Annotated in this window: 38 protein-coding genes and 5 pseudogenes (2 of these 43 only partly in view); 7 read left to right on the top strand and 36 right to left on the bottom strand. The window is 52.6% G+C overall.

The window, feature by feature from the left end; all coding sequences use genetic code 11:
* Positions 1–951: the 3' portion of a sensor domain-containing diguanylate cyclase gene (locus KB892_RS07585; protein WP_002911798.1), read on the top strand. It extends 21 nt beyond the left edge of the window; only the last 951 of its 972 coding nucleotides appear in the window; its start codon lies off the left edge, out of view; the stop codon is at positions 949–951.
* On the opposite strand, the gene KB892_RS07590 is transcribed toward KB892_RS07585, so the two are convergent.
* The 3 genes from KB892_RS07590 to KB892_RS07605 all read right to left on the bottom strand — a co-directional run bounded on the left by KB892_RS07590 (position 948) and on the right by KB892_RS07605 (position 6,071).
* Positions 948–2,051, bottom strand: coding sequence for an AarF/UbiB family protein (locus KB892_RS07590; RefSeq protein ID WP_009484398.1), 1,104 nt, complete (start codon positions 2,049–2,051; stop codon positions 948–950). The genes KB892_RS07585 and KB892_RS07590 overlap by 4 nt on opposite strands.
* Positions 2,052–2,609: 558 nt before the next feature.
* A complete protein-coding gene (locus KB892_RS07600) occupies positions 2,610–3,710 on the bottom strand; it encodes a reverse transcriptase domain-containing protein (protein ID WP_000659976.1) in 1,101 nt (366 codons plus the stop codon).
* 114 nt (positions 3,711–3,824) lie between these two features.
* Positions 3,825–6,071: a retron Eco8 family effector endonuclease gene (locus tag KB892_RS07605; RefSeq protein ID WP_000511710.1), complete on the bottom strand. Its 2,247-nt coding sequence runs from the start codon at positions 6,069–6,071 to the stop codon at positions 3,825–3,827.
* Between the two features lie 927 nt (positions 6,072–6,998).
* Here KB892_RS07605 and KB892_RS31645 point away from each other — a divergent pair.
* A pseudogene (locus tag KB892_RS31645) lies at positions 6,999–7,338 on the top strand (IS630 family transposase); the annotation flags it as partial.
* 127 nt (positions 7,339–7,465) lie between these two features.
* A complete protein-coding gene (locus tag KB892_RS07610) occupies positions 7,466–8,485 on the top strand; it encodes a DUF4917 family protein (RefSeq protein ID WP_001119745.1) in 1,020 nt (339 codons plus the stop codon).
* 283 nt (positions 8,486–8,768) lie between these two features.
* Here KB892_RS07610 and KB892_RS07615 read toward each other — a convergent pair whose 3' ends face one another.
* The 5 genes from KB892_RS07615 to KB892_RS07635 form a co-directional block, all read right to left on the bottom strand.
* Positions 8,769–10,649, bottom strand: a complete 1,881-nt coding sequence (locus tag KB892_RS07615) for an ATP-binding protein (RefSeq protein WP_047669463.1) — start codon at positions 10,647–10,649, stop codon at positions 8,769–8,771.
* Positions 10,646–11,140 carry an ABC-three component system middle component 2 gene (locus KB892_RS07620; RefSeq protein ID WP_000076577.1) on the bottom strand — a complete coding sequence of 165 codons (495 nt, stop codon included), beginning with the start codon at positions 11,138–11,140 and terminating at the stop codon, positions 10,646–10,648. Before KB892_RS07620 ends, KB892_RS07615 begins: the two co-directional genes overlap by 4 nt.
* The gene (locus tag KB892_RS07625; protein ID WP_000127329.1) at positions 11,137–12,225 is read right to left on the bottom strand and encodes an ABC-three component system protein; all 1,089 of its coding nucleotides are present in this window, start codon (positions 12,223–12,225) and stop codon (positions 11,137–11,139) included. The genes KB892_RS07620 and KB892_RS07625 overlap by 4 nt, the downstream gene beginning before the upstream one ends.
* Entirely contained in the window at positions 12,222–13,217 is a 996-nt protein-coding gene (locus KB892_RS07630; protein WP_000996055.1) for a restriction endonuclease, read from the bottom strand. Before KB892_RS07630 ends, KB892_RS07625 begins: the two co-directional genes overlap by 4 nt.
* A gap of 535 nt (positions 13,218–13,752) precedes the next feature.
* Entirely contained in the window at positions 13,753–13,965 is a 213-nt protein-coding gene (locus tag KB892_RS07635; protein ID WP_032194078.1) for a JAB domain-containing protein, read from the bottom strand.
* 256 nt (positions 13,966–14,221) lie between these two features.
* Between KB892_RS07635 and KB892_RS07640 the strand changes: the two genes are divergently transcribed.
* The gene (locus tag KB892_RS07640) at positions 14,222–15,166 is read left to right on the top strand and encodes an ArdC family protein (RefSeq protein ID WP_000155898.1); all 945 of its coding nucleotides are present in this window, start codon (positions 14,222–14,224) and stop codon (positions 15,164–15,166) included.
* A 192-nt stretch (positions 15,167–15,358) separates the two neighbouring features.
* Here the strand turns inward: KB892_RS07640 and mobC are convergent, their stop codons facing one another.
* The 28 genes and pseudogenes from mobC to ybtA form a co-directional block, all read right to left on the bottom strand.
* Positions 15,359–16,105, bottom strand: a complete 747-nt coding sequence (gene mobC / locus KB892_RS07645) for a MobC family replication-relaxation protein (protein ID WP_000909124.1) — start codon at positions 16,103–16,105, stop codon at positions 15,359–15,361.
* A 9-nt stretch (positions 16,106–16,114) separates the two neighbouring features.
* A complete protein-coding gene (locus KB892_RS07650) occupies positions 16,115–17,974 on the bottom strand; it encodes a type IV secretory system conjugative DNA transfer family protein (protein ID WP_047669465.1) in 1,860 nt (619 codons plus the stop codon).
* Between the two features lie 709 nt (positions 17,975–18,683).
* The gene (locus KB892_RS07655; RefSeq protein WP_001168332.1) at positions 18,684–18,989 is read right to left on the bottom strand and encodes a hypothetical protein; all 306 of its coding nucleotides are present in this window, start codon (positions 18,987–18,989) and stop codon (positions 18,684–18,686) included.
* Positions 18,990–19,033: 44 nt separating this feature from the next.
* Positions 19,034–19,336, bottom strand: a complete 303-nt coding sequence (locus KB892_RS07660; protein ID WP_001044654.1) for a TrbM/KikA/MpfK family conjugal transfer protein — start codon at positions 19,334–19,336, stop codon at positions 19,034–19,036.
* 35 nt (positions 19,337–19,371) lie between these two features.
* Positions 19,372–19,775: pseudogene (locus KB892_RS07665) on the bottom strand (cag pathogenicity island Cag12 family protein).
* Positions 19,772–20,797 carry a P-type DNA transfer ATPase VirB11 gene (virB11, locus tag KB892_RS07670; protein WP_000125557.1) on the bottom strand — a complete coding sequence of 342 codons (1,026 nt, stop codon included), beginning with the start codon at positions 20,795–20,797 and terminating at the stop codon, positions 19,772–19,774. The pseudogene KB892_RS07665 and the gene virB11 overlap by 4 nt, the downstream one beginning before the upstream one ends.
* Positions 20,787–22,049, bottom strand: coding sequence for a VirB10/TraB/TrbI family type IV secretion system protein (gene virB10, locus KB892_RS07675; RefSeq protein WP_000997456.1), 1,263 nt, complete (start codon positions 22,047–22,049; stop codon positions 20,787–20,789). The genes virB11 and virB10 overlap by 11 nt, the downstream gene beginning before the upstream one ends.
* 43 nt (positions 22,050–22,092) lie before the next feature.
* On the bottom strand, positions 22,093–23,001 hold the full coding sequence (virB9, locus tag KB892_RS07680) for a P-type conjugative transfer protein VirB9 (RefSeq protein WP_000976329.1): 909 nt from the start codon (positions 22,999–23,001) through the stop codon (positions 22,093–22,095).
* Positions 22,998–23,681 (bottom strand): VirB8 family type IV secretion system protein, encoded by a 684-nt coding sequence (locus tag KB892_RS07685; protein ID WP_001005327.1) that lies wholly within the window; start codon positions 23,679–23,681, stop codon positions 22,998–23,000. The genes virB9 and KB892_RS07685 overlap by 4 nt, the downstream gene beginning before the upstream one ends.
* Entirely contained in the window at positions 23,674–23,811 is a 138-nt protein-coding gene (locus KB892_RS07690; protein WP_000825478.1) for a hypothetical protein, read from the bottom strand. The genes KB892_RS07685 and KB892_RS07690 overlap by 8 nt, the downstream gene beginning before the upstream one ends.
* Before the next feature lie 87 nt (positions 23,812–23,898).
* Positions 23,899–24,663, bottom strand: a pseudogene (locus KB892_RS07695) (type IV secretion system protein); the annotation flags it as partial.
* Positions 24,650–26,032, bottom strand: a pseudogene (locus KB892_RS07700) (VirB3 family type IV secretion system protein); the annotation flags it as partial. The pseudogenes KB892_RS07695 and KB892_RS07700, both read right to left, overlap by 14 nt.
* A 12-nt stretch (positions 26,033–26,044) precedes the next feature.
* Positions 26,045–26,338, bottom strand: coding sequence for a TrbC/VirB2 family protein (locus tag KB892_RS07705; RefSeq protein WP_000600171.1), 294 nt, complete (start codon positions 26,336–26,338; stop codon positions 26,045–26,047).
* Positions 26,338–27,048, bottom strand: a complete 711-nt coding sequence (locus KB892_RS07710; protein ID WP_001446637.1) for a lytic transglycosylase domain-containing protein — start codon at positions 27,046–27,048, stop codon at positions 26,338–26,340. The genes KB892_RS07705 and KB892_RS07710 overlap by 1 nt, the downstream gene beginning before the upstream one ends.
* A 72-nt stretch (positions 27,049–27,120) precedes the next feature.
* Entirely contained in the window at positions 27,121–27,354 is a 234-nt protein-coding gene (locus tag KB892_RS07715) for a hypothetical protein (protein WP_001231171.1), read from the bottom strand.
* Positions 27,355–27,922: 568 nt separating this feature from the next.
* Positions 27,923–28,072 (bottom strand): annotated as a pseudogene (locus KB892_RS07720) (Hha/YmoA family nucleoid-associated regulatory protein); the annotation flags it as partial.
* A 221-nt stretch (positions 28,073–28,293) separates the two neighbouring features.
* Complete coding sequence (locus KB892_RS07725) at positions 28,294–28,503, bottom strand: TraR/DksA family transcriptional regulator (protein ID WP_001112403.1); 210 nt, start codon at positions 28,501–28,503, stop codon at positions 28,294–28,296.
* Positions 28,493–29,074: a DUF2857 domain-containing protein gene (locus KB892_RS07730; RefSeq protein ID WP_000937857.1), complete on the bottom strand. Its 582-nt coding sequence runs from the start codon at positions 29,072–29,074 to the stop codon at positions 28,493–28,495. Before KB892_RS07730 ends, KB892_RS07725 begins: the two co-directional genes overlap by 11 nt.
* Entirely contained in the window at positions 29,059–29,241 is a 183-nt protein-coding gene (locus KB892_RS07735; RefSeq protein WP_001309570.1) for a hypothetical protein, read from the bottom strand. Before KB892_RS07735 ends, KB892_RS07730 begins: the two co-directional genes overlap by 16 nt.
* A gap of 21 nt (positions 29,242–29,262) precedes the next feature.
* Positions 29,263–29,448, bottom strand: coding sequence for an AlpA family transcriptional regulator (locus tag KB892_RS07740; RefSeq protein ID WP_000205185.1), 186 nt, complete (start codon positions 29,446–29,448; stop codon positions 29,263–29,265).
* Between the two features lie 139 nt (positions 29,449–29,587).
* Positions 29,588–30,514: a hypothetical protein gene (locus KB892_RS07745; protein ID WP_000039790.1), complete on the bottom strand. Its 927-nt coding sequence runs from the start codon at positions 30,512–30,514 to the stop codon at positions 29,588–29,590.
* A gap of 871 nt (positions 30,515–31,385) precedes the next feature.
* Positions 31,386–33,407 (bottom strand): siderophore yersiniabactin receptor FyuA, encoded by a 2,022-nt coding sequence (fyuA, locus tag KB892_RS07750; RefSeq protein ID WP_000784549.1) that lies wholly within the window; start codon positions 33,405–33,407, stop codon positions 31,386–31,388.
* 130 nt (positions 33,408–33,537) lie between these two features.
* Entirely contained in the window at positions 33,538–35,115 is a 1,578-nt protein-coding gene (gene ybtE, locus KB892_RS07755; RefSeq protein ID WP_001088826.1) for a yersiniabactin biosynthesis salycil-AMP ligase YbtE, read from the bottom strand.
* 3 nt (positions 35,116–35,118) lie between these two features.
* Positions 35,119–35,922 carry a yersiniabactin biosynthesis thioesterase YbtT gene (ybtT, locus tag KB892_RS07760; RefSeq protein WP_000194284.1) on the bottom strand — a complete coding sequence of 268 codons (804 nt, stop codon included), beginning with the start codon at positions 35,920–35,922 and terminating at the stop codon, positions 35,119–35,121.
* Entirely contained in the window at positions 35,919–37,019 is a 1,101-nt protein-coding gene (ybtU, locus tag KB892_RS07765; RefSeq protein WP_000982866.1) for a yersiniabactin biosynthesis oxidoreductase YbtU, read from the bottom strand. Before ybtU ends, ybtT begins: the two co-directional genes overlap by 4 nt.
* Entirely contained in the window at positions 37,016–46,507 is a 9,492-nt protein-coding gene (irp1, locus tag KB892_RS07770) for a yersiniabactin polyketide synthase HMWP1 (protein ID WP_047669470.1), read from the bottom strand. Before irp1 ends, ybtU begins: the two co-directional genes overlap by 4 nt.
* 87 nt (positions 46,508–46,594) lie before the next feature.
* Positions 46,595–52,702 carry a yersiniabactin non-ribosomal peptide synthetase HMWP2 gene (gene irp2, locus KB892_RS07775; RefSeq protein WP_047669472.1) on the bottom strand — a complete coding sequence of 2,036 codons (6,108 nt, stop codon included), beginning with the start codon at positions 52,700–52,702 and terminating at the stop codon, positions 46,595–46,597.
* Positions 52,703–52,892: 190 nt separating this feature from the next.
* Positions 52,893–53,852 carry a yersiniabactin transcriptional regulator YbtA gene (gene ybtA / locus KB892_RS07780; protein WP_000140406.1) on the bottom strand — a complete coding sequence of 320 codons (960 nt, stop codon included), beginning with the start codon at positions 53,850–53,852 and terminating at the stop codon, positions 52,893–52,895.
* A gap of 256 nt (positions 53,853–54,108) precedes the next feature.
* On the opposite strand from ybtA, the gene ybtP reads away from it, so the two are divergent.
* The 3 genes in view from ybtP to ybtX are tightly spaced (each overlapping or abutting the next) and all read left to right on the top strand, a layout consistent with a single transcriptional unit that may run on beyond the window.
* A complete protein-coding gene (gene ybtP, locus KB892_RS07785) occupies positions 54,109–55,821 on the top strand; it encodes an ABC transporter ATP-binding protein (RefSeq protein ID WP_206659701.1) in 1,713 nt (570 codons plus the stop codon).
* The gene (gene ybtQ, locus KB892_RS07790; protein WP_001446633.1) at positions 55,808–57,610 is read left to right on the top strand and encodes a yersiniabactin ABC transporter ATP-binding/permease protein YbtQ; all 1,803 of its coding nucleotides are present in this window, start codon (positions 55,808–55,810) and stop codon (positions 57,608–57,610) included. Before ybtP ends, ybtQ begins: the two co-directional genes overlap by 14 nt.
* Positions 57,603–57,671 carry the start of a yersiniabactin-associated zinc MFS transporter YbtX gene (ybtX, locus tag KB892_RS07795; RefSeq protein ID WP_001286280.1) on the top strand. Its footprint extends 1,212 nt past the window's final position, so only the first 69 of its 1,281 coding nucleotides appear in the window; it begins with the start codon at positions 57,603–57,605; its stop codon lies off the right edge, out of view. The genes ybtQ and ybtX overlap by 8 nt, the downstream gene beginning before the upstream one ends.

Here is a 57,671-nt window from a genome sequence, read left to right on the forward strand (position 1 = left end):
CCCGACGAGCAGCGTCGCCTGCAATCGCTACGCTCTTCCGGGCTGTTGAATAGCGGAAAAGAAGAACGCTTCGATCGCCTGACCAGGCTTGCCCGTTCGCTGTATAACCTGCCGGTGGCGTCCATCAGTCTGGTGGGGGAAGATCTCCTGCATATCAAGTCCTGTGCCGGTCTCGATGTGGACACGGTGCCGAGAGATATTTCATTTTGCGCCCATACCATTCTGCAAACCGACCCGCTTATCGTCAACGACATGCAGCAGGACGAGCGCTTTCACGATAACCCGCTGGTTATTGAGGCGCCGTTTATCCGCTTTTACGCCGGGTATCCGGTGCAACTGCCGGATGGCGCGACCGTCGGGTCGTTCTGTCTGATGGATCACCAGCCGCGATCGTTTTCCGCCCATGAAATGCAGATCTTAAGCGATCTGGCGGCGATCGTGGAGGATGAGTTCAAGGTGCTGGATGCGGCAACCTCGGATGAGCTGACGGGACTGTTTAATCGCCGGGGGTTCCTCACCCTGGCAGAGTATGCCCTGCTGACGGCCCAGCGCCGCCATGAGCCGGTGAGCCTGGCGTTTGTCGACCTCGATCGCTTCAAGCACATCAATGATACCTGGGGGCATGAAGAGGGCGATCGCGCGCTGATCGCCATCGCCGACTTGATGAAAGCGGCCTTCCGCGAGTCCGATATCCTCGCGAGGCAGGGTGGGGACGAATTTATCATTCTGTTCGCCAATACCAGCCGCCACGATGCCGCGACGGCGATGGAGACGCTCAGCCACAACGTGGCGCGTTTCAACCAGCAGGCGGCCAATCCCTGGCAGCTGGCGTTCTCCTGGGGCTGCGTCGAATATGATCCCGCCAGCCATCCCAGTCTCAACGCGCTGGTGGCCACCGCTGACCGCCTGATGTACCAGGCGAAGCAGAAGCAGGGACGCGAGCGCCGTTAATCCTTTGCGGCGGTGGCCTTCAACAGGTACTGCTGCGCCTGCTGCCGCTTCTGCGCATAGCTGCTGAGCAGCGCCTGCTGAGATTTCCCAACATTGTCGTAAAACAGGCCGCCTTCGTCGGCGATAAAGCGATAATGCTGTTCCAGCTGGTTTATCACCCAATCAATGCGTTGCAGGGTGAGTAAGGTACAGGACTGACCATGCAGGTCGTCTTCAATATCCAGCACATGTGAGCGAAAGGCCTCTACGGCAAACAGCCGGCTCAGCGCGGCAGGGTCCGCCAGCGCCGACTCCCAGCGCGCCGTCAACTGCTGAAAGTGAGCCAGCACCAGCGGGTCAGCGCGCCGGGCGCGAAGCCAGACGAGCTTCCGGCGGTAGCTTTCGACCGCCAGCCGCTTCATCTCGCGATATTGCGCCAGCTGCTGTTCGGCGTCAGGGATCCGGGTCATCAGCCAGCTAAAAAAGAAGCGAGTCTCAAAACGTTCGACAAAGTGGAACAGCGGGTCGGCCAGACCATTGCTGTTGAATTCTCTCAGCGGGTCGAAGGGATACATATAGCCAAAATCGAACAGCCATAGCTGCTCCTGCCGGTCCACCAGCAGATTCCCGCTACAGAGATCCCACTCCATCAGCCCCTGTTCTTCGCAGGCTTCCAGAGTAGTAAATAGCTGGGCGATCAGCGGCGGGGTCAACTGGTGTATCGGCTCGCCATCGATCCAGGGGGAGAGCAGGATGCCGAGGCGATAATCGGCATACAGCGTTGGGACGATGTGGGTGAAGCGCGGCGCGGTGACCGGGTCATCCTTCAGCTGTTGCAATGCCTGCCGACGCTGTACCTCATTTAAAAACGACAGCTGGCCGTTGAGGTTGGCAACGCCGGCGACGGCGCGACGTTTCTTTAAATTGTACTCCTTGCCGGCGATGCGCAGACGATAAACCTCGCCGGTCAGGCCTGAGCCGTATACCTGCACCACATAGGGGGAATCGGGGCCCAGTGCGGCGAGGGTCTCGGGCGGCAGCGGGCAGTGGCTGACGTTGCCGACGATAAGAGGTTCTCCGCTGCGATCGAACGCCTGCTGTTGCTGTTGTCTGAGGTTCATGGTGCCTCCGGGTATAACGTTAGACAGAGTGGATAATCCACGCTATCTCACCCGCAAACGGTAGTGAATTCATCCTACTGGCAGGCGCTTTTTCAGGCTGAGCTGGGGTGCGCTCACGGAGGACACGCGGGGCGTAGGAAGGCGGTAGGGAAAGGCAAGCGTCTGGAACGCATACCTGGCGTCGTTGTCAACGAGGTGCTTGCCAGGCTGGATGCGATGCTGAGTTAACGTCAGCGACGCAAAAAAGCAAAAAGCCTGCTCGAAAGCAGGCTTCTTAAATTTGGCTCCTCTGACTGGGATCGCCATTGCCAGTAACTGGCTAATAAGTAAGCTAAACCTGAATTGCTAGTCCGTCAAGACCACCAGAATGACCACCATTAAACGCTGTACTGTGGATCACGTGGATGTATTGCTCTGTGAATTCACGGAGCTAAATTGATATAAAAAATTAGTCGAATATTACTAACATCATGGCCACAATGATCATTGTGGCTGATTGTTTATGGTATGAGATTTTTAATTATGACATAGGTAGTGTTAATAAGTTCTTGCTGTTTTTTAAAACTTCCTGTTCATTATAGATTCAATTTCACTTATAAGAAATACGCATTTCTCTAAAAAAATAGGATTAATGCATTTGTATTTTTTATGGAATATTACGAAGGAAAGCAGATAAGAACGATATCCCAAGAGTTTATTTTTCAGTTGCGATGAGTAGAACTTGGCTTCAAATTTTTCTTTATTTTTTTTATATATAAATCTTTTGAGTTTTAGGTTAAATACTTTAATGCATATATGCTTTGAAGAGCTACCTTTCTTGATTTCATATAGTGCTTTATATAAGGGGTTTAATTTTGAAGACGACAATCTAATATTTCCACTGCTGTTATCTTTTAAAATATTTTCAATGACGTATCCACCTAAAGAAATAGTCCCTTCTTTATATAAATACTTCGATTTATTTAACTTGAATTTATTAATGGAGAGAATGGATGAAATCTCATTTATAAAAAAAGTGCTGCTTAATATATTGTTTTCTTTTTTTGTTGAGAACAAAAGATCATCTGCATATCGTGTATAAGTAATTTTATTCTTATCACAAAATTTTTGTATTAAAATGTCAATTTTTCTAAAAATAATATTAGATATTGATGGGGAAGATTTAAATCCCATCGGAATGAATGTTTTTTCGACCCCGTCTAACTCCGCAGTCAGAGTCACACTAGCCATGAATGCATCTAATAAGGATTGTTTCTCTTTTACCAAAAACTCATCGGAAAAGTATACCGAAAAAGTATCACGTACAATATTTACGTCTATGCTATGAAAGAATGAAACAATGTCAAGATGACAATATTTGACATTTTGGGTATGAGGCTCTAAATAATGCAAGTATGAGCGCTCTTTTCTGAATGCAAAACTCGATGCACTTAAAGGTATATTTTTAAGTAAGAATTTTTCAATTCTGGTTTGAATAGAGTAGTGTGGGGATGAGTGAGCTAGAGAATAGAATGTTTTATTTTTGTTACTGATTGTTGATACTTGATTCTTGGCAATTGGTGGTATAACTCCCCCTGCCTCGAATTCATTTTGAAATGATGTTTTAATAAAAATGTCAGTATAGAAATTTTTATCAATCTTGCTTATTTTTTCTTTCATAAAGCTTCTTCTCCGATACCAAGACCATCTTTACACCCCGTGAGGCTTAAAGCGGCCATCGCGACAATTGGCGGCGGCAAACTAGTGTTTGCAGGGGCTAGGAACGACAATCGTTCAGTGAAACTCCCCTATATCTATCGAAGAAGAAGCTTGCTCTATTATAGATATAATTTCAGGGAAAAGGAAGCGTAAATTCTCGGCTATCTTATCAGCATTTTCTTGCTCTAACTTAGCTATCGTAAAATCCAAAAAACTGGTAACCCAGCCACTAGTTTTTGTGGTATAGGGGAGTAAGAATTTAAGCTCATTGCTTTTATATTTCTTTATTGTGGCTGTAATAGATGGGTCTATTCTTTGACAGCTTTTTTTCAGATTCATTTCTAAACTTATAAGTGTGGCAGTTTTTCCTCCAAAAAGAAGTCTAAATAGGGTTGTAATTTCTTTATTGTTTTTAAAATCTCCTTTAATGCTTTTTTTAATTAAAAAAAGAGCCCTTTTTTTAACCTTGAATACCAGCTTTTGCTCCACTGGATCTAATATACTTAAATGAGTTGAGAGAACAAAAGCCGAATTTAATATACTTATAGCTCCATCTTTAAGATTGTACGTTCTCATTAAGCCAGCAAACATTTTTTTAGGGTTTTCATTATTGACGTCTAGCTGGTTAAAAACGATATGACAAATCCATCTGTAAAAGTATTTTAAAGAATGCTCATTTATTAATGCACCCTCTATTGTAGTTGTCATATAATTAAGGTTAAATGATTTTAACAGTTTATTGAAATCCCTCACAAAATTTTCAATTTTAAATGTTTTGAAAAACAAGCCATCAACCGACATTTCCTTCTTAGACTTATCCGCTCTTATTATTTCCTTTGCGCTGTCAATTTTTTTTATTAAGGATGGATTATAAAACTTTAAACTGCCTTTTCGTATTAGTTTATTAACTAGAGAAACATCACCATCCAGACTTAATATTTCATTTTTATAGTCAAGCTTAATCACCTTGTCTATATCTTTAACAATTAAAAAAGGAATTGCTGCTTGAGAATAAGTTGGGTTTATATTTCTCAACATAACATCATCACTGGCGTATATGTCAATCCTGCCTAAATCAGGATAAATTCTAGCTAAAGAACTATTTTGGAAGACTTCCATTTCAGTGGAACCTTCTACGAAAAGAATATACTCACTGAAAAAAAGTCTAGCTTCATTATCGCTAAACATATTTATAAAACGCAAATCACTATATTGTGAGTTTAATTTAGATATCTTTGTGGAGTGTTTATTCTTTTTAGAAAAATGCAAAATCTGCTGATCTGTTGAAAAAAGTTTAATAGTTTGCTTTAAAATATTTGGTGCATGGGTGCTGAAAATTAAACAAGGATAAGGTGTTGAGTATTTTCCTGATTCCTTTTCGGGAACGCTTTTTTTATATCTATTATAAGTTGTGTGAATTGTTGTAATAAATTGCTCGCCAAGTTTTGGATGTAGTCCTATCTCGGGTTCGTCTATATATATGGTAGGTGTTATGAACTCGGTTCGTGATAACGAAATGAGCAACTTAATAATTGTTTCAATATATTTATGTGAATTTGTTCCATCAGACTGATGAAGGATATCTTCACCTGAGTTCGTGAAAATATGACCTTTCAATGCTATCTTAATATAATTAATTACTTTCTCTTTATAGGTGTATGGTTTTGTGTCAATTACATCAGTAATGCGAGTGATGTATTTTTTGTAGTCGCCATCTCTAGATGAAATATTTTCATCTAAAAATTTCAGGATTTCATCTTCGCTTATTTTCTGAAAGTTGAAGGAGTTAATGCTACTTATTATTCTCCATATGTCTTCCCAGTTGTATAAATCCATTCTACGTGTGTCTATATAAAAAAAAGGGAAGATAATTTTAATTAGGGATAAAAGTTTTTTATCTTTCGTAGACCATGATATTGAGTCATCATTTGATATTGTAAGTGTTAAGGAATATTCGCTATTTTGTTTTTTTCTTTCGGGTGCGAAAAGTGCGGTGAATTTATTTTTATTTGGTTCTTTAAAAAGAGTGTTGTATATATGTTTATGAAATCGAGAGTTATTATTAGTGCTGGTTACTATTTTCTTTATCCGGGTTGTATCATATGTAATTGTTATTATTCCAGAGGGCGTGTAATTCGAATTTAGAGTAAGAGGAATGCTCCGTTGCTCGTCTAATTTTTCATAAAAGTATTTAAATACTTTTAAAAGATTTGATTTTCCAGAGTTATTTCTACCAATAATCAAATTAAAATCTTCAAAGCTATCAATATATACGTCATCAAAGGAGAGTATGTTTTTAATCCGTATACTTTTTATTCCCATAAGTAATATACCTGCGGTATTATCATGCATATGTGTATAAGTATTAACTTAATTGATTTTTGAAAAAATAATTCAGTTAATAGGTGAATAGAACCCCCTCTGTTATAAATAAGTCTTATTAGCAAGAGAGGGAGAGATTTTACGTTGGTAATAGATATAACAACTAATTTTTATATAAGTACGCTACCGCCCATAGACCTTATTGTTAATGGCCATGAATATAATAATTAATTTTCTTATTGTACCATGTTATCGCTAATGATTTCAACCAAATTTTTAATATATATTTGATTGTATATATAACACCGATAGTATCTTTGTGTTTGTTCTACATAATTACTAAAAAAAGCAAAACTTCAAAGTGAAGAGTTTTTTATTATTATCTATAAAGGATGAACAAAACTATAAGACCATTTTGAATTTACTATAGTAAATTTTTGGGGGCTCCGTATCATTGAGGTATTATTATGGTCGAATTACGATGTTAATCCAAAAATAACTTTTAATGATGGCGGTGTATGTTTCTAATAACCAATCGCTCTATGATATTACTCCTGTTTGTCGTTAAAAGCAGGCTAACATCTTAGATATGAACTAACGCCTCTAGATCCTACCACAACCTATTTCACCACAGCGGAGCAAGGGGCTCCATGTCCAGCTATACAGAGGCAGATTTTTTCTCCTGTATGCTTTCCATTTTCCATATCAGCTTCTGGTAAATCGTGGATTGACCCCACGATAGTAGATATTTCCTGCCCTCATAACTGGACCTGTTCGAAGTCCTTCGGGATGAAATGGCTTAGATGGCTGTGGTGCCGTTCCAGGTTGTAGAAGACCTCAATGTAATCGAGTATATCAGCGCATACAGCACCAGCTCTCATAAAAATATTGGTTTTATTGCCAGCCCTTCACGTTGTGGACATAGAGGTCGATAACCGACTCTTTAACGTGTCACTGCATCCCGCTACATTACATAGATGCTTGAGACGGGCAGAATGATCTGGCCCAGAGCTTCGCCAACACTTAAAATCCAACATCTGCATTATGAGGAAAAGTGGCTCCCCATCTAATAGGCTGTAGCCCAGAGGCGGACGGACCAGCCGGTATTTTATCTGGATGAAGCCGATATCGATCTGAATCCGAAAATTGGCGTGGACTGGATGCGCAAAGGATAACAGAAGCGTATTACGACGCCGGGACAGAACCAAAAACATTATGTGGCGGTATGATGCATTCGGATATGAGGCAAGTCCATTACGTCGGTGGCGTACCGCGCCGACATGTACAGAAAGGCCTTAAACTCGACCAAAAAGATTTATCCTTAAGAAATTGTGGAAAATGGCTTATCAGTGCTATTTCATAATAAACTGCCAAGGAAAAAGAGAGAATAAGATATGCCACACGCTATTATGCCTTGGGCTCAAATTGCACCTAACTATCATCGGAATACGATATTGTTGGGTAATGGTGCAAGCATTGCTGTTTCACCGGTCCTTGACTACGGTTCTCTACTGGCTTACGCCCACAGGGCAGGTCTGCTTACACATGATATGAATCGACTCTTCCAATTTTTCAGAACATCCGATTTCGAGATGATTCTTCGGCTAGTTTGGCAGGCATCCAACGTAAACAGATCACTTCAAATACCAGACAATCGCACACATCAAGCCTACCTGAATGTCAGAAATTGTTTGATTCAGGCCGTTCGTGATATACACCCTGAATATGAGCAAGTTAGCGATAAATTGCCTAATATGTACCAGTTCCTCAAAGGGTTCGATACCGTTTTATCGTTGAATTACGACTTGTTGATCTACTGGACGATGACCTATGGATTCGACATCCAAGATGGTCATTTATTCAAGGATTGTTTCTTGTGGAACGGCATCTTCGACGATGCTTGGTGGAGATTTCGTGATACTTTTAGAGAGCGTACTAACACCTTGGTTTTCTACCCGCATGGAAGCTTGGCCCTGTGCAGAAATGTTGTGGAGCAGGAGTTCAAGATCCACAACGCTGGAGAAGGCTTGCTTGAGGCAATTCTTGAAGAGTGGCGCAGCGAGCAAGCGGTGCCGCTGTTTGTTAGCGAAGGAACGATGCAGCAGAAAGTATCTTCTATCCAGAATAGCTACTATCTGTCCACCGTGTACCGGGAGGTACTTACGTCGCAGCGACCCTCCTTAACGATACTTGGTTGGGGGCTTGGAGAACATGACCGTCATATTCTGAAGCGGATGCGCGGAACCGGCATCCAACGTGTAGCGGTTTCCGTTTATCGCTGGAATCAGGTCTATTGCAACCATGCGTATCAGGTTATTCAGGACGATCTAGGGCCTGTTCGTGTTGATTTTTTTGACAGTGAAAGTCCTGGATGTTGGGTTCATCCGGTGCAGCCAATTTTGCCCCGATTTTAGACAACTCGCGGGATTAACGTGGTTGCCTGAGCGAGGACAGCTACGGAGATTGAAACTGGGCGCGGCGAATCACAACATCGCCCAGTTTTTTTAAAGCCACCCCGTGGGCAATCTGACGTCGGGCCGGAGGTGTCAGGATACGGAAAACTGGCTAAGCCTGTCAGGGATAAGCGAATAGCAAATCTGGAGCAACCAGACCCGCGAAGGGGAGGTACATATACTATTCGATAAAAAACGCTGGATCGTCACCAAGTCATTGGTGACTTCCCATTTGTATACACATTTATTGTGCAGGGTCGGCTATAAAAGGGAACAAACCGTAACGGCCATGATGCGGATTCTTGCCAAACATAAGAGACTGCTCACGCTTCATGATTGCATCAGGCGGGTCGGTGTTCTCAACAACGATGACTTGGGTGTCCTCAGGCAGCGCTTCAAGGTACGCGTAAAACTGATCTTTAAGGTCAGTACCGGTCAAATCATATTCTGTTCCATCTGGCTCTCTGTATGCCAGCAATGGAGAATCGAGTACAACGAATCCCGTGTGTGGTGTGTGGCGCTCACGGCAGAAAGCAAGCAGCCCGAGGGTGAAAGCTGCATGCGTAATGGCGCGAAGGCCCTTACCAAAAGCACTACGCGACTTTCCAGCAATTACAAGATCTCGAGACTTGGAATCGAAGTACACATCCCCAACCTCTGGGAAGTGCCAACCAGTCAGTATGCCTTCAACAGTCTTAGCAAAACTATGGGCCACAGTGCTTGAGAGATCTGCGTTAGTAACCACCCCAGCCTTCTCGTCCTCAGTGCCCTTCTCAAGATCAGCCCGACGGCGCTCCATGTCTTGAACAGTGGCATAGAGTGCCAGCGCTTCGCGTACCTCGGCCCGCTTGTCGGCAAAGTCTGAATAGGACTTGCGAAGGGCCGAGAGCTTGGGAGCGAGGAATTCTTCAACTGACTCCGAAATCGACTCTAATTCTCGAACAACAGTGGGTATTCTGCGATCAAAGTTGGCGCCTTCGCGCTCAAGGCTTTGGACGGTAGCTACAAGTTCCGTGCGCAAAACTTCGATCTTGGCAATCTCCACACGTGCAGCCTGAACGACGGCATCAGTATCTCCATTACACCCAGTATCGGGGGGATGATGATCGGGGGCCGCTCCGCAAAGAGGACAATGCCCGGCACTCAGTACGCTAAAGAGCGTCCCGCCTTCTTCAATGGCACGTAGCCTTTCAATATCGGACAAGTAGTGTCTATCAAGCAGCCTGAATCGCTCAAGCATCGCACTTACCTCTGCACGTCGCTCTCGGCTTTCTTCCAGTTTTTTGCGTAATTCTCGTCGCTTCCCGGCAGCCTCCTGAAACTCATCTTCGGTGGTGTTTACCTGGGCCGCCTGTTGACGAAGTGAGGTGTTAATCTTCTCTAGCTGCTCCTTGAGTTCCTTAGGACTCTTTGTCAACTCCTTGAGCCGGTCACCATAGTCTTCAAGAAGCTGATCGAGAAGACGCAATTGTGCCTTGCGCGATAACTCTTCCGGCTCACTCTTATTACTGGTGGCGACCAATGCGGAGTCGTCTGCTCCGGTTAAAAGTAACTTGAATGTGGCCAAGTTCGGCGTGTTGGCGGTGGGATTGCCATCAATAAGCGGTGAGCTTTGTTGTGTGATCTCCGTCTCATCGACGATCATCAAACGCGCAATGTTGCGAAAGCTTAAACTGAGGGTTTCGTTCCGGGAATTTTTGCGAACACGCTTTCCACCAAGGCTACATAGATCCAGCAAGAATGATGAAAGGTTCGTATTGTTCTTATCGCTGTGTTTTTCGTCAAGCTGCGTATACGGAATTTCGTTTGTTGGTGGCGTCTGGTGCAAGTCTTCGTAGAGCCGAAAACCACCGCCATCTATGCTGCGCCAGAGTGTAAATGACTTCCCATCAAGGGTTTCAAGCCCCAATAGAACAAGGTCGTAGCCAACGCGCTCAGGGATATCACGCAGAGGCGGCTTTCCACCGAGCATGAAGTCGATGGCTTCGACAATGAAAGATTTTCCAGTGTTTGATGCGCCGTAAATGACATTGAGGCCAGTACCGAAGGTCACTGTAGCGGGTGGCTTTTGTGGCCCAAAAAAACCGAGAAAGCGCAAGCGTAAGCCGGGAGTTACTGTCGTCATGCATCACCTCCTAAGCTTTGCTCAATGCTCTGAAACTGTTCGACCCATTTATCGAAGAAACGGCGCATCATGGCTTTGAACTGTTCATCCGTCAGATCACCAATAGTTTCGACAAGCCATACAGCGCGATCCTTCAGGGACAGCAAATAGTTGGAAGATACTGATGACAGGAACGTTGCAGCATTTTCACCCGCGCCGTACTTGATTCCCTCGGATGTGACTTCGCGCTCAACTAGGTCACGGGTCATCATCAGAAGCAGTGATTGCTCAACTAACTTGCGGCGCACGAGCAATTCAGCAGAGCGCATTGGCGTCGGTGGGTGCAAATTGTCTGGTCCACCAATATCGCCCGTGTGAACAAGAAGGTAGTCAAAGGCCACAAGCCGCTGGAGGTCGTAGGTTTGCGGATAGGCAGCACCCAGAATCGAGACCGCACGTATACCCGCCTCAAGTGGGCTATTGAAGGTAATTGGCTTATGTTCTTGGCTCATGATCGTGTCCACCGAAGGCGCTCTTCGTTCACAAGTTGGTGGCAGATTCCGTCTCTATCCTTGGGGTTAGTACAAATGATGAGGGCGTTTGCCGTAATTTGCATGTCGCGGGCAGCCTTGGTGACAGCGCAGACCTTTTCGTAGCCGTCAGCATGGTTCCCGTCATGTGTATCAATAACGCCATCATGAATGTCATCCAGCAAAGCTTCGAACGTGCCTGGCGGGACACTATCACGTGCGAAGACGCGCAGTGACTCAGCCTCATAGAACGCCTCGCGCTGGCGACGGAAATGATCCTTGAGTTTCGGCAAGGGCAAGGCCGAAGGGTCAGTCACTATTGTTCCTGTGTGTTCGCTGTATGCGCCGAACAACTGCGTCACATAGCGGCTCTCGGTGGCGGCAACTTCTTGGGGCGGCTTTTCAGATGCAGGCCGCGTTGGTAGTCCACCACCAAAGCGCGCTGTGTGAACCGGTGTGGCTCTGTGATCGTCAACAAGCTGAAGCGCAGTCTTGGCGTCGAAGATGGTAAAATCGAATGAGTCTACATAGGCACGAAGCTTCGCGTCGAGTAACACTTCTTGTGTGCTAGTGATTGCATTTTTCACATGCTTATCCCAGTTAGCTAACAATTCCTCACGCAACTTCGTGTCATTCGAAAATAGGCGGCTAAGCGACGTACCAGCACCTCGTGGCGAAACAAAGTAGTAGCGACGAGGGACCGTATATTCACCTTTGTACGAGTACCAGATGATCTTCCCGAACTCAACCCAAACATCACTAGGCCTGATGGCATTACCGTAGTGCTTGCATTGGAAATTGTCCCAAACCCCCAGCAGGCGTTCATCACCAACGAACCCGGCGACATCAATACCCATATCACCAGCACCAGAGAAACGCAGGACGTGTTCATACTTCGTCGTGAGGCAGTAATAAGCCCATTCCTCGACGAATCCCTCCCACTCGTCTGGTGAGTAGGTCAGTAGTCTTTGCTGCGGTGGAAAAATGGGGCCGTTCGCCACCTGAGCTGCCGTAACAGCGGTTGCTGGGCTCGGCGGCTTATTGATGTCCATCCAACTCGCAGTCATAACGCACCTTGTGCTTGGCTATCGTGTGGGCAGAAATACGGGTTTTTGTGTATCTGCGCAGCCTGGACTTTCTTTGTGAAGAACTCTGAAAGGTCGTCTTGCTGCTCAAGCAGACGGACGATCTCATGAAGCGTGGATAGGACTACAACTTTGTGTTGCAGAAATTCACGTGCCGTAAGAATGGCTGGTTCTGTATAGTCACTGGCAGAAATGAAGATACCTCGAACCTCGGCACGCGACATGAGGCGAACAAGATGCTCTGAAATCTCAGGCTTACCCACCGGATTGCGATACCATTTCATTTCAACGAAATACAGAACACCACTGAGTTCAATGATCCCATCAATCTGCTCGACGATCCCTTCACCAGCCTCACCAACCAAATGAAAGGATTTACGAATGAGAACACCGTAGGCTTGAAAAAGATTGTTGAGAGCCGTCTCCAGCAATTTTCCTCTTTCCTGTGCAGTCGCAGTAGTGCCAAATAATTTATATAAACCCTGCTTGGCATTCTCGATTCTATAACTACGATCACGTTTTTCTGCTGCGATCCGCTGTGACTCAGCGAGGCGGGTTTGCCGTTCTTCTTCGCGGGCATTGTTCATGCGCGTGAAAGCGTCTTTTTGGTTGACGACTTCGCGGATACTGGCGACAAGACCTTTGGCCTTAAGTTGGTCTGCGGGCCAGCACGAATCAAAGTTCGCAAAGTCCACCACGCGCCGCAGCACCTCGCGCCGTTCACGGAGAGCGTGTTCCCCCTTCGCGTTGAGGCGTTCAAGTACCGTGCGAACCATCTGGTACTTGTTGACATCCTTTGGTGCAGCCCTCAAGTGAACTGCAATGTCAGAAGTTATGTTGTCAGGTACTCCTGCGCCCCGGAAGAAAACCAGCACATCCTGCTTAGAGCGATTGAGCAACGGCACAACATCCACCAGGAGATTGAACAGCTCCGGTGGATAGTGAAATATGATGTCTGAAGGTGCATCATTCATGCGCTACTTCCCTCCAAATACACTCATCAATGTAAGCCCTTCCGTCATAAATCTTCCCAATTCAGGCTTCGTATGCTTGTTAATCTTACAATAGTAAACAGTTAGGCCAGTAGGGAGCGATCTGATAGCCATTCCTGATTCAGTTTCGACAAACTCCAAATCGTACAGTGCCTACAAGTGCATCCAGAACTGCGAGTAATCGCTGAACCAATGAGCAAGCCGTAGTGCTTAGTCGCTGGTAATACTGCGTTTGCCGATGATGATCTGGGTGTTCCATTGGCTGGGACACCAAGTTGGCGCGCTAGCTCAATCGTTAACACACCACCAGCCTCATGCCATTGTGTGAGAACTTCATTTGGGTGACGGGCAGCTGCGGTCATATTATGCCACAAAAAGGACAGGCTATTACTCAACGGTAAGGGTTTTGAGGATGTACGTCAATCGTACATAAATTGAGTATAATCAAATACAATAAAAGTAAGCAGCGCATACAGTCGGTATTCCAAAGCGTAGGGAACATGCTGCCACGGAGAATTCAACATAGATCACAGCAAAATGGGGGCCGAAGCTCCCTGCGATCAAAATAACCCCCATTCAGCGAAGGACACCGTGGACTCACCTCCGAAGTAAAGTGAGCCAATGTACGCATGTCGACTATTCCCAATCCTTTTTTAATCTGCACCCTCATCACCTTGCCAGCATGACTGGGCTCAGAGATACCACTCGGATGATTATTTGCAAGTATCACCGCTGCAGTGTTAACCCCCAAACCATTTCACCGCTGCGAACTAAGGGGCGCTAAGTCCGGCTATGCAGGGGCATAGTTTTCCTCCTGTGTACTTTTCGTTCTTCATATCAGCTTCCGGTTAATCGTTTCCCAACACAACCCGTCCAGCAAGGGTAAATGGCACGCATGCTGCGCCCTTGCTGGACGGAACGATGCCGGGAAAGCGAACCGTCAGGCGATACGAAGACGAAAATCACACACTGACGGAGAAAAAACCATGACGATTTCCCTGCATACCCAGACTAGCGCCCCTAACATCACAGCGGCGACCAGCGTATCCCCGCTGGACCCGTCAGGCTCCTCAAAAACGAAATTTTCTAAAACCAGAGCCGACATTTATCAGACCGTTACCAACAACATCATTGCAGCACTTGAAGGCGGTGTAAAACCGTGGTCCTGCCCGTGGCAACGCGTATCCGGCATATCTGGTCTGCCATCGAATTACGCCACCGGCGTAGCCTACAGCGGTATGAACATCATGTTACTGTGGTGCAGCGCATCTAAGCAGGGTTTCAGCGATTCACGCTGGATGACCTACAAACAGGCACAGGTAGCAGGTGGACAGGTTCGCAAGGGGGAACATGGTACAACAGCTATTTTTTACACCACGCTGGAGAAGGAAAACGACGCCGGAGAAGTTGAACATATCCCGATGCTGAAAACCTTCACCGTGTTTAACGTTCAGCAAATCGACGGCCTGTCCCTGACAACTGAAACTGTCAGCCCGGAAGCAACCTTTGACCCGTTGCCGCAGGCTGAGAACCTGTTGCGGAAGAGTGGCGCAAACATCATCGAGAAAGGACAAAACGCCTTTTTCAGCCCATCAACAGATGAAGTCTGGCTACCGGAGCGCCATCTGTTTTCGGATGCGGCTAATTTCTACGCTACAGGTCTGCATGAGCTGGTTCACTGGAGTGGTGGCAAAAAACGTCTGAACCGTGAAATGAAAGGGAAGTTTGGCAGTGCGGATTATGCAGAGGAAGAACTGGTAGCAGAGCTGGGAAGTGCCTTTCTGATGGCGGATCTTGGGATTGAGGGAGAGGTACAACATGGAAGCTATATTGCTTCCTGGCTGAAAGCGCTAAAAAACGACAAGCGTTATATTTTCAAAGCGGCCAGCGCAGCCTCTAAAGCACATCGTTACCTGATGGATAAACTCTGAGACCGGAATCAGACACCGCAAGGGAATGCGGTTACATGGCTTTTAACCGGCAACGCTGCAAGGCGCAGACTGAGGCGGAACGCAGCACAGCGAGTACCGAACAGTCTGCGGCTCGCAGTGGAATAAAAAATTTCCGGCCTGGCGGTATCGCCGCCAGGCCGGTGAGGCCATCACGATGGCCTGAGTAAAAGCTTACGTATAGCTGCCTAATGACAGGTGTTTCAGTTCATCAAAGGTATAAATGCGAAACACCCTACGGTGGCGTTCTTCCAGCGGGATGTGCTGATGGTTGATGATGACATGCCTGATACTGTCAAACAGCAGTTCAAGCGCACGCTTCTTCTGTGGATCGGGCACAACATAAAAAATGTAAATCCAGTACTTGTTTGTTCGGGCCAGCAGGTGGCTGGCGATAATCGACTGGTAGCGGGCTCGGGTTTTCAGGCGGCGCTCGGTTTCAATGGCAATAACGTTACCGTCAGGCAGGGTCAGTAACCCGTCCGGGCGATGTTTTACCTGATACTGGCTGAGAAAGCTGGCACGGTCGCCGTTAATCCATCCCGAAGCACCTTTCTTCTCCAGAATAAGCCTGGCGGCCTGATTATCAAGATGGTGCTCCAGTGTCCAGCCGGTGATTTTTGATGGTTCAAACCGCGCAGGAAAGATTTTATCATTCGGGGTTAAGACCGCCGCCAGCCCGTCGCTGGTGATCCCCCATAATGAAATCTTGATTGTCCGTGATTCAAGCATATGCTTCTGGATTAACCCCATTCGCTCCATTTTTGCAAGCAGCGAATAAAGCGACTTATGATCTCGGAAGCTAAATAACTGCATCAGCGTTTTAAAATCACTGTAGGTTTCTTCTTTCAGGAAGTTCAGCAGTTGTCTTATTTTCTCGCTGTTGCGCGTCTGGCGCTCGTGATATGACGAAATCAGCATAACCACTCCTTAAAAATCCAGTGGGGAGAAGTGTTCTTCATCATCAGATTGGGACTTTGCCGGTTTTACTTCGCTTTCGTCGAAGAAAAGAGCCGGATGGGTTGTCATCACATCCGGCATGGCTGGTTTATCATCCTCGCCAAAATCCAGCATGATCTTCACCGGGGCTGCCGCTGCGGCAATATCAGGGGAAACCGAGAAGATTTTTAGCTGACGCTTTCTGACCTTTATCGGTGAAATCAAGGAGGCAGAAGGTAGCGTTTTTGTCGTAAAGATAAAGCTGACAAAATCGGGCAGGTTCAGGATCATATTGCTGTCAATAAAGAAACGTTCGGCCTGGCGGATTGTGCGCTCACTGTCGATGGTTTCTGTCAGCATATTATCCGTCTTAGCCTTGCGGAGTTCGTCATCCACCAGAATCGTGCCTGACATTCTTGCCACCCAGCCTGCCGTATCCGGATCCATAACCCGGTAAACCAGTTTGAATTTGGCATTTTCAACGACCGCACCGACAACGGCGTCACCTTTCAAATCTGCCGGGCAGTCTTTTAAATCGGCGATGGACTGGTGGTCCATAATAATGTGTACGCCTTTATCCCGCGCCGCGCCTAAACCTTCCAGCGCTGGCCTGGATAAATGGTATTTCAGTTCGGAAAGATAAACAGCAATGGGGCGGGGTACGTCTGTTACACGGTCGCGCCTTTCTGCTAACTGGTAAAGGCGAACCAGCAGCATGCGCTGGGCGGTAATAATTTTGCTGTTTCGCATGGAGCCGACTACATAACAGCAGCCGCCCTCATCAAATATGTGCTTAAGCGAAAAGCCTTCTGGTGAGTTAATGGCATTGAGTAATGCCAGTTCCTCAATCTTCCCAAAGAACGCTTTGATTTTTTCGGCAATACCCTGAACGTAATCACCGTTATAAATATCACGGAGAGTTGCCGATGGGTTATCACTGACAAATTGCGCGGCCATACGGGCGGCTTTTCGGTCATCAATACGATAGAAGTCCGATTCCTGCCCTTTTTCTGCCAGGCTGAAACCGGCAACGAACAATTCTTCCAGTTCATCTGGCGTAATATCTTCAATCAGGTTTAGCTGGTATTGCTGTTTTCGCAGGTCAATTAAGGCAAAGGGTTTTCCTGCATCCTCGCAGGCTTTGCGGTAAAGGTGTGGTGCCCATTCATCGTCTTTGGGGTCCATAACAAAAACGCCTTCACCGGCAATAATACTTTGATATAGCAATATCCCGGCAGCTACCCCTTTACCGGCTCCGGTGGTGCCAATAATATCCGCGTGCTGTTTCTGCCAGTCTTTTAACGGGAGATACATTGGTTCGTTCTCCCTGTCCATGCCAGTAAAAATGCCTTTAATCAGGTCGATATAATCCAGCGGATCATAATGCAGTGTTTCGGGCAGCAGGGACTTTACGGTGCGGACATCGGTGCGCAATTCCCGTTCAAGGGTGGTTTTTTTAACAAGGCGTTTCTTTATTTTGTCCAGTTCCGGCGTGAATATCCGGCGAAGCATAATATGAAAAATAACCCCGGTTACAGTGAATGCAATCCGTACTGACCAAGCCAGTACCGTATTATCACTGCTGGGTCTGATCTTATACAACCACTGAAAGGGTCCGATAACGACCGGAGCCAGTGTGCCGGAGAGAAAACACAGCAGGGAAAAAGCGATAATCAGCTTTTTCCATAACGGGGCTTTCTGCCGTTCATCGCTTTTCATCGACGCAAAAAACGGCATCGTCAGCCCCGCTAATAACGCCAGCACCAGTTGTTGCTGTTGCACAAAAGCGAGCAGCGCCAGCATCCCGTTCACTATCGGCGACAGTGAAGCGGCAAGCTTATTTAAAATCATGATACCTCCCTCGTCAGCTATTCACCCCATAACATCGCCCCATCAATTCGCCCCACGGTGTCGGGCGAAAAGGCGGGGCGAGCGTATGGGGTAAAGAAGGTGGCCGCTGTGCGGCCATGTGCAGGAAAGCATGCTTTCCTGCACGACACGGCGTGCGCCAGTACATGCGGGCTGGACGCCCTTATTGCCTGTCGCATGGGGGTAATGTCGCGGCTGAACGTCGCGTCAAAACCCCCGGGGTCAACGGCGGCACACCGTCGCACGCTACGCGCGACCAACCCCTTTAAGACGCGCGTTTAGCCTATTTTTTCTTCGCAAGCTCGAAAAAATGGGAACGCTGCTTTAAAGGGGTTGGTCGCGCCTAATCGGCATATTCCCCGCCGGGGCGGGAAATATAGCCTGGCTGCGACGGTGTGCGGGGCAAGCCCCCCACAAAAACCGGCACGTGGGCGTGCCTTATTGCTCGCTGGGGCGGCAAAATTTTTGCGGCTCCCCCCGGCCCGCTTCAATTCGCTGGGGCGAATGTTCGCGGGTGGACGTGGATCCTGAAAATTAGCAATTTCTCCGAAATTGAATTTTCTGTCCACGTTCCACTTCATTATTTTTCGTCTTAACAATTTCTTCGAAATTGAAGCCAAAAATAATGAAGCCTTAAAAACCCGCCGCCTGTCAGCCTGTGTGTTGCACAATACATTTTTGTTCTGTGTGATTACATCTGTTCGCGGTATATTTCAGCCCTGCACTCCCTTTCAGCTTCCAGTGCTTCACTGTAGGACGCATCATCAATTTTCGTGCCTTTGCTTTCGGCATAGCGTCGTAATTTATTTGCGTCAGCTTCATTAAGTTCTAAAAGATGATCGCGCAAAAGACCGATAAGCCTGCTTTCGTATATCTCATAATACAGCCCACAACCACTGTGGGCTTCTTTAGATAACGTGTCATATATCAGGGCTACCGATATCCTGTCCTGATTACGAGAATGTATATTTCGGATAAATAAGTCTTCTTTTTGCATGTTGCACCTTTTACAGTAAACAGGGGGTGTTATGCGGATTATTACTATCCTCTGACCTTGCCGAACTTAGATAGTATTTTATTTACTGCCTCCGGGTCTGCGCTGGGACATTCACCAAGAAATGCTTTTCTCGCATTCAACGTATGGTTAGGTAAGAAACCATGTTTATTCTTTTTGACTATATTAAAGAAAGCCTTTTCTGCTGAGCGGCATTCACTTCCACCACTATTACCCGTTGCTTTTCCGTACATGCAAAGAACAACTTCGCACGGGTCAGCGGCAAAGGAATAAATTGGGGTTCCTGCGGCCATACATAATACAGCCGCCGCGATAACGGTTTTATTCATGGTGAGTCCTTATTAGGTTGTGTTGCTTAAATTGATTAGCGAGAGAAATAAATAGTGGTTTCTCTGCACGTCAGACAATTAAAGACAGGCTGGTATTCAATAACACCTTTTGCTCCATTCTGCCGAAGCCAGTTTTTGGCATTAAAGAAATCAGTGCCGGATTGTGCAGTGACGACAATTCGTGTTGAGTGGGCGACTGCGTAAAATACGGCTGGAGTCCATATTGTATTGTATTGTAGAAACTTTGTGCGCTGATTGATGATGTCCATTTACTGTTAACTGTCGGGGAAGGGACCATAACGTTATTGTCGCTCCATTGCGGTAAACTGGTATTTAATGGGGCGGCGGCTTTATCCCAATCTACAGGAACGGGAGGCGGTGGCGATGAACATCCGGTAACTATTGCTGCCAACATGATTACTTTAATTTGTTTTATCATGCTTTCATTTCCTCAAAATACTGGTTTCGATGAATTGGACGGAAATAAATGTCATTCATACGGCGGACATTTCCGTCTAAATCAATGCTCACAATCACGTCCAGGCTATCCAGAACCTTACGTAACATAAATGTATAGGGGAGCTGGGCGCACTGTGGATTTTCATAGCAACGGGTAATAAACCCATCTATAGCTTCTTTCGCTGATCCTGCATGAATGGAGGTCATACTCCCTTCATGGCCGGAACCTGTTATTTTAAGGAAGTCCCAGGCTTCCGCACCGCGAACCTCTGTTAATAAAATGCGGTCAGGGTTCATACGGTAATTCCAGCGTAAAAGGCTCGCCGGGGTAACGATAGAACCTTTTTCATCTGATGATTCTGACGGATAAAAAAGATGGACGTAGTTTTTATGGATAAAGAACGTGATTTCCGGGTTGTCCTCAATTGTTGATATCCGAAGATGTACCGGAATATAACCTATCAACATTTTCATATAGGTAGTTTTCCCTGTACTGGTTTCCCCGGCGACCGCGAGAGTTTTACCGTACTCGACGCATTTCTCCATAAACAAAGGAATGTTTTTTGTATTGTACAATGCAATTAATTCCTCGTCGTGCGTCTCCGTTTTTTCCTCGCCTGTTACCCGGTTATAAAACCCCGCATCGATATATGACTGATGCGGGATTTGTACCTTTGATGGCTTACGGATGGTGATAGACACCGTATCGCGCTCACAGGCCGGAGGAACAATCACCTGGCACCGTTCGCCGGATTCCAGCGTGGCTGACAGCCCCGGCTTAATATCTTCGATATTGTCGCCGTGGTGTTTTGCCAGGCACCGGGCAAAGTTGTAGCAATCCTCATAGTTCAAAGGAACGGCATGTTGCTCCCACACGCCGTTGATTTTTGTGTACAGTTCACCTGGACGGTTGACGGCGATTTCCGTCAGGCCGGGAAGCTCCAGAAAGTCGCCAAAGAAACGTTGTTTATAGCGGTCGAGGGAAATATTCTTAGCGGTCATTTTTCAACCTTAGTGTATAGATGTTGGAAAAATCAATATCCTCGCCTGTGATCAGATTGATGATCTCGCCCTGATTCTTATGGAGCGTTGGGGGAATATTGATGCTGTTTTCCAGAGTGGTACGAGCCATATCTGCCATAGCCTGGCGACTGTTTTCCGTATAGTCCGTATTGCGGTCTTTTTTACCTGCGCTGTTGGATGCCCATGCGGCAATATCGGGGATCATGCCAACCATTAATGCGCCGCCGAATCGCTCCCAGAAGTGCGAATCTATCCACCCATCAACGCCAGCCTCGCCCAGCTCGCCAGCCGCGCTGGTATCAACCAACGGGATATCGAGATAAGGTGGCTGGCGGGTGCGTAGCTTCGTCGCAATGATGAATGCCCGCCCTTGCCCGTGCCTCATACCTTCTTCCGCTATGGCGCGGTAAAGTAATGATGCGGTAGTGCCTTTCTCTATCAGCTTCGTGTTGCCGCTGGCGCTCCAGATGTCAGTAGTGACCGTACAGCGAAGTTTCCCCGCCCGGTCAGATACAAAGCGGCGATCCAGTGAGCAGGGGATCGAGGTATTTTCCGGGATGTACAGGTCAGGGTTATAGGGTATGCGCCGTACTGGTGCGGGGCTTTGTCCCTGCGACGGTGCGGTGGTATTTTGCGGCTGGCCGGGAGGTGTGGCCGCGCTGCTGTCCTGTTGTCCGGTGGTTGTTGCCGATGTCAGCGTCATTTCCTGCTGCCGGGTTTTTACCTGGTTCTGTGTGGTGGCCGAACCATCACGGCGAATAAGGAAGCTGGCTTTGTTGAGTTCTGGCGGGGCAGCCGCCTGCCCTGTTCCCCCCGCGCTGCTCTGGCCGTTATCCTGTTGCTCTGGCTCTTCTTCGGCTGTATCGATGGACATACCGAGATCGTTACGCTGCCGGTAATCGGTTTTGTTCGTCTGCGGGGCTGTGTCCTGTTTCTTTTCTTCCGTAGGCTGCCACAGGATATTGCGATAAACCCAGTTACCACCCCATGCCAGGAAGATAAGCGCGACCGCGACAATGGCAAGAAAGGCGGTTGCTTTGCCCCGTTTGCGCTTTTTCAGCTTGTTAACGGCGGGTTGTACCGGGTCTTTCTCTTCGTCGTCCTGCGCGTTGAGAAGCTCTGCCTCCCTTTTTACGCGGGCTTCCCGCTCAAGCGTGGCAATATCATCCTCAGCGTGTGCCGGGGATGCCTGCGCTTCATCCGGCACAGGCACTTTGTTTTCGTCGTTCATCTGCATGTTTCCTTTTATAAAAATATAAAACTATTTTTATAGATTAATTGGATTCCGGTTTTTCCACTCTTTCCACCTGCCGGGATACGGTGGAACCATCGGCGGCGTGTACCTTGCCAAATCCGCTATTTTCCAGACCTACAACGGCATTACCGGAACGCAGTACCAGGCGTGGCGTCACCTCCTGAATCACCAGTACGGTGAAGTCGCCTTTCTTCTGGATACTGCTGTTAACCGCATGCTCTTTGCCGTTCAGCTCTTTGGTGACAGAAGGAATGGACTTAGACGGGGAGAAGCCCACGAACGTAAAGCGGCCATCGTCATAAGCAAAGTCGGGAACTATGTTGAAACTGCCTTTGCCCGGATATTTGGTGTAACTCCAGTTGCGGGGCGTCTGCGCCGAGTTCAGCGCTTTCTGGACGCTGGCCTGTTGCTGTTTCTGCTCCCACTCGCGCTGTCTGGCCGTCGCCTCCCGGCTCGCTTTGTCCCGTTCTTCGCCCGGATAGCGATAGCTCACCTGAAAAGCGGGTTGCTGTGCCGATTTATCATCGATGACGTTCAGCTCGACGTTGTACAGGCGCTTACTGGTGACAACCAGCATATTGGTATGCCAGTCCCGGCTGTTCGGGGGGATCACGACCTGCGTTGTGTTGCCATCTTCTCCGGGCGCTCCCTGCGTGAGCGCAACCGGGCGAACGTTTACCCGGTTTGCATCCGGCGTGGCTTCCCACGCCTCATCAAAGCCGGGTTTGGCGCTTATGACCGCCTCATCGTTATCAAATACCAGCGTTGTCATAAAGCCGGGTTTGGTGTTAACGACGGTGACGTTCTGAGGGTTATAGATAACCTGCTGAACACGGGAGTCATAGCGGCTTGCCTGTGGTATGGCCGCACCCCATGCCGCGCCGCACATCATCAGTGCCAGTGCGGTAAACGTTAACTTTTTCATCATTCACCTCCCCGGATTTCGCGGTCGGTCTGCCAACTGGTGACGGTAAAGCCGAAGTAGTTGATCTCGCGTTCCGCATCGCTCATGTCCTTGTCAGGGTCTGAATGGAATGTGAACCGGGCATCCCAATACTCGTTGCGGGTGCTGTTATCAGCCAGACGGCGGATAATCTTCTTGTAGCGAACAGTGGCGACTTTATCGGGGGCTGTTCCATCGGTGATCTGGTTGGACAGGATCTCCACTTTCACGGTGTGCGCACCGTTCTTATAAACCTTGTCCGGGGCGTTTTTTCCGGCGTAAAGCGCCAGATAGTCATCGTTTACCTGGGGAGCGTTGTAGACCTGTACCGTCTCGTAGTCGTCCTGCAAAGAGGGATAGACATACCGCTCACGTACTTTGACGTAGTTTGCGGCCATCGCCTTTTGATAGGCTTCTGTTGCGGTCAGGCTGGTTTTCGATGTCCGGGTAACATGTTCCACCCGTCCTGTGTGGTTATCCACGGTATACAGATCAACGTCTGTCTGTTTTAGTGGCAACATCACGACCACGGCGACGAGCGCCAGTACCGCAATCAGCAGACCCACACCGCCAACAACAAAACCGGCTTTCGTGGCGCGTTTATCCCGGTCAATCATTTGCTGCTCAAAGGTGCGGGATTCAGCAATTAATTTCTGTTCATTCATGACTGTTTAACTCCGCCATAATTTGAGATGTGTTTACGGGTTCTCCCTTACCGCTAAATGCAGATGGAAGCGTGTTCTGGGCGCAGCCAGAAAGCGCGCATAGCAAAGCCAGCGCAATCAAGCGTTTCATCAAATATTTCCTCAATTGAATTAAAAATATGAAAATATAATTATATTTTCATAAGTTGGCACTTTGGGGGGATGGACTGGAGACGTCTTAGCTATTGAACTTCTTAACTGCGGATTCTCTCGACTGTGCCAGCCTCCGCGCTTCGTTCCGGGCTATCATCTGCTCAATCGCGTATTTACGCGCTTTAGAAGCGTTATAGCCTAACTCACCTCCAGGCTTGCCGGGCTTACCTGCATTCGCATCCTTCCAGCCCTGAATGTTGTCCTGGGTGGAACGTTTGGTTTCTTTAATTGCACCTCCGGCTAGCTTCCCGGCACCAAAAGCAGCAGCACCGATACCTACAGCGGCCAGCCCCTGCATGGATACGGTAGCACTCGCCCCGGCCAGTGCTGCGGCCAGTTTTGCGGAGAGATAAACCAATATTGCCGCACAGATACCCGCAAGACAGACTTGTGCTCCTAATTCAACAATTGTTGAACTGTCCGCGACCTTCGTTGCCTTGGTAAGGACTAGGTTTAAATAATTCACTACAATTCTTAAAGAAAGAGCTGAAAGCATAATGGTTAATATGGCTGCAAATATATTTTGTAGCCAGTTATTGAACATGGTGCGGAGAAAACCATACATAAGGCAAAAAATAAATATAGGTGCTGTAATACTCAGTAATAAGATCATGACTTCCGCTATCATGGAAACAAACGCGGTGATAATCATTAAGACGAATATCCCAAGCCAGACATAAAATTGAGCAGTCATTCCCTCATCTTTTATATAAGTGGAATCATCCATGTCGTGTAATGTTTTACCTAACACCTTTGCTTTATTCCATAAGGTGTCTAATAGCTGCCATATACGCCGCTGAAAGCGATATTTCTGCCGGAACAGGCGTTATCCCGATGTTGTTCAGCGCATTACTGATTTCGTTAGTATCAGCCACTAGGTTTTCCAGCGACGGGGAATACACCATGATGGAAAAATGGTGCTTTCCGTAAGCGATTTTCCCCGATGTCAGCAGGTCAAGCGCCACATCCAGATCCAGCCGCTGGGAAACAGCATCGTCATCGGCACTCATCAAAAGGCGACGGGTACGCTTAATGGCTTTCTTCGCTTCCTCGCGTGACATGCAGGTATAGGACTGCGTGATCACGTAATCGCAGGGGGCATAAAGAAGGGAGTCCATCATCCCCGTGGCGGTTTCTTCGGAGAACTCTTTAACCTCCAGCCCCCGGAAATATTGCGTACCGTTGGCGTGGTTTATCTGCCCGGATTCAGCCGAAAAGAACAACGCCGCCGCTCCCATCACGTCATAGGCCGGGGTGCGGGTGACGCGCACCTTTCGCCACTGGTGCGTTAACAGATATTCATAGAAAGCCAGTTGCGACGAAAACACCGCGCTTCCTTCGGTAAACGTACCGAGAGGCCGCGCACCATAGCGCGACAGCGCGGTATCGAGCGTGCTTTTTATTTCCAGCATTTCCAGCAAAGCACCGTCCAGTTCCTTTAGTTTCTGGCTGTCTTTCATCCGTTTGCGTTCTGCTTTTTCAAGGCTGACAAACGGGCGATAGCAGACTGTCAGGAACAGGCGGTTACGCCGGAACACCCCGACAGAAGCGTAGTAAAGACGGCTAACTTCATCGGCATACGGGTTGCCGGAATCTTTATGAAGATTGTCGGTAAACGTATTGCGGTCGTTATGGATATAGAAAGTGACGGGCATACCTTCGAATGAGTGGATTAGCCCGTGTAACTGGTTCGTCCCGAACTGGAGTGATTCGTCAGACTCGCAGTCGAACGGCGTTCCCATCAATTCCCAGGTGCAGTACAGATCGCTTTTAGGTGAGCGAACCACATGCTGATGAATGTGCGATGAGTACGGAATATACTTCTTGATGGTGGCACACTGATTTAGTTTCATGGCGTCGAGAAACTCCTTGATATCAACAGCCTCATGCTCAACGGGCATAAGTGTTGTTGCGCCAAATAAACGGTTTGCTACCGGTTTTCCCTTCACTCTCAGCCAAACGGCAATCAGATTGAACCGCATTGGTTCATTTCTGGTGAGGGATTTCATCACCAGAAATTCGACGGGAAGTAAGAACAGGAGTGCGACGGAAGTCCAGACAGCAACGATGATGGTTACACCCGTGACAGCCAGCAGGGGCACCATAGGCACCCCCCACAGCGCCGCCGGGCGTTTCATTGCCTTGAGCAGCTTTGCCATATGTTCAGCCTCTTAGCTCATCAGCAGAGCGCCGATTTCACTGCCTCCGCCAATTAAAATGCCGCCAATGATGATGTAGCCGCACTGCGACAGGCTCTCGCCTTTCCACAGGGTCTTATAGCCAATCCAGATCACGGCCACGGTGATCGTGATTGCCGCCAGACCATGCAGCCCGGTTGACACTTTTTGCATGACAGTATTTGCCCGCTGAAATCCGTCGGCCAGTGCCGGGGTTGCAGAAAAAGTCGTCAGCGTACAGGCCGAAACGGGGGGGACCACAGCTTTTAGCTTGCGGAAAAGTATCATTATTCCTCCTCCTCACGGGGTGACAGGGAGAAACTCCGGCGCACTGACGGCGCGGAGAACGGTGCGATGAAGATTTTTTCTTGGCGGAGTTTCGCAGGGACGCCACGGACGACGACTCCGGGCCAGATCTCGTGGTGACGGGATGAGTCACTGGCAGGGGCGGTTTTCAGGGGAACGGCAACTGATGATTTGTCCTCACGGGTTCCGGGGACCGCATAGCGGGATGATCCCGGCGGATAACCGATTCGCTGGATATAGCTCGTTCCGGAAAACGCCGTTTCAGGTTGTTGCCCGGTACTGAAATTGCCGGAATAATAACAACTCAGCGCCCTTTTCAGCGTGCCGCCGCGCCGGTAGCAGTCTCTGAGAATGTGTTCGAAGACGGACAGATTGGTACAGGGATCAAGTAGCTCTGTGGCGGACACACCATAATGGCGGAAATTGGTGCTGGTGATTTGCATCAGCCCGACAGAGTAACGGCGATCCTGTGCTGTCAGGCGGCGGAGAATATGCTCTGCATCTCCCCGGCTGGCTGGCAGGTGAGAAATAATGTGTTGATCGCCGAAAGAGGGGCCGGCCTTCGGGACAATCTCAGCGATGGCATAAGGGTTAAAACCGGATTCCACCCGTGCCACGTCGAATGCCGTGGACGGATGAATGCTGGCGGCGCACTGCATGGCTATCGCCAGAAAGGCTGTGGTGGAAAGCATGGTGACCTCAGTAAACAAGTGACATGCAGGGTCTGCTGATACTGCATGCTGTGGGAACAGAATTAAGGGTGGTTACGACACGGTTTCGATGGGGCCCGTATTCTGTGGTGGATTATTTTCCTCCCGGGGCTCAAGCAGGACCAGTTTGCCGGAAACGGCAATACCGGGCGTCAGGACAATATTCAGACCGGATTTACCGTGGTGGGGAAAGGCGACTCCGACCTTTGTCCACCAGGTATTTTTCTCACCCTGAGAGTCCGGATGACTTTCCTGGGCAACATACGCGTAATAAACAGGCTTTCTCATAGTGTCCTCGTTTAATTAAAATTGTTGAAGATGATCTCTTCGATCACATTCCGATCCTGCATTCCGGTTTTAACGGGTCAGCGAGAACATTCAGCGGCACCCTGAATTATGGTTGTGTGACAGCCCGCTCCATATTGTTAAAGAGCATGGTCAGGATGCAGGAGGGGGAATGAAATTTTAACGGGAAAATAAATACCGGAAGGAATGATAAAAAAGTATTTGAAATTAACGTATTACTGGCACGGTGTGTGTGTGCATGAATGATGACGGGCGGGCTGATAATAATATTTGTTGATTATTATCAGGTTAAATTAAACATCCGGAGGAAGACTTTCTTTATATGTCAGATGGGGTTGTATGCTGTCTCTGTGGCTGAATTTGGTAACGACAATAATGTGTAAGGCGTGAAAGACAGGAATACAGTAGTCCCTTTTGTTGTAAGGGACGGTCTTTAATCTGGTTAAACGTTTCCCGGCCACTTAGGCCGATACTTACCGGGCCGGGTGGTGAAATTCGTTTTCATGCCGCAGTGGTATCCGTCTGTACCTGTTGCATAAAAAACACAGAGTTATCTGACATATTTCCAGACATTACCGGGAACCTTATCAAAGTACTGGTTTATTACAATCTCTGCGCGGCGATAATCTGCTGCGGCATAAAGCATTTCAAGCTCATTCCCTGTGAGCTTTTCTTCCATATGCCCGACAACCTTTTCCAGCAGGCTGCCGTCATTTATTTACCGCAGTTTTCTGACGAATTCCATCTTGTTTGCCGGTTTGTTCATGTCTGACCTCTGGTGTACTGACTGTAAAAAAGGATTGCCACAGCAGGAGATGTGAGCAGGTTATTCATCCATGACATGGAGGCACGGGAACCTGAAAACAAGCCGGCTGGTGCATATTAAAATGTGCGGAGCTATTCTCCTCCGCACATACAGATTTAACGTCTGCGTTTCTCCAGTATCGACTGACAGTCAGTACAGGTTGTTACACCCGGCAGCGTCTGACGGCGTTTTTCCGGAATAGCCTTGCCGCAAAATCGACAGTGCTGCAGGGAAGGTGTCGGTGTGGGTCTTAACCGGCTTTGTTCAATCAGTGCTTCTAGGCACCGTTCATTAAACGCCTGATCGCGATCGATTTCATCTGGCACGTTGTATTCTCCTTACCGTGTTCTTTCTTTCGCAATGCGTGATGCAGTTCCAGACAACGGTCAGCGAGGGGGCAGTACACGATGAAAGGTTTTCTGTAACCTGCATCATGGCGTCCAGCGCCTCCGGGGAATCAATGTTTTCGACCCGATATTTTTGCCACTGATGCCAGATTGCAGCATCGGTTTCTTCATCCGGAATGGGTGTTCTCCCGTTTGGAACGGAGACACCGAGTAACCGGCGGCGTGCACAGGTTTCTCTGGAGCCAACCCCGAAATAACGGTTCATCAGTGCGATTGAGCCCCCCAGCCTGACAGCTCTGTTCAGTTGTTCCTGACGCCTGTTTTCCTCGTGGGATGATGCCAGTAATTTTTGCAGGACATCATGGCGGATAGTAATATCGACAAGCGGTAAAGGTGCCTGACTGAGGGTGATAAGATCGTTTATTGATAAGCAACCGAGCAAATTCATTTCATCGTAAGTGAATCCCATAGTTTCGCAGTGATGAATATTTCCTTCCCGTAGCGCCTGAAGAGCAACGGTTAATATAATATGATTCAGGGATGGAAGCATGAAATTGACTCCTTAACTGAATAAGTGCTCAGTAATTCAGCTGAATATTCAGTGAATGGTATAGTTTCATATAGCACAATACCGGGCAGGTCTGAAATATACATGCAGGTGCTTTTTTTTATACCTGCAGGATCGAAGTTTATGAGTGCAGGGATATTAATGTTCATCATCTTCTCCTCATTGCGTCTTTATCGGTCAGATAACTTTTTGTTGATCCACTCGTCAATCTCAGACTCGAGCCAGGCAACACTAGCAGGGCCTATTTTTATTGAACGGGGAAATGCACCCTCTTTCATATAAAGGTATATCTGTGAACGCTTCAGCCCTGTTTTTTGCTCAACCTGTCTGAGGCGTAGTAACTGATAAGATGTCATATATCCTCCTGTGACTGAAATAAACGGTGGCCGGAGAATAAAAAAACACAGTGGAAGCCTGAGAGAAAGCTGGTGAGCCCTAAATAAGGGATGCAAAACCCTTATTTAGGGTTGTCGGCCATTACAAATGGGGATGGTATTAGCCGGATAAGGATGTCGAAGATGGCGAACCACGCTTCAGCGCATTTTTCAGTGTTTCAGCGTCCAGTTTTTCCCCGATGCCATCGTCTGATGCCCATTGTTCAAAAATAGAAAGGAGCTTATAGGGATGATTCAGCAGTGGGCTGATAGTATCATTGTGCTTGCAGGCCAGCCAAAACAGGCGTGATAACGGTGTTGTCATACGGGAAGGTGAAATGGGATGACTCTCCCTTTTTTTGTATAAATTAATTAGTCTTTCGACTTCGGTGTGGCGAATAACAAAACAGGCATCAGGCGGTAATGTATAAAGAGGAAAACACCCATTGTGATTATATTTTATGGTCGTCACTTCTGTTAGTTTTTTTATGACATCTAATGCTGTGTTTTTAGGTAGTCTGGAAATTTGTTTTTCTACGCGTTCTTTCCAACTCATCGTTTCGAAAATTTGAAAAAGCTCCTCTGAAAATCTTACTATAATACCATGGTTAGTTTTTCTTGCCCCCACAATTGGGGAGGGAAATTTAAGTTCACGTGCCAGTATGCGCTGAATCAAAACATATTCATAGCCTATCAGGGGGGTATCTATAATTTGTTGCACAGGACAAACATATCTGGCTTCTGTACAGAGTCTTAAATTTTGACCATAAATAAAACCGTCCCTGTCAAGCATGCATAGTTTATCAAGTAGGTCTCCCTCAAACTGCCTGAATTTTATTTTTCCATTAAAAGTTTGTATCTTCTTAAGTATCACAGGAGACTGGAAATAGACCGATAGTAGGATGTTGCCACTCAAGGCATGACGATAAATATCGCTAGGAGTAATTTTTTGTTTTATGGTTTTGGTAGTGATCTCAACTGCTTCCGTTATAGTGACCCATGTTGACATATAATGAGTTATAAGCAATGGCTGATATTTTTTCGACATAATATTATCTCCTTCTACACAACAATTCGTTCCATTAAGGAAAAAGATTGGTGTCACAAGTATTTATTTATGATTAATCAGAGGGTTTATGACAGAGAAAAGGATGTATATTTCTGAGTGAACATGTACAGGCCTATGGGGTGACTATTTAATGAGTAAATGCCGAATGATTTTCGGGGTGATGATTATAACTTGAGGAAAAATCCCAGCGTGGTTTGAGTAGTGTACCTGAGTGATATTTGTGTTATGTATGCATTGATTGCAGCAGAATAAATATAGTTCAGGCTAGTATAGTTTGTGGTAGCTATGAGAATATATAATCTATTTTACCTATAAAATAATTTATATGTATGGGGTGGTTTTTTTTGTGGCGAATTGGTTTTACTGAACCCTAACTTTTGATTTTTAAGTTTGCACTTATTGATATGTTAATATGATAAATGCTTTATATCAGTTTTACTCTACAGAATTTCAAAAAAATAGATGTGTTAATGACTGTTTTTGCCGATGAAATCTTTGAGTTTTCGAAATTGTTTTGAGTTGAGGGTGTGTAATTGTAAAGGTTTATTAATTCGGGTTGTTTTTTTTAGGTTGTTTGTCTGTGCTTTTATATTCTGGAGATGTGCCTTGTATATAGGATTGTTTGTTGGTTGTATTTTTAATGTTGCACTGTTGTGAATTTTTATTTTGATATGATTATTTCTTTAGTATAAGGAGAGAAAGGAACGAGAAAGTTAAATCTATTTGTCCTAATCGCAATTTCATTGTTTAAATAATCACTATGGATTAATATTTTTTGCGACTCTGCTGAGTTACTGGTTTTAACTAGTGGTGTAAAAGGGATACCTTTTCGGTATCCCTTTTACAATAATCAGAAGAAATCAATTCGCGTATTGATACCGACGGTGCGACCCATATTGACCTGCGCGACGGCGCTGCTGCCGTTCATGTAGCCATAGGTACGGTAACGACGGTCGAACAGGTTATCGACATAGACGGAAATGTTCATCCGTTCAGTCGCCTGCCAGCCCAGGCTGCTGTCCAGGGTGGCATAGGTGCCTTGCCGCAACTGGTTGTCGCCATCGAAATAATGCGGCCCGACCAGATTAACCGCCAGTCGGGGCATCAGTGCGCCATAGCGCGTATCAATCACGCCGTTCACGCTGCTTCCCGCGCCATAACGTGGTACGAACGGCACCCGGTTACCGTGATACAACTCACTGTCATTGGTGAATTCGGAACGGATCACGTTGCCATTGATATCCCATGACCAGCCTGGCGCAAACCGCCACTTCGCTTCAAGCTCAACGCCGGTGGCGTCGGCTTTACCCGCATTGCTTAATGTCTGCATCCCGACCGGGCCAGAGTAAAGCTGCATGTCTTTGGTGTGGGTATAAAACGTCGCGGCTTGCAGCGTGACGTCAGCGGTTTCGTAGCGGGTGCCAAGTTCATAGTTGATGGATTTCTCGGCGACGAACGGTTTGGCATCAAGACCCGCAGTAGGCACGATGTTGTACCCGGAAGGTTTATATCCCTGGGCTACACGGGTATACACTCTCCAGTCATCGGTCAGCATATAGCCTGCGGATAGCTGCCCGAGCACCTGATCGTCATTGCTCTTACCCTGGTCGCCAAACGGGTTGCCGAGCATGCTGCCGTGATATTGTGTACTGGATTTATCATGCGAGAAGCGCACGCCGCCGCCGATATCAAAACGATCGGTTAAATGCCAGGTCAGGTCACTGTATGCGGCCAGCGTTTCAGCGGTGGTATAGCCGGTACTGCTTAAATAAGGCATTGTCGGCATGTCGTAGGCTGAATTTAACTTCTCGCGGGTGTTCTGCCGGTACAGCCCAAACACCATATCAACGGTACGCGCATCGCCCAGGGTTGCGGCGCGCAGCTCCTGCACATCCTGATTCCAGCGCTGAGGCATATTGACGATTAACGAACCGGAAGGGAAGGTGCGCGAATAATGCTGCTGCTGCCAGGCGCTGATCAGGTTGAAAACCCAGTCATCGGTGGTGTATTTCCCACTCAGGGTCTGGCTGTCAGTGCAGCGCCGCATGTACGGGTCTGGTGAACCATCGCTGATCGACAGCTTACGGCCCTTAATATCATTCCATCCCACATAGGCGTCCTGGGTGGCGCGGGTACATTCGCGTGAGGCGGCAAAGCCCATTTCCCAGGGCTGATCGTCCGGCGCCAGACGCAGTTTCACATTCCCTATGCTGGCGCGGGTGCCGCCTAAGTCATCGCTTCCCGTCGCGGGGTTAATCATGTCGCCGTCATCAACCTGGCGTAACAGGGTGACGCTGCCGTACAGCAGGCCATCCTGAATGGGGCCGCTCAGGTTGAACTTACTTCGATAACTGTCGCGGCTACTGACGCCGCCTTCAATATAGCCGCGCGGCGTGCTGTCCGGCTGCTGGGTGACGATGTTGATGATCCCGCCCTGAGCGCTTTTGCCATATAACGTTCCCTGTGGGCCTCGCAGCAACTCCACGCTTTGCACATCGGTAAGCGCCTGGATGGTGTTGGTGGAAAGCTGAGGGACGCCATCGACATACAGGGTGACGGCGGGGTTATAGAAGTCCTGCGCTGAAGAGACGCCGCGTAGCGAGATCGTCGAAAAAAGCATGTTGCCGCTATTTTCAATATTGAGCCCGGGCAAGACTCTGGGGAGTTTGTCGCTGGCGGTGACGCCGGCGTCGCTTAATTCCGGCGCGCTGACAACAGTAGACGAGACGTTGTTGGCTGATGCCGAGCGGGAAGATTGTTTACTGGCGGTAACCACCAGCGTGCTTTCGTCTTGCTGTGAAGTTTGGGCATTAGCAATGGCGGGGAGCAATAATCCCCCCAAGGCCAGAGGATAAAGCCGTGTCATTTTCATTGTTGTGAGTCCCTGTAAGACGGCGAAACGCCAAAAATACCGACAATGGTGAATTGAAAATGATAACTATTTCTAATAGTGGTGCTACCCGAAACGGGTTTATTTCAACCTGTTTCGGGTCGGTTTGCGCTTATTGGGCAGAATGGCGATAACGGTCGACGGCGAGAGCCGTCAGGCGTTTTTTGTCTATCTTGCCGACGGCGGTGAGCGGCCAGTGGTCCAGAAACTCGATTTGGTCAGGAATTTTCCACGCGCTGAGCCCCATACGGGTCAGTTGTTGACGCAACTGCTGATAGTCAGTTGGCACCTGCTGCGCGATGATAAACGCGCAAATCCGCTCGCCAAGCAGCGTGTCCGGCGCGGCGACCACCGCGCAATCTTGCACTTCCGCTAAACGCAGCAGTGCCGATTCCACTTCAGCCGCGGCTATTTTTTCTCCGGCGCGGTTGATCTGCTCTTTTATGCGTCCCTCAACGTGCAGGTTCCCCACCTCATCCAGCCTGACATTGTCGCCTGTGCGGTAAAACCCTTGCGCGGTAAAGGCCTGCGCGTTGTGGGCAGGGGCGCGGTAATAGCCCGAAATGGTATAAGGGCCGCGCGTTAACAATTGCCCGGTTTCGCCCGGCGCGACGTCGTTCTCGTCTTGATCAACGATGCGGATTTCATCCAGAGGGGACAACGGGCGCCCCTGGCTGTGGAGAATGGTGGCATGCGGATCGTCCAGCCGGGTAAAACAGAGCAGGCCTTCCGCCATACCGAAAACCTGTTGCAGGGTACAGTCAAAGGTGGCGATAACCTGCTCAGCAAGCGTCGGGTCGAGCCGGGCGCCGCCTGCCTGAATGACGCGCAGCGACGAAAGGTCGCTGTCTTCCCACTCCCTGGCCTGCACCCATAATTGCGCCAGCGCCGGAACCAGGGCGACGTGAGTCACTCTTTCCTGCGCGATTAAAGGCATCACCTCATCACAGCTGGCGCTGTCGGTCAGCACCACTTTTCCGCCGCAGGCAAGCGTTCCCAGAATACCGGGGCAGGCCAGCGGAAAGTTATGCGCCACCGGGAGGACGGCGAGATACACGCTCTGTTGGCTGATGCCGCACAGTTCAGCAGAAGCGCTGAAGTTATAGCTATAGTCGGCATGTCGGCGCGGGATGAGTTTGGGCGTGCCGGTTGTGCCGCCTGAGAGCAACAACAACGCGGTGGCGGAAACATCAGGCTGCGGCCATGCCTGTCGCTCACCGTGAAGGGAGAAGAGCGGCGTAAAATCGTCGCTCACGGTCTCTCCAGCGACCAGAACATGACGCAAGCAGGCGTGTTTGTGCGCCATCTGTCGGGCCAGCTCTGCGTGGTTTTCCCCGTGAATAACGTAAGCGACGGGTTGCGCCAGCTCAATCAGCGCGTCGATATCCAGCGCCCGTTGCGAGGGCATCGCCAGCACGGGGATAACGCCCAGTCTTAACAAGGCGAACAGCAGGGTAACAAACGCGTTGTCGTTGGGAAGCTGCACAATTACATGCTCCCCCGAACGCAAACCCAGTGATGACAGACCTGCGGCAAGTTCGTCAACTTGTGCATCAAGCGCGCTGTAGGTTAACGACCCCTTTGCATCAACGACGGCAATTCGCGAGGCATAACGGGCCGCCCAGTGGCGCAACTGTTCGGCAATGGGTAAGGGATACTGTTCAATCAGAGATTCAAAGGAAGAATTCATGCGTCACCTTTCTGAAGTACTGGGCTGTTTTTGCAACGCGGTCATTGCAGAAAATGCGTGGGGAAAATGGCGGACAATCTGCGTAAAAAAGGACCGGGCTTGTTGAATGGGATAGAAATGATCGCCGTCAATCACCACCGGGCCTGTAACGGGGCTCAGCCACTGACGCCAGGCATCGACCTGCTGCCAGGAGGCTTCGCGATCGTGGCTGCCGCACAATAACAGCGCAGGCGTGCGCAGCGGCGGACAGACGTCGGGCGAGTCGTAGTGATAGCTCTCGGTGGCGTAAAAATCAGCGCGCAGAAGAGGAAGAAACAGCGACATTAATTCCTGGTTTTCCCGCAGTTCAGGAGAACATCCGCCAATGTCTATCAGCTCAGCGATAAAGTCGGCATCATCGCGATGGCTGAGCTGGCGTTCAGAATGCAGATGCGGGGCATGGCACCCGGAAATAATCAGTCCTTGTGGCGCAAGCCCCCGTTGCTCCAGAAGTCGGCAGGTTTCAAACGCCACCTGTGCCCCCATGCTGTGCCCGGCGAGTAAAAGCGGCGTGTCAGGCGATACGGATGCTTCCAGCTCGTTCGCCAGCAGTGCCGCCAGTTGTGTAATGCTTCTGAGCGGTTCCAGATGGCGAAGGCGATCGCGCCCCGGCCAGGTCACCAGAGAAAGCGCGCAATCAGCCAGTTGCTCAGCTTGCCAGTGGCGAAACGCGCTACTGCTGCCGCCAGCGAAAGGGCACATGACTAGATGCGCAGTATTACCGTTTCGGGCGGGCCACAGCGGGATGCACATTGCAGATTGCGTCACAGCGCCTCCTTATCATCATCGTTGTAGAAACCGGCTAACCGGTCGTGGTGCGGCGGCGTCAGGCGTCTGATCTCCGCATTGCCGGTCTTACGTAAAATCTGCTGCCATAAACGTGATAACGCGATCTGATGTACGCTTTGGCAGGCCGCTGGTGGATGTTCGCCCGCCAGATGGCTGCGCAACTGGTGTAGCAACCAGCTGACGCCCTCCGGCCCGACGGTTTCGCAGCAGTCGCGCCAGCTCAGGGGCGCCGCGCTGCGCGTCAGACCCGGCAGATCGCGCAGGATCTCCGGTCTGCGGTAGAGGCTGTGGGCGTTCTCCTGATGGTCTGCGACAAACAGGCTGGATGACCAGATGACGGGGCCGTAGCTCGCCTCCAGCGAAAGATGACCTTCCGGCCAGCCCAGCAGCAGGCGGTGCATGATAAGGCTATGCATATCTGGATCGTCAGGATCGAGATAGCGCTGAAGCAGCAGGCAGGCTTCTCCCTCCGGCCAGAAGAGTCTCAGACAGTGAAAATCGCTAAAGCTGCCAACCACGTCGCACTCCACGGCGGCGGCATCAACGCCCAGAGCCAGCAACAACAAATCCAGAGTGGAGTAGAGCAACTGTCGGCTGGTGGTGGCGTGGACTACCGGCGGCGTCTTAGCCAGGCAGCGACGCAGCTGCTGCGCATCGCGAAGCCATGTGCGTCCCGCGCGCGTATGCGGATAAAACGTGTTTACCCAATAGCAGCAGCCCTGTTCCTGCGCCAGCGTTTGTAAGGAACTGATGTCATCCGGGTGGAGGGGATGCTCCTGAATGACGTGTACGCCGCGCGTCAGAAAGTGTCTGGCAAGCTGCGTACCGGTTCCTCCGGCGACGGTCGAACGCACGACAATACAGGCGATATCCGGCATCCTGGTTATCTGTTCCGGCGAGGTATACAGCGGAATGCCAAACGCATGAGCCAGCTCTCTTGAACGGGCGCTTCCCTGCGCCAGCAGGCCGACCAGTTCCAGCCCCTCCGGGGGCTGCATAAAGGCATTCAGGTACATTTCGCCAAATTTGGCGCCCACAATCAGTACGCGTTGTTTTGGGGAGGCGGACGGCATCATAACGTGTTCTCCGGTTGCGTTGAGGTTGCGCAAAGCCAGCGCGTAATGTGTTGCGCACAAGCCTGAACGTGGGGGGCTTCCATCATGATTTGCCAGTGGCTGGCTTCAATCACAGCGTCGTCGGCGTTGTTTATCCAGCCCTGCCACTCGGTTTCTGCTGGCGTCCAGCGCGCGGGTCTCCCGGCGGCATACACCATGAGACAGGGGACCGGAACGCTTTCGCCCGGCGTATGCTCAGTCAGTAAACGCAGCAGATGCGCGATGTTGTCGAGCCACGTTTCTGCCGCTTGCAGCGTCAGGTTTTGCGGCACCATACCGGCCGTTTTAGCGAGGCTGATAAAGTCGGCAAGCTGGCTGTCGGGCGTCTGCTGGTCGAAATGTTCGGGCAGTGCCAGAGGCGTTTGTCCTTCGGCTAACAGGCGCAGCAGGGCCGCCCGGTTTTCGCAACAGAAATCCTGTCGGCACACGGGATCGATTAACACCATCCGAACCTGCTCGCCTTTGGCGTACAGGCGCTGTGCGGCGCCCGCCGCAAGAAACGCGCCATACGACCAACCCGCCAGCACATAAGGGCCGTGAGGCTGCTGACGACGGATGCACCCGACATACTCATCGATCATCTGGTCGAGCGTGGCAAAGCGCTGCGGCGATTTTGCTTGCAGGCCGAAAACGCGCCTGTTCAACGCGCTAGCGAGCGGCAGCCAGGCGCTGATATCGCCGTCTGAAGCGTGGAAGACAAACAGGGTTTCCTCACCGTCGCCCTGGCAAAGGGGTATCGGGTTGTCCTCTCCTGACGTAGCCGCCTGTAGATGGGCGCAGAAGTCGCTCAGCGTCGAATGGCTGAACAGATCCTGAAGGTTAGCCCTGGCAATCCCTCTCCGGTTTAGCTGCGCGACCATCCTTGTCGCCATCAGGCTGTCGCCGCCCAGTTCGAAAAAGTCGTGATGCCTTGCCACGGGGCGAGACAGCAGCGATTGCCAGAGTTCAGCCACCTGTTTTTCCAGCGCCGGATTCCCCCCGGCAACTGGCGTGGGTTTGGCTGGCTCAGTCGGCGCATCAGACGGGGCATGCAGCGGCGTAAATAACGCTTCTCTTTGCCGGATCTGTAAAATGGGCAGACCGGTGCCAAAGCGCTGCTGTAAATAGCGGCTCACGGCTTTTTTATCCGGGCGATTTACGCCAGGCGAACGCGCCACCAGCAGATGCTGGCGCAGCGGCGACGATTCCTGCGCGGGCCACGCCAGCTCGTTTGCAAACCCGGCCTGAACGAGAACCTCCTGCCATGCGGAGCGGGTGAGCATCGGTTTCTCATCCCGGCGGCGGAAATCGCGGTATCCGCTTAATCCCTCAATAAAGCCCACGCTCGCCAGCTGGAATACGCTGTTTCGCTCCGTCGCTTCAACGATCATCAAACGTCCGCCGGCTTTCAGCAACAGTTTTAATCTGCGCAACGTCTGGACGACATGGCTGGCGTCGTGGAGCACATTGACGGCAACGATCAGGTCGTAACCCGCCTCCGGGTGGGCGGTGAAATCCAGCGGCTGGTTGATGTCGAACAAGGCATAAGACACCTGCGATTCATCATGGAAACGGGCTCTGGCGTCATTGAGGAACTGCGCGGAGACGTCCGTGAAGTGGTACGACTGCCGCGTGTTCCGCGTGGCCTTCAGCACCGGCGCGGTAGTGGCTGCGGTTCCGGCGCCAACCTCCAGAATCCGTTCTGCGCTGCACAAGGCGGCAATCTGCGCGGTATAGCGATTCAGACAGGCGCTGGCGGGGTTGTCGCGATACAGCGCGTCGGTAACGCGATGCTGCTCGTTGAACAGCAATTCCAGCGGAGAACACTGCCCGGAGAAGAGGGCGTCGTGCCGGGCGATGCAGGTTTCCAGATACTGCGCCAGCGCCTGGCTCCATTGGCTTTGCGGGCACGCTTCCTGAGGCTCAGGAATCTCGCTGAGCGGAATGCGGCAGCGCCAGCTTTCACCTTCGCGGATTAACCACTCTCTTTCCGTCAGACACTGTAGCCACTGGCGCAGCAGACGCTGGTGAGACGCTTGCGCGGACAGCGCCTGTACTATTGCGCTAAAGCGATGGGCGATCTCCGGCGTGGTAAACAGGCCGTGACGATTTAGCGTAGCCGCGATCCCCTGTAGCGCACGCGCCTCCAGCCAGCGCCAGGTCGCCTCCAGCTCATCAAGCTGCGCCTGCTCAGGCAACGGCAGCGCCAGTTGGGTAAGTTCGTGCTCATCAGGCATCGCCGCTGATGGCGACGGATCGTCGGCCATCACGATATCCAGCGTCAACGCGCCCTGTTCGGTTATTTCCGCTCTGGCCTGCCGGATGCCGGGGTATTCGAGCGTCGCCTGCTCAATATCCCGCAGGTCGTAGTCCGCCTGCGCGTTCAGCGGCCAGCGTCGGCGGGGAATGTGCCCGGCGATGCCGCTGGCGAGAGTCTTCAGGCTTTCAGGGGCGGCGATGACGGCTTGCAGGATGGCGCAATAGTCATTAAACATCGCCTCGGCAGCGCCGGGTTCCAGCACGTTGTCCATGCAGTACCAGCTAAACATCAACTCGCCGTCGCTCTCCATGACCTGATGATCCAGCCAGACCTGCGGCGTTTGCGTGAATACATAGCAGGGTTCGCCGAACAGATGGCTCATCGCCTGATCGATAGTCATGCCTTCCAGCGTCATCCCCAGCATACTGGTAAACACTACCGGCATCAGCGGTTGACGTTGTGATCCGCGCAGGCGGCCCAGCTCACGGATCACCTCAACACCGTTCATTTCACTGTGCGCCATGTTTTGCCAGAGGCGCTGTTGGGTCTGTTGCATCTGCTCTTGCAACGTCACCGGCGCTGAGAAGTTAAAATCAACCAGCGTGACGGAGGTAAAATCACCAATCAACTGGTTGATTTGCGGATGGATCGGCTGGCGATTGAAGAACGTCAGGTTCAGCGTAAATGTTGTGGTACGGCTCCAGCGCTCAAGGGTGGCGGCAAACAGCGTGAGCAGCGCGGCAGACGGTGTGACGCCTTGCTGCTGCCAGCGCTGTTTCACGGCCTGCCATTCTGTCTTGCCGATCGTCGATTTGAAGGTGGTGAAGTGTGGCGTTTCCGGGGGCGTCTCAACCACCGGCAGCTCTGGCGCTAAGGGCAGTTGCGGCAGTTTTTCCTGCCAGTAATCCCAGGCATCGTGCCATGCCGATGTCTGTCGGCGCGCCTGTTCAGCCATCACATAATCACGGAAGGTAATAGCGAGCGGCGCCAGCGTTTCACCGCGCCAGACCTGCGCCAGGTCGTCCATCATGACTTTAAAACTCTGCACATCAAACTGCAAAAGGTCGAGGTTCATATGCAGACGGTAATGGCAATCGTCGATTTCGCTGACCACCAGCTCAAAAAGAGGCCACTGGTCGGCAGGCAAAACGCGATAGCTCAGTTCATGCCGCCGTTTTTCCAGCGCGATGCGCTGTTCTTCCGGGGAAAGCGCGCGCAGATCGTCACGCGGGATGTGATACTCCGGCGTTGTCGCCAGGATTCGCTGCTGCCCGTCGGCATCAACCACCATACGCAACATATCGTGGCGTGCGATGAGCTGGTTCCATGCTTTCTCCAGTATGGCGAGATTGAACTCATCGTGGCGTTTATCCCACTCAAACAGGACGTGACAGGCGACGCCGCCATAGCCAATGAGGTGGGTTCGCCCCAGCCAGTAGGCGTGCTGAATGGGCGTCAAAGGGAAGGGCGCATAACGCTCGTCGGCGTCGTGCCGCAACACTTCCGGCTGCGAAGCGGCAGGCGTCGCCTCTGGCTTAGAACAGATAAGCTGCGTGAGTCCATGAGGAGACAGATCCTGCCACGCCCGTTCCGCATTGATGCGTACGCCCAGGTAGTGCTGAATATCGCTACTGAGTTCAAGGAAGAGCAGCGAGTCCATGCCGAGTTGCAACAGATCCTGGTTTGGATGCAGTGACGCCGGATCGCTCAGCCTTAGCTGAACCGCAATCCGCTTTTTCAGCCATGCCATCACCGCTGTTTCATCGCTCAGGCTGCCGTTAAAGGCGTTGTCATCAGCAGGAGGAATGACCGGCGTTGCGGCTTTTTCTGTGGCGCTGATGTTAAACAGAGCCTGTTGTAACGGGGGCATTTTGTCGGTAAAAACGCGCATCGCCAGTCGCCACGGGGCGCCGCGCATCACCGCCTGTTCCAGGTGCCAGCAGCCTTCGGCATCGCTTAACGCGCCCATACCTCGGCTGGCGAGCGTCGCCAGCATTTCCGGCGTGGCCGCCCGACCGCTTTCTCCCCATGCGCCCCAGGCGACAGAGAGCGTTTTCGGCGCATCAAGGGTGGAAAACTGCTGGGCCAGCCCGTCCAGGTAGCCGCAGGCCAGCGCATGGGCGCTCTGACCCGGCGCGCCGAGGGTGGCGGCAGCGGAAGAGTAGAGAATAAGATAGCGTCCGTCGTGGTTGCGCAGGGTTTGCAACAGCTGGCTTGCCGCCTGCGCTTTTACCGCGAAAACGGCAGCCAACTGGTGGTCATCAAGCTCCTGCAAGGGCGCGTCAGCCAATACGCCAGCGGCATGAATCGCTCCGGCAATGCCGCCGTTGGCCGCCAGATCGTCAAGAACCGTGGCCAGTTGCCCGGCATCGCCCACATCACAACGGCAGACGCGCGTCTGCCCGCCCTCCACGTCGCGTAGCCATGACTCATCCACGCGCGGCGCCAGCAGGGCGATGCGTCGCGCCCCTTTTTCTCTGAGCCAGTTCACGGCAAGGCGGCCTAATCCGCCAAACGCTCCGGTCACCAGATGCCAGCGGCTATCGCCGGTAAACACGTTTGCCGGTAATTCAGCGGCGCATCCCGTATTGGGCGCCAGTGAAGGGAGCCAAAGGGTGTCACCCCGTGCGGCGAGCCAGCGCTGTGATAGTGAGACTGCGCTCAACCCTTGATGCAGCGTTTCCCACGGGGTGTTTTCGGCGAGATCGATGGCGGCAAGCAACCGTTCCGGCTGTTCGTTGGCCGCGACGCGAAGCAAGGCCCATAGCGCGTGATGGGATGCAGAGAGTGCTTCATTTTCCTCGACTCGCCACGCGCGGCGAGTAACCACAATCAATCCGGCTGCGCTGGCGGTGAGCGCTGCTATCACTTTCTCCGCTAAGGCCAGCGTATCCTCGCTCTCCTCAACAATCATCAGTCGCGAAGAGGCGTGCGGATCGTGAATGATGCCGTATTGCGCCAGCTCGTCGCTGCGCGCAAGCGTACCGGCGCTGAAGCTAAAGGTAAGCGGATGGTCAATGCTGGCGACGTTGAGGGGCGTCCAGCGCCATTGATAATGCGTCTGCGGCGCAGGAAGAGGCGCGGCGGGCGATAGCGGCAGCCACTCGCCAGCAGGATGACGGGCTTCAACGCGCATCTGACCGCGGGAAAAGGCTTCGTTTTGCCAGCTTAAGCGAACCTTCCCCAGCCACTCCGGGGCGGCGACGGGGGGCGGTTCCACAGGTAGAGCGTCGCCATGACGCTGTGAAAGCAGACGCCAGGCCTCCTGCCAGCGGGCGTTAAACCGTTCGGGCTGACCTGCGCAATCAGACCAGTCGGCGAGATAATCACCGTTATCCGTCAGCGCCTGCCCCAACACGGGTTCTGATGGCGCGGTGAATGTTACGGCGCTAACCGCCTGACCGGGCAGCGTGGCGAGAATGATATGTTCGCTCATCCCGGCGGTCGGGCTGCCATCCTGCGGTAGCCACGCCACTTTGCTGAATCCGGCGTGGCGGCACTGTTGTTGCCACTGAGCGGTGGTGAGGAATAACTCACCTTCGCGGGCGTCGAGATCCTGTAGCGGAAGAACCAGCGGGCCGAAAACGAAGTCAAACAGACGCATTGGCTGGGTGATTTCGCGCATCAGCAGGCGCCCGCCCGGCTTGAGCAGGGGGCGCAGATTATCGAGCGTGCGGCCAATATGGCGGGTGGCGTGAATCACGTTCGCTGCCACGATAAGATCGTAAGACTGTGCCTGGAAACCCTGAGACTGCGCCTCTTTTTCGAGATCCAGCTCGCTATACTTCACAAAATCATAGTCGGCGAATTTCTGCTGGGCGCGACGGGTGAACAGCGCCGAGATATCGGTGAAATGGTACTCCAGTGCCGGAACGCCGTTGAGTTCCGGCAGCAGCCACGCGGTGGTGCCGCCGGTTCCGCCGCCAACTTCAAGAATACGCAACGGCTGGCGGGGCTGACGCGTCTGGACAATGCCGCGTAATACCCCGGCGGCGATTTGGTTGAAATAGCGGCCAAAGCTGAATTCCTGATACAGCACTTCCACGCCGTCGGAGGCGCTTTGCGGGAAGATAATCGCCACCGGTTCTTCCGCGCCGCTCATCATTTCATATAACCGATCGCCGGCACGGGCGATGGTGTCGGGAATAGCCTGAAAACCTTCACAATAACCGGCAAGTTCCGTCAGCAGTGATTCCCGCTGTTGATGTTCAATGGGGCGGGCGCGGACGTATCGCCCGTCGGTGCAGCGGTAATCGCCGTCGACCACGCAGTTATTCAGCAGGCGCTGGAGTAGCTGCTGGTAGCGGGGCAGCAGACGTCCACGGCGCATGATGGTCATGGCGTCCACGCCGTTCTCAATGGCATCGCCGGTACAGCGTTGTACCAGTTGATCGACGTAGATGGCGTGCAGTCGCGTGGCGCACTGTTTAAGCGCTTCCAGGCGAGGGAGATCGAGCGCTGTCGCGGCGCGACTCGCCACCTCCAGCCCGGCAGACAGCGCTGCGTCGGCAGGCTCGCAGGCCGGGGAGACGCGCTCTTTCCAGTAACGCTCAGTATCAAACGGATAACATGGCGCAGCGATACGTTGTCCATCGCCCGCCAGCAGGTCGGCCCACGGTAGGGCGACGCCGGCAGCGTAAAGCTGGAGCAGGGCCTGATTGAGGACATCGCTCGCCTCTTTGTTACGCCGGGCGCTGGCTATCCAGTATGCGTTATCGCGGTATTCGCGCTGCCCGCAAGCAACCAACTGGGCATCGGGCCCCATCTCCAGAAAAACGCGGGCGCCGAGCTGATGCGCCACCTGAATACTCTGGATAAAACGCACCGGCTGGCGCATGTGTCGGCGCCAGTAATCCGCCTGGTTGAGCGTTGACTCATCAATGACGTCGGCGGTGAGCGTGGAAATAATCGGTATTTGCCCCGGCTCCGCGTGCAGTCCCGCGCAGGCGTCCTGGAACCGATCGAGTATCGGCTCCAGTAAAGCGGAGTGCGCCGCACCGGTTACGCTCAGGCGACGATAGTTAATGTCATGCTGCGAGAGCGTGGCGCAAAATACCGCGAGACGGGCTTCCGGCCCGGAAAATACCGTATGTTGCGTACCGTTGTTGGCGGCGAGATCCAGCTCAAACTGGCGAGCCAGCGGCATCAGCGTGTCTTCGTCTGCAAATACCGCCACCATCGCGCCGCTTGCGCACTGCTGCATTAGCGCGCCGCGCCGACAAACCAGTGGCATGACCTGTTCAATCGTATAGTGTCCGCAGACAACGGCAGCGGCAAATTCACCGACGGAATGCCCAATGGCGAAGTCTGGCTTCAGTCCTTCAGCACGCCAGTGCGCCGCCATCGCGATTTCAAACGCGACAATCGCCGGCTGCGCCCAGGCCATATTGTCCAGCTGCGCCGAATCGGGGTTAAACATCGCTTCGCGCAGTGACGGCGTGAGCATTTCGCTACAGGCGGAAAAACAGCGATCCAGCGTGTCGGCAAACGCCGTTGAGTGCTGGTACATCGTTTGACCCATAGTGCGCCAGTGCGAGCCCTGGCCGGTAAACAGCCACACCTGCTTGCCGCTGGCGCCGTGGCCGCTGTAAACCAGCGCCCCCGATTTCTCACCGGCCCAGGCGCTGAGCGCCTCGGCGGTTTCACGGTTTAATGGCGCCGCCAGGCGGAAGGGGAGATCGAGACGGCGCGCGTGCAGGGCTGTGAAGGCCAGAGAGCTGGCATCCGCATCCTCTCTCAGCGCCCCGGCATAATCCGTCGCCAGCCGCCGCAACGCGCTGTCGCTGGCGGCGCTGAGCAGCAGCGCGGTACTTTTTCTGCCGCTATCCGTATCGGGGAGGCGCGCGTTGAGCGCGTCGGGCAGCGAGGCGACGATCATATGGCAGTTGGTGCCGCCAATACCAAAGGAGGAGACGCCCGCATAGCGCATTTCGTCCTGCCATGCCTGTGCCGACACCGGTATGGTAAAGGGGCTCTCTTCAAGTTTCAGCGCCGGGTTGGGGGTGTGAAAATTCAGTAAGGGAGGAATTTGCCCGCGACTGACTGCCAGAACGGTTTTCAGCAGTCCGGCAATGCCCGCCGCGGTATCCAGATGGCCCATGTTACTTTTCACGGAACCGAGCGCACAGCGCTGATCCTGCGGGCGAGGCGCATAGACGTTGCGTAACGCTTCAATTTCAATCGCGTCGCCCAGCGGTGTGCCGGTGCCGTGGGTTTCAATGTAACCTACCTGCCTGTCGTCGATGGCCGCCAGCATTAACGCCTCTTCGATGACTGCCTGTTGCCCTGCGACGGAAGGGGCGGTATAGCCGACCTTTCTGTTGCCGTCGTTGTTGACCGCGCTGGAGAGGATCACCGAGATAATCGGATCGCCTGACAGCAGCGCGTCTCTCAGGCGACGCAGCACCACGCAGCCGAGACCGTTACCGGCCCAGGTGCCCTCAGCCGAGGCGTCAAAGGGACGACAGTGACCATCAGGAGAGAAAATCATTCCGGGCTGGTAGCGGTAGCCTGCCTGCTGGGGGAAAGAGAGCGCCACGCCGCCGGCAACCGCCATATCGGATTCGCCTGCGCGCAGGCTTTCACAGGCCAGATGCACTGCAACCAGCGAGCTGGAGCAGGCGGTCTGTACCGATAACGCCGGGCCGTGCAGGTTGAGTTTGTACGCGGCGCGGGTGGCAATATAGTCTTTATCATTGCCCATCAGAGATTGCAGACCTTTTACCTGCGCGACTTCTGTCACGTTCAATGCTTCGCGACCGGGGTAGGTACTCATCCGGGAAGAGGCGAAAACGCCGGTCTTATGGGGGACGGCGCCGGGGGCATAACCGGCATGTTCCAGCGCATGCCAGACCGCCTGCAAAAATAGGCGCTGCTGCGGGTCCATCGACTCCGCTTCCTGTCGCGAATAGCCAAACAGGGTGGCGTCGAAGCAGTCGGCGTTGTCTAACACCGTACCGATATTGACATAATGAGGATCGTCAATGATGGCGGCATCCAGACCGACGGCCAGAAGCTCTTCGCGCGTAAAGCGTCGGCTGCATTCACGACCTTCCAGCAGATTTTGCCAGAACGTTTCGCCATCCGGCGATTCAGGAAAATGGCAGGCGTAGCCGATAACCGCGACAGGTTCGCAGTCCGGGTAGTGTTGAGCGATCGATGCATCAATGGAATCTGCTGTCGGCGCAGAAGAGAAGCGCAAGTTATCCATAATCGGTCCCGTTTCCTAAGATTCACAAAGTCAATGGAACGCCATGCGTTCGCGATGGCGTTCCGGGGAAAATCAGTTTGCTTCGCGCTATATCCGCCGCTGACGACGGCGAACAGGGCGAGGTCGTTTTGTTTTCTCCACCGTGGCGACGCCGGCCAGATAATCGGCCAGGGCAGCAGGAGAAGGGTGGGTGAAGAGGTCAAGCAACGTCAGGGTGGAAAATTCGTGACGTTGTAACAAAACGTGCAGTTGCACCAGATTCAGCGACGTTGCGCCCGCCTCAAAGAAGTTTTCTGCGGGCGTGACAGACTCGCCAACCACCTCGCGGAAGGCGTCGCAAATCAGGCTGACGGTGCTCTCGTCCGCCGCAATGTGTGGCTGAGAGTGCTCAGGGCATACGCGCGGTGAGCGCTCTGCGCATTGCCCTGCGTGTTTAACGGGAGGCACCAGCGCGGCGAGCGGCAGTTGCCAGCCGCTTTCATCCTCGGCCATTCGGTTTAGCAATGCGCAATACTGTTCAAACTGGCGCTCCACCTGCCCGGCAGGAAACAGCGCGGCGACAAAATCCCAGTTAAAGCGCAGTTCGCCTTCGGATTCATAAATCTGGTGATCGAGCCAGACCTGCGGCGTCTGGGAGATGCCCCAGACCGGTTTGAGCAGATTACGCCGGGCGAGGAAGTTATCCTGCTCAAAGCCCAGCGCGCTGGTAAAGACGACGGGCATCGGAACGGCAGGCACGTTTTGCCGTTGCGCCAGTTGACGCATCACGCGGATGGCTGACACATCGCGGTGGTTGAGGTTCTGGCTCAGCCGCTGCTGTAGTGACTGCGCGCTGTGCAGCCAGCTTTCGCCGGGATGCCAGCTCAGCAGCATCAGCGAGGTGAAATCGCCCAGAATCTGGTTGATTTGCGGGTGCAGCGGTCGCCTGTCGAAAAGCGTAAGGTTAAGCGTGAACTCAGGCTGTGCACTCCATGCAGAGAGAACCGTTGACCACACCGACAACAGTACGGCCGACGGGGTGAGATGGGCGTCAGCCGCCCGTTTTTTCAGCCGATGCCAGCGCGTGCTGTCCAGCGCGCCGTTCAGGCGGGCGAAGCGCGGTGTTTCAACCTCCTGAGGCAAGCAGCGCAGCGGCAACGCAGGCGCCGGAGGAATATCATCAAGCTGCGCCTGCCACCATGCCAGAGAATCTGGATTGGGCGACTGTAGCGAGGGTTGTTGCAGATAATCCCTGAAGGTGACGGGCAGCGGCGGAAGCAGCTGTTGCGGGTAGCGGTAGCCGTGCTCCAGCTCCGCCAGCAGGATCTGCATGCTCAGACCGTCAAGCAACAGGTTATCCAGACACAGCCACAGGCGGGCAGGCATCCCGTCCACGTATCCGACCTGGAGATCGAATACCGGCCACACTTCGGGGTTGAGTACCTGATGCGCCAGTTTTTCGCGCACCCGCAACGCCTCTTCAGGCGTATGGAGGGTGTGTGTGGGTATCACCCAGGGGGGCGTCTGTTCGAGCACCTGTTGCTGTCCATCACGCACGATGGCGCGCAGCATATCGTGGCGGGCGATTAATCGGTTCCAGACCGTCTCCAGCCGGGTGAGGTCCAGATCGGCAATTTCACATTCAACAAAGAAATGTGAGCCGACGCCGCCCAGGGCAAAGCCCGGCTGACGCCCCACCAGGTAAGCCTGCTGCACGTCGGTAAGCGCAAAGGGCTGGTAGCGTTCTTCAGGGGAGTGGACGAATGGTTGTTCGACCGGGACGTCGGTTTTCCGCAGCGTGGCGGCAAAATCCGCCAGCCGGGGATGATTAAACAGGTCGCTTAATTGCGCTTCATAACCTGCCTGATGAAGTTGCCCGGTCAGACGGGTCGCCAGCAGGCTATCGCCGCCTTGCTGGAAGAAGTCGGTTTCTCTGGTGACATTGCCAGTTGATAAGAGTTGCTGCCAGAGGGCGGCAACCTGTTTTTCAATGTCGCCCTGGGGTAAATCCGCTTCGGCCGGGTTTTCCGCTTCAGGGGTATGACGACGCTTCAGCGCCTGGTAGTCAATTTTCCCGTTAGCCGTCAGCGGTAAGGCGTCGAGGAAGACGATCCGTTGCGGCACCATCCACCCCGGCAGACGTCCGGCGAGGGCGGCCTGAAGTTGACGGGGATCGCGGCGCACCTGCCTGTCAGGACATTGTACGAGGAAGCGTTGTAACCCCGCGACCTCATCGCCATGCTGACAGTTGAAGGCGGCCGCGCTAAATAATGCCGCCCAGTCGGCGCTGTTATGCAGCAAGGCCTCCGGCTGCCCATTGGTTAACAGGAGCGTGCTGAGCAGGGCGGACGGCGTTAACTGGCGAAACTCCATCACGTAGAGCAGCGCGCCGGGAACGGCAAGCTGTTGTAATGTCGCAAGGAGCCCGGGATCTTCCGGCAGCAGACGATGCAGGGCGTTATTAAGCCAGATAATGTCCGCCGAGTGAGCGTGCGCCGCCAGCGTGTCTGCATTCCAGAGGGACAGACGGGCGCCAGGCCAGGGGGCGAGCCTCTGCCGGGCGCTCAGCAGCATCTCCTGGCTCTGCTCAAGCCCGACATACTCAATCTGTCCGGCGTTGAGCTGTGCTAACAGCGATTCTGCGGCGCGGCCAGTGCGGGTTCCCACATCAAGCAGGCGTACCGGGCGCTGTAAGCGCTGTGCAAGCTGTTGGCAAATTGTCGCCAGTTCCTGAATATACGGGGCGCTGGCCGGATGGTTAAAGGCCAGGCTTTCCGGCGACCACTGCGCGTCGTTCAGTAACGACAGTTCGTTACGGGCACCGCGAAGAATTTGCGATAACGTTAAATCATGTCCGCTGAAGTGCGGGTGCTCATCCTCGTGTTCTTCACCAGCGCAGACCTGATAACCTTCAGCAGCGGGCTTCAGTCGCCGTTGTGTCACCAGAAATGCTAACCAGAGTTCCACCACGGCCTGCCAGCGCGGCTGGATAGCGAGTGAGTTCATCAGGGGGAGAGGATCGGCGCCAGCGGTGTGACCCGGCTTCAGTTTTAGCAGGCGATGCTGAAGGAAATCGGCTACCTGTTCTGCGGAGATCTCTGGCGAGATGGCGCAACAGGGCAACGTTCCCGCAAGCGTGTGCCACGCCTGCGGCAGTGCCGGGTTCCGATGATCGGTAACGCAAAAAGCCTCGCCCTGAGGAACAACGTATGCCGCCAGCGTTTTTTCTTTTTCGCCGATCGCCAGAACGGTTGCTTGTTTCACCCCCGCCAGCTGGCTGAGCGCGCTTTCGATTTCGCCCAGCTCGATGCGATATCCTCCGACTTTGACCTGCTTGTCGCGACGACCGAGGAACTCGATTGTGCCATCTGGCCAGTAGCAGCCGAGATCGCCGGTGCGATACCAGCGCTCGTCCGGGAGCGTCAAAAATTGCTGCTCGCTACGCAGGGGATCGTTGAAATAGCCTTCCGCGACCCCAATGCCGCCAATCCATAATTCACCCGGCACCCAGTCAGGGCAGTCCCGGCCCTGTTCATCCACCACCCGGTAGCGTTGGTTGGTTAGCGGAAAACCGTAAGGGATGGAGCGCCAGTGGGCGGGGACGTCGTGAATTTCGCAGGCGTTAGACCAGATAGACGCCTCGGTGGCGCCGCCCATCGCGATAAATTGTCCTTGTGGCCGGAAGGCCCGATAACGGGCGGGGAGTTCAAGCCCGATCCAGTCGCCGGAAAGCATCACTGCGCGCAGGTTTTCCGGCGTGGCGTCGGCGAAACCTTCACACCAGGTCAGCAGCATATCGAACAGCGCCGGGACGCTGTTCCAGAGCGTGACCTGATGGCGCTGGATCAGCTCACACCATGCGTGAGGATCGCGCCGTTGATTTTCCATCACCATCACCAGCGCGCCGCCCGCGCGCAGTACGCCAAAAATGTCGTAAACCGATAAATCAAAATGTAGGGCGGAGAGGGCCAGCACCCTGTCATGCGGGCCAACCTGATAGCGGGTATTGATATCGCAACAGGTGTTAAGCGCTCCCCGGTGAGAAATGACTACCCCTTTCGGCGTACCGGTAGAGCCGGAGGTGTAGATAATGTAGGCCGGTTGCGTGGGGGCGCGTACTACCGGGTTGGCGATCGGCTCCGCCTCAATGGCCTGCTGCCAGGCAAGGACGGGAATATCGTCTGACCCGGCGCTGGTGTCGTGCTGACAAATGAGCACCAGCCGGACGCTGGCGTCAGCGTAGATTTTCTCGCGCCGTGCGGCAGGCTGATCCAGCGAAACCGGAACGTAAACCGCCCCGGCCAGCAGGACGGCCAGAACCGCAACAAGTTGTCCTGCGCCTTTCGACATCGTGATAGCCACATTATCGCCGGGCTGAACCCCGCACTCGATTAACCTGCCCGCGCAACGGCGGGCATAGTCTGTCAGCTCATGATAATTCCACTGATAACGCATGTCCGTTACCGCCAGCGCCTGCGGCTGTTGCAGAGCGATACGGAAAATGCCTTCATGCAGCAAGCCTTCGGGAATGGGGGCGCCGGTGGCGTTGACCCGTTCGCGTATCGCGCGCTGGCTGGCGGGCATCATATCTGCGAACGGCTTTTGCCAGGCGCTTTCGTCATCGCAGAGTTGGTTAATCAACTGGCAGTAGGCGTCGAACAATGTTTCGACTAACGCCGGAGGGAACAGCGCGTCGTTGCTGTCCCATTGTAGCCAGACCTCGCCGTGATGCTCGAACGCCAGATGATCTATCCAGACCTGCGGCGTTTGCGAGATGCCCCATTCCGGCTCGCCCAACGGCGATTCTGCGCGGCTGCTGTAGAGGGAACGCCCCAGATTGCTGGTAAATACCACCGGGGCGCCGTGGGGGTAGCGCTGCTGGCGTTTGAGTTCACGGAGTAATTCGACGCCGGACCAGTGGCGATGCTCCCAGTCCTCCGTAAACGTGAGCTGGTTTTTACGCGCCAGGTTGCTGACGGTATCGCCATCGCAGGCGGTATCCAGCAGAAGAATATTGGTGAAGTCGGCAAGCATCGCGCCAACCGCCGGGTGCAGCGGCTGGCGGTCGAATAAGGTGATGTTAAGCAGCAGACGCGTCAGGCCGCCCCAGCGAGCCAGCACGGCAGAAAAACAGGTCGCCAGCGCCATTGTCGGCGTCACGCCATACTCGCCGGCCCGGTTGCTAAAGGCGTGCCAGCGTGTTGCCGGGACAATCATGCGGCGTCGGGTATTACGGACTTCACGTAGCGTGGCGGGTTCGCAGGCCAGCGGCAAGACGGGCGCGGGGGGAAGCGTCGATGCTTTCGCCAGCCAGTAAGCGCGCGCGTCGTCTCTCAGTGTTTGATTGATCTTCTGCTGGTGCAGCAAATACGAGCGGAAATCATAGCGGGTGTCGATAGCCGGCAGCGATTCTCCGGCCAGCAGGGCGTTAAGCTCATCGAAGAAAAGCGTAAAGCTGGAGGCATCCATAATCAGCAGGTCAATATTGACATGGAGGCGGTGGCGATTGTCCGGCAAGAGCGTCAGCTGAAAATCAAACGTTTCGCCGATTTCCACGCGTAAAAGACGGTGGCTCAGGCGCTGGCGCAGTGCGTCCAGATAGGCCTGGCGGCTTTCAGCGTCGTTATGGCGTAAATCATGAACGGTGACGCCGTTCCAGTAAGGTTGCGGTAGCCAGACCTGCTGCCCGTCGGGGCGAAAGGCGATATGCAGCATTGGGTGGCGTTGCAGCAAGGTCGTGATGGCCTGCTCCAACTGCGACGCCGTCAGACAATGGCCTTCAAACTCCTGATACAGGTGGCAACCCACGCCGCCAAGCGTCTGCCCCGGCATGCGGCCCGTCAGGTAGGCGTGCTGTACTGGCGTCAATGGGAAGGGGGTACTTTCGGTCATGTTCGGCCAGGATGATTCGTCGGGCGGCGTTTCTTCTTCCGCGTTCTCAGGCGACCGGCTGAGCATTAACTGGTTCCATGCCGCCAGCGTGGGGGCGGCATACAGCTCGCGAAGGGTAAGGCGGTAGCCATTTTTACGAAACCAGTGTAACCATCTCATCAATCTTATGGAATCCAGGCCGGCCTGGATCAGGTTGCTCTCTTCATGTAACTGCTGCGGCGTTAAATTCAGTTCCTGTATGAGCCGCTCGCGTAATTGTTGGTAATCAGCCGCGTGGCGGTTGTCCGGTAACAGCGAATCCTGAGATGGTGCGCCAGAAATCATTCTTCCTCCTGATGGCACGTCTTACCGAAAAGCATTGCTCATATGAGAATAATAATTATTAACAATTGGATGCTACCCGAAACGGGTTTATTTATGCCCGTTTCGGGTTGGTAACAGGCGGAAAGAACAGAGGCCCGGATGGGGTATCCGGGCCTCTGTCAGGGAGGAGTTTAGGGGGGCGCGACCCCGGTTACATCACGCGTTTAAAGGTCGAAGGGGTTACGCCAAACTGTTTCTGGAAGGCGGCAGAGAAATGGCTGGCGTTGGCATAGCCCAGATCGGCCGCCACCGTCATGACGGAGGTATTGCCGTTGGCCAGGCGTCTTCTGGCTTCCTGCATTCGTTCAGCCTGAAACAGGCCATAGACGCTGTTGTTGAACAGAACGCGGAAGCCTCGCTTAATTTTGAGAACGCTCAGACCGGACTCTCTGGCCAGCTCCGCGACGCCCGGCGCTTGCGTCAGATCAGCCAGCAGCAGATCCTTCGCCCGCAGCAGTTTCTGGCGTTCCATCGGGTTGAAGTGGCAGGAGAGGCAACTGGCGTCTTCGCGATGTTCATCCAGCACCAGACTGAGCATGACCAGACTTTGCCCCTGCAACCATAGCGTCGACGGCTTTTGTTCATGACTGAAGCCGCCGTGCATGCGCATCAGCGCGTGACGCAAGGCCTGAGCCGTTAAGTGGGTTTCAGCATTACAACGCTGCTGCTGGCAACAGCAGTGGGAGTCGATCTTATTCTTAATGACCGCGCTAATATCCGGCACCCACAGCGCGAGGGTTTCAGGGCTGAAGGAGAGGGTAATGCTCTCGAATCGGCCACAATAGGAGGCGCTGCCGCGACAGTCTGGCGTATGGGTAATGTAATGGCGATTGCGCGCAAGCTCCCAGTCGGTGTGGCGCCGGAGTCCCTGAATCGCAAAGCGCGATGTGCCTTCCAGGATGCACGAGAAGTTAATCCTGCCCAGATCGTCGTGTAGCTGCAACGTCTCAGGCCGCGCAAAATGGCCCCTCCAGAGCAAAATATCCATACCTTCCTGCAACGAACAGCGCAGCAGTTCACACTGAGCAGGAATATTGCCATCGTTTGCAGGTTTCCCGACCACCAACTGGTGAATAGAGATTTCAGATTGCGTTTGCGGTGACTCCGTCATGACCTGGTTATCTCCCTGTGGCTTAGACCAATGCGGGTATAAATAGAACCGAATGGGGTAGATGAGTTATTGATAATGGTTATTATTCACATTAATTCTCAGAACGCCACCCTGAATTGTCGTTTTTGGCGTCCGTAAAAATTCATCAGGAAATTCAGTTACTCCCATGTCATCTCAATCATCCAATACTGAATCGCTTTCCCGATTTCCTCTCTGGCAGGTGATTACACCGGTTCGCAGGAAGGTTATTTTAGCTATGGCGCTGGCGGGGCTGGCGGCATTAACCAGCCTGGGGGCGCTCCTTTTTCTGGCGTGGAGCCTGCGTGACATTCGCGCGACGCCTGACGCTATTCCGGCCTGGCCGCTGGGCGGCGTGATCGGCTGCGTGGTCTTAACTTTTGTTCTGCGCTTACAGGCGTTCAACACCTCTCATTACGCGGCTTTTCATCTGGAGAACATTCTGCGCAGCAGGTTAGCCCGTAAAGCATTGCAGCTTCCGCCTGGCGTGTTACAGCAAATGGGCAGCGGGTCAGTGGCGAAAGTGATGCTGGATGACGTGAAGTCGTTACATATTTTTGTGGCCGACAGCACGCCGCTCTATGCCCGCGCGATCATCATGCCGCTGGCGACAATCGTTATCTTGTTCTGGCTGGACTGGCGGCTGGCAATCGCGACGCTGGGGGTACTGGCGTTTGGATCGGTTGTTCTCGTGCTCGCCCGCCAGCGTTCGGAAGATATGGCTCAGCGTTATCATAAGGCGCGCGAGCAGGTTAGCGCGGCGGTTATTGAGTTCGTGCAGGCCATGCCCGTGGTGAGAACGTTTGATAGCGGCAGCACCAGTTTTCTGCGCTATCAACGCGCCCTTGAAGAGTGGGTCGATGTGCTCAAAACCTGGTATCGCAAAGCCGGTTTTTCAGCGCGTTTTTCCTTCTCGATTCTGAATCCTCTCCCGACCCTGTTTGTCCTGATCTGGTCGGGATACGGCCTGTTGCACTATGGCAGTTTCGATTTTATCGCGTGGGTGGCCGTTTTACTGCTGGGCAGCGGAATGGCCGAAGCCGTAATGCCAATGATGATGCTCAATAACCTGGTCGCGCAAACGCGTTTAAGCATTCAGCGTATTTATCAGGTTCTCGCGATGCCGGAGTTATCGCTGCCGCAGTCTGACCAGCAGCCGCAAGAGGCGAGCATTACCTTTGAGCAGGTGAGCTTTCATTATCCGCAAGCGCGTACTGGCGCCGCGTTGCAGGAGGTGAGCTTTCATGTGCCTGCCGGGCAAATTGTGGCGCTGGTCGGGCCAAGCGGCGCCGGAAAAAGCACCGTGGCGCGCTTGCTGCTGCGTTACGCCGACCCGGACAAAGGCCATATCCGTATTGGCGGCGTGGATCTGCGTGATATGCAGACGGACACCCTGATGAAGCAACTCTCGTTTGTGTTTCAGGACAACTTCCTTTTTGCCGACACGATAGCCAATAACATTCGTCTGGGCGCGCCGGATACGCCGCTGGAGGCGGTAATAGCGGCGGCCAGAGTGGCGCAGGCCCATGATTTTATTAGCGCTCTGCCAGAAGGTTACAACACACGAGTCGGGGAACGTGGGGTATTTCTCTCCGGCGGCCAGCGGCAGCGCATTACTATCGCCCGGGCGCTTTTGCAGGATCGCCCCATCCTGGTGCTCGATGAGGCGACGGCGTTTGCTGACCCGGAAAACGAAGCGGCGCTTATCAAGGCGCTCGCGGCGGCCATGCGTGGCCGGACGGTCATCATGGTCGCGCATCGTCTCTCAATGGTGACTCAGGCCGATGTGATATTGCTGTTTTCCGACGGACAGCTCAGGGAAATGGGGAACCATACGCAACTGTTGGCGCAGGGCGGCCTGTATCAACGGCTCTGGCAACACTATCAGCAGGCGCAGCATTGGGTGCCGGGTGGAACACAGAAAGAGGTGGTGGAAAATGAAAGACAATAATCCTGCGGATAACCTGGCCTGGCGCGTCATCTGGCGCCAGCTTATCTCCAGCGTTGGCAGTCAGGCCAGGATGCTGCGACGCAGTATGCTGGCGCTGTTGCTGGCGGCATTCATGCAGGGGATCGCCTTTGCCTGTCTTTATCCGATCATTGATGCGCTGTTACGGGGAGACGCGCCGCAACTTCTTAACTGGGCTATGGCCTTCAGCGTCGCCGCAATTGTGACGCTGGTGCTACGCTGGTATGGCCTGGGCTTTGAATACCGTGGTCATCTGGCGCAGGCCACCCATGAGTTGCGCCTGCGACTTGGCGAGCAGTTACGCCGCGTGCCGCTGGAGAAGCTCCAGCGCGGCAGGGCGGGTGAAATGAACGCCTTGCTGCTGGGCAACGTGGATGAAAACCTCAATTATGTTATTGCGATAGCCAATATTTTGCTGCTCACCATTGTCACGCCGCTGACGGCGTCGCTGGCGACATTGTGGATAGACTGGCGGCTGGGGCTGGTGATGTTGCTGATCTTCCCTCTGCTGGTGCCGTTTTATTACTGGCGCCGCCCGGCGATGCGGCGACAAATGCAGACGCTGGGGGAAGCGCACCAGCGTCTGAGCGGCGATATCGTTGAATTTGCTCAGGGGATGATGGTATTGCGCACCTGCGGCAGCGATGCCGATAAAAGCCGGGCGCTGCTGGCGCATTTCAATGCGCTGGAAAACTTACAGACCCGCACTCACCGTCAGGGCGCTGGCGCGACGATGCTGATCGCCAGCGTCGTGGAGTTGGGCCTACAGGTGGTGGTGTTATCCGGGATCGTCTGGGTAGTGACGGGCACTCTGAACCTCGCCTTTTTGATTGCCGCCGTCGCGATGATTATGCGCTTCGCAGAACCGATGGCGATGTTTATCAGCTACACCTCGGTTGTGGAACTGATCGCCAGCGCCCTGCAACGGATTGAGCGGTTTATGGCGATAGCACCGCTTCCCGTCGCAGAGCAAAGCGAGATGCCGGAACGTTACGATATCCGCTTTGACAACGTCAGCTATCGCTACGAAGAAGGCGACGGCCACGCGCTTAATCATGTTTCTTTGACGTTCCCGGCAGCCAGTATGAGCGCGCTGGTGGGTGCCTCCGGCGCAGGCAAAACTACGGTCACCAAACTGTTAATGCGCTATGCCGATCCGCAGCAAGGGCAGATTTCTATTGGCGGCGTCGATATTCGCCGCCTGACGCCGGAACAGCTCAATAGCCTGATTTCTGTTGTTTTCCAGGATGTCTGGCTGTTTGATGACACGCTGCTGGCGAATATCCGTATCGCGCGCCCACAGGCGACGCGGCAGGAGGTAGAAGAGGCCGCCCGCGCGGCGCAGTGCCTTGAGTTTATTTCCCGTCTTCCGCAAGGCTGGCTGACGCCAATGGGAGAGATGGGCGGCCAGCTATCGGGCGGCGAGCGCCAGCGGATTTCCATTGCCAGAGCGTTATTGAAAAACGCGCCGGTCGTCATTCTCGATGAACCGACTGCCGCGCTGGATATTGAAAGCGAGCTGGCGGTGCAAAAAGCGATCGATAACCTGGTTCACAACCGGACGGTGATTATCATCGCTCACCGTTTATCCACCATCGCCGGGGCCGGAAACATTCTGGTGATGGAAGAGGGACAGGTGGTTGAGCAGGGTACTCATGCGCAATTGCTCTCACATCATGGACGTTATCAGGCGCTGTGGCAGGCGCAAATGGCCGCGCGCGTGTGGCGCGACGACGGGGTTTCCGCGTCTGGAGAGTGGGTGCATGAGTGATGTTCAGTCGAATGTGAAACCGCTGACGTTGACGACCGGGCGGGTGATTTTTGCTATTGCC

The sequence above is a fragment of the Klebsiella sp. P1927 genome, from assembly GCF_018204675.1.
Lineage (GTDB): Bacteria > Pseudomonadota > Gammaproteobacteria > Enterobacterales > Enterobacteriaceae > Klebsiella > Klebsiella pneumoniae.

Coding starts and splice junctions, on each gene's coding strand:
- KB892_RS07590 (WP_009484398.1), bottom strand. CDS start 2,051: ATGAACCTCAGACAACAGCAACAGCAGGCGTTCGATCGCAGCGGAGAA.
- KB892_RS07600 (WP_000659976.1), bottom strand. CDS start 3,710: ATGAAAGAAAAAATAAGCAAGATTGATAAAAATTTCTATACTGACATT.
- KB892_RS07605 (WP_000511710.1), bottom strand. CDS start 6,071: ATGGGAATAAAAAGTATACGGATTAAAAACATACTCTCCTTTGATGAC.
- KB892_RS07610 (WP_001119745.1), top strand. CDS start 7,466: ATGCCACACGCTATTATGCCTTGGGCTCAAATTGCACCTAACTATCAT.
- KB892_RS07615 (WP_047669463.1), bottom strand. CDS start 10,649: ATGACGACAGTAACTCCCGGCTTACGCTTGCGCTTTCTCGGTTTTTTT.
- KB892_RS07620 (WP_000076577.1), bottom strand. CDS start 11,140: ATGAGCCAAGAACATAAGCCAATTACCTTCAATAGCCCACTTGAGGCG.
- KB892_RS07625 (WP_000127329.1), bottom strand. CDS start 12,225: ATGACTGCGAGTTGGATGGACATCAATAAGCCGCCGAGCCCAGCAACC.
- KB892_RS07630 (WP_000996055.1), bottom strand. CDS start 13,217: ATGAATGATGCACCTTCAGACATCATATTTCACTATCCACCGGAGCTG.
- KB892_RS07640 (WP_000155898.1), top strand. CDS start 14,222: ATGACGATTTCCCTGCATACCCAGACTAGCGCCCCTAACATCACAGCG.
- mobC (WP_000909124.1), bottom strand. CDS start 16,105: ATGCTGATTTCGTCATATCACGAGCGCCAGACGCGCAACAGCGAGAAA.
- KB892_RS07650 (WP_047669465.1), bottom strand. CDS start 17,974: ATGATTTTAAATAAGCTTGCCGCTTCACTGTCGCCGATAGTGAACGGG.
- KB892_RS07655 (WP_001168332.1), bottom strand. CDS start 18,989: ATGCAAAAAGAAGACTTATTTATCCGAAATATACATTCTCGTAATCAG.
- KB892_RS07660 (WP_001044654.1), bottom strand. CDS start 19,336: ATGAATAAAACCGTTATCGCGGCGGCTGTATTATGTATGGCCGCAGGA.
- virB11 (WP_000125557.1), bottom strand. CDS start 20,797: ATGACCGCTAAGAATATTTCCCTCGACCGCTATAAACAACGTTTCTTT.
- virB10 (WP_000997456.1), bottom strand. CDS start 22,049: ATGAACGACGAAAACAAAGTGCCTGTGCCGGATGAAGCGCAGGCATCC.
- virB9 (WP_000976329.1), bottom strand. CDS start 23,001: ATGATGAAAAAGTTAACGTTTACCGCACTGGCACTGATGATGTGCGGC.
- KB892_RS07685 (WP_001005327.1), bottom strand. CDS start 23,681: ATGAATGAACAGAAATTAATTGCTGAATCCCGCACCTTTGAGCAGCAA.
- KB892_RS07690 (WP_000825478.1), bottom strand. CDS start 23,811: ATGAAACGCTTGATTGCGCTGGCTTTGCTATGCGCGCTTTCTGGCTGC.
- KB892_RS07705 (WP_000600171.1), bottom strand. CDS start 26,338: ATGATACTTTTCCGCAAGCTAAAAGCTGTGGTCCCCCCCGTTTCGGCC.
- KB892_RS07710 (WP_001446637.1), bottom strand. CDS start 27,048: ATGCTTTCCACCACAGCCTTTCTGGCGATAGCCATGCAGTGCGCCGCC.
- KB892_RS07715 (WP_001231171.1), bottom strand. CDS start 27,354: ATGAGAAAGCCTGTTTATTACGCGTATGTTGCCCAGGAAAGTCATCCG.
- KB892_RS07730 (WP_000937857.1), bottom strand. CDS start 29,074: ATGCTTCCATCCCTGAATCATATTATATTAACCGTTGCTCTTCAGGCG.
- KB892_RS07735 (WP_001309570.1), bottom strand. CDS start 29,241: ATGAACATTAATATCCCTGCACTCATAAACTTCGATCCTGCAGGTATA.
- KB892_RS07740 (WP_000205185.1), bottom strand. CDS start 29,448: ATGACATCTTATCAGTTACTACGCCTCAGACAGGTTGAGCAAAAAACA.
- KB892_RS07745 (WP_000039790.1), bottom strand. CDS start 30,514: ATGTCGAAAAAATATCAGCCATTGCTTATAACTCATTATATGTCAACA.
- fyuA (WP_000784549.1), bottom strand. CDS start 33,407: ATGAAAATGACACGGCTTTATCCTCTGGCCTTGGGGGGATTATTGCTC.
- ybtE (WP_001088826.1), bottom strand. CDS start 35,115: ATGAATTCTTCCTTTGAATCTCTGATTGAACAGTATCCCTTACCCATT.
- ybtU (WP_000982866.1), bottom strand. CDS start 37,019: ATGATGCCGTCCGCCTCCCCAAAACAACGCGTACTGATTGTGGGCGCC.
- irp1 (WP_047669470.1), bottom strand. CDS start 46,507: ATGGATAACTTGCGCTTCTCTTCTGCGCCGACAGCAGATTCCATTGAT.
- irp2 (WP_047669472.1), bottom strand. CDS start 52,702: ATGATTTCTGGCGCACCATCTCAGGATTCGCTGTTACCGGACAACCGC.
- ybtA (WP_000140406.1), bottom strand. CDS start 53,852: ATGACGGAGTCACCGCAAACGCAATCTGAAATCTCTATTCACCAGTTG.
- ybtP (WP_206659701.1), top strand. CDS start 54,109: ATGGCGCTGGCGGGGCTGGCGGCATTAACCAGCCTGGGGGCGCTCCTT.
- ybtQ (WP_001446633.1), top strand. CDS start 55,808: ATGAAAGACAATAATCCTGCGGATAACCTGGCCTGGCGCGTCATCTGG.